Raw genomic sequence first — 48,450 nt, 5'->3', positions numbered from 1 at the left:
AAAGGAGGTTCCGACTTCGATCCCAAAGGCAAATCCGACAATGAAGTGATGCGGTTCTGCCAAAACTTCATGGCGGAACTCTTTCGCCACATCGGACCCAATACGGATGTGCCGGCAGGCGATATCGGTGTGGGTGCCAGGGAAATCGGCTTTCTTTTCGGCATGTACAAAAAGCTGCGCAACGAGTTCACCGGGGTACTCACCGGCAAAAGCCTGGGTTGGGGGGGAAGCCTGATCCGGCCTGAAGCCACCGGCTATGGCGCCGTCTATTTTGCAGCGGAAATGCTGGCCACTCGCAATGATACCCTGGAGGGCAAGACCTGCCTGGTTTCGGGTTCCGGAAACGTAGCCCAATACACCGTTGAGAAAATCATCGATCTGGGCGGCAAGGTTGTCACCTTATCGGACTCTTCGGGATACATTTTCGATGAGGAGGGCATCGACCGGAATAAACTGGACTACGTCAAACGCATTAAAAACCTGAGAAGAGGCCGAATCCGGGAATACATCGATAAATACTCGGCGGCGTTCTATGCAGAGGTGGATTCTACACTGGGGCACAACCCCTTGTGGGACCATGCGGCCGATTCCGCCTTCCCCTGCGCCACCCAGAACGAGATCAACGAAAAAGATGCCCGCAACCTGATCAGCAACGGGGTGACGCTGGTGTGCGAAGGGGCCAACATGCCCTGCACCCCCGCTGCCATCGACAGTTTCCTGGACAAAAAGATCCTCTATGCGCCGGGAAAAGCGGCCAACGCCGGTGGAGTTGCCGTTTCCGGACTCGAAATGGCCCAGAACAGCATGAGGCTGAACTGGCCCCGAGAAGAGGTCGATGAACGTCTCAAAATCATCATGAAAAGCATCCACCAGACCTGTCTAGATGCGTCGGCGGAATACGGAGAAGCCGGCAACTATTTCATCGGCGCCAACATTGCGGGCTTCGTCAAGGTGGTCAATGCCATGCTCGACCAGGGACTTGTTTAAGGAGAATGAAAGACGAGGCCGCTTGATTCATTCATGCAACTAGCGGAATGCAATGGGATAATTTCATTTGGGAGAGACCTTTCGGATGATCACGGAAGGTCTCTCCCATCCGAATTCCAGTCAGCAGCCTTCACCTGAAAGCCTAACCGCGCAACTCCTTGACCGGCCATAACACGACGAACACTATCCAAATCTTTATTTATTGAATATCGTTTCAGCGTTTTGTAAAAACAGACACGATGAAGCCAAGTTGTTCGTACTTGAAGCTTTTTTTGATTATAGTAAATGAAATCCAAACGCAACACAGACACGTCAAGCTCCAGTCCAGAGCCGCAGGAACGTTCGATGCATAAAGGGTCTCGCAAACCGTTGTCGGTCTCTTCCGCACCAAACGCCCTTGCCGAACGGATCAAGGAGCTGAATTGCCTGTACGGAATTTCCAACCTTTTTGAAAACCAAGATGTGTCCTTACCATGGATTATGCAGCGTGCCGTTGAGCTCATCCCGGCAGCATGGCAGTATCCTGAATACGCTTGCGCACGCATCAGGTTGGACGGTCAGGAGTACACCACCAAGCATTTCAAGATGACACCCTGGCACCAGAACACCAACATCGTTCTGAATGGCAAACATGTCGGTGATGTGGATGTCTATTACCTTCAACCACCTCCGGCTTGTGATAATCAACCGTTTCTGGAGGAGGAAGGCCATTTATTGAGAGCGATTGGTGAACGGTTAAGCAAGGTTCTATGGCTAAAACGGTCCGAAGACGCGCTTAAAGAGAGCGAGGAGCGCTATCGAGTGCTTACCGAACAGGTTGCCGAAGGTGTCGCTTTGGTACAGAACTCCCGATTTTGTTATGTTAATCCAGCATTTTGCAAAATGTTTAACGTACCTTCGGATGAAAGCATGCGCGACCGGCAGGTGCAACGGTTGCCGGCAAAGGATGCGGGTGAAATATCAAAATTATATGGATCATTGGGTGACGGCGTCACTGAGGTTAAGGTTGAGGGCGTCCACCAGCTTCTCCGACCAGAAAAAAAATACTGGGTCCAGGTTTGCCACAGCCCAATCACTTTCAAAGGACGGCCGGCCTTGCTGTCAACGTTCAAAGACATCACTGAAATCAAAGAACAGCAGATTGCCGCCCAACAAATGGCGGACCTGCTGGACAGTGAAAACAGAATATTGCGATCGTCCTTAAAGGAACGGTATCGGCTCGGCGATATTCTCGGTCGCTCACCGGCCATGCAGGCGGTTTACGAACTGATTCTAAAAGCGGCGGCTACGGATGCCAATGTTGCCATATTTGGCGAATCCGGTTCAGGCAAGGAACTGGCGGCAAACGCGATCCATCATCATGGCGATAGAAAGAACAAACGCTTTGTCGCAGTGAATTGCGGCGCCATCCAGGAATCCCTTTTCGAGCGGGAATTTTTTGGTCATCGAAAAGGTGCATTTTCCAGTGCCCACGAAGATGCCCCGGGCTATTTGGATATGGCTGACGGGGGAACCTTGTTTCTCGATGAGGTCAGCGAATTGACCGTCAACATGCAAGCCAAGCTATTACGGGCTATCGAAGGACATGGATATCGGCCGATCGGCTGCACTGAAGCCAAATATACAGATTTTCGAATCATATCGGCATCCAATACGCCCTTGGACGACAAGGTAACCAGCGGCCGCATGCGCAATGATTTTTTCTATCGTATCCAAGTGATCCAGATTCAGCTGCCACCCTTGCGTCATCGCAAACAGGATATCCCATTGCTGGCAGAACACTTTTTACGCCAAATGAAATCCCCGTCCAGAACGCTAAGGGTTCCCGGCCATATCATTGATACGCTTATCGAGTATGATTGGCCGGGGAACGTCCGCGAATTGCGCAATGTCCTGCAACGCTATGTAACCCTTGGGCACCTTGAATTTCTTTCTCCGGATTCCGCCCCCAGCAAGGCATCGAGTGCAACTGAATTAGATCTTCGCTCAGCTACCCAACACTTGGAACAATCGCTCATCTCAAAAGCATTGCGCCAAACACGCGGTAACCGTACCCAGGCGGCCGCCCTGCTTGGCCTGTCCCGTCGAGCACTTTTTCGGAAAATGTCCACTTCGTAGGTGCCAAAACCGCCCACTCCGGGCGTATTCGCCCGAATTTTATAATTAATATAAAAACAAATGCTTAGCCTACTTTTTGTTGCTAAAAGCGGGCGCTTAATTCCCACAATCGTTTGTATCACTTGCCCGCCAGTAATTAAATCTTCTAATCATATTAGAACGTTCCACCAACCTATACCTGTTGGCATTCCCGTTGCTAAAACACAACCTCAGTGTACCACACGTGGCGGTATTTGTTTTAAGAACGATTTCCTGAAGGTAAACCCTGGGTCAGTTTTAATGGAGTTTGTTCAAAACAAAGCTTCCAGAAAAATCTTCGTTGTCCTGGATGATACTGGCGGCAACGATATTTTGGTGATCACCCCTGAGGGAAGGGTAATATACCTTGGTGGCCCCGGTTCGCCATTTTGGAAGCAAAAGACCATACCCCTCAAAAGGGTCAGGGTCCAACGAAAATTCAGATAGATATCTATTCAAAACAGGTTGATGAATAAAAAACACCATATACAGGGTACATGCAGCGTTCAGTATAGCCAAATGACGCATGTCTGAAAACAGTTTTACAGGAAAGGAGTAATTCAATGCAACACGATCCTTTTGGGAACCTTACCGATTGGGGGGTGGTTCTGGACATTTTGGCAGAGCTGGTGGACAACGGCCAATTATCAGAATGTCAACCGGGCCTGATTCGGATATTGCGATTCAAGGGTAACTGGCGGCTTCGTGAAGAGGTGCTAAACCGAGTTAGAGCGATTCAGGCTCCCTCAGAAGATCTGATTCGCCAAGTCTTGACCATACTGACGGACGATAACACATACTATGAAGCCAGGATTATTGCAGGCGACACCCTGATGGAACTGTTGAAAAACGTTCCTGCCGGTTCTTATGGCGAGTTTACCATGTCGGCAAGAAAAGTTATTGAGAAGTTAAAGAGTACGCCACAGCCGCCATTTTTCAATGAGGCAATAGACAGGCTCTATTCTGCGGTTGCTGTTCCAAGCATGCTGGAAAATTAATTCCACAAGTCAACACTATAAATACCAGGAGATTGTCAATGATCCAAAAACAGGAAGTTCAGGGGATATGCTGCACATGTACTATCAGATCAGGGTGCCGGTCTTTAATAAATAGCTCTATATTAGGCAGAATGGTTTTTTTTTGTGAGGAGTTTGATGATCCTGATGAGTATAAAAATCGTCGGCCAATCAAGGCTTTTGGTACCATGCCATGCATGGATATAAAAAGCCTTCTTTCATTGTGACATATCCATTTAAAAATACAAATATTTTCATTAAATCAAAATCATATGAGGTAAAATATGCTGATCGGAATCCCAAAAGAAATCTTGTCTGAAGAAAAAAGAGTCGCAGCCACACCGGAAACAGTCAGGAAGTACATTGACCTGGGTTTTGAGGTAGCCGTCGAATCATCGGCCGGAGAAGGAATTGCCATCAGTGATGACGACTACAGCCTGGCAGGAGCTACCATCGCCACCGATGTTGAACGTCTGTTGGCCGAATCCGATATGGTTTTAAAAGTCAAACAGCCTGTATTCAACCAAAGGCTGGACAAGCATGAAGTTAACCTGCTTCGCGATGGCAGCATTCTGATCACCTTTCTCCACCCGGCAGCACCGGAAAGCCACGATATTGTCAAACGGCTTAGTGATAAAAACATTACCGCCCTTACGATGGACGGCATCCCGCGCATCTCCCGTGCGCAACGGATGGATGCCTTGTCCTCAATGAGCACGGTGACCGGATATAAATCCGTAATTATGGCCGCCAACCAGCTGCCAACGTTCATCCCCATGATCGGCACTGCCATCGGCACAATCAAACCGGCAAAGTTTCTTGTTGTCGGTGCAGGTGTTGTGGGATTGCAAGCCATTGCCACGGCCAAACGTCTCGGCGGCATTGTCAAGGCCATTGATATTCGCAACGACGCTTGCACGGAAGCCGGAAGCCTGGGGGCTAAAGTGGTAGAATTCGACATTCCCCAGGAGCTGGCCGTCGGCAAGGGCGGTTATGCAAAAGCCTTGGAAGACGAATGGATCGAAATTGAACAGCACCTAATCGGTCCTCACCTGGAAGAGGCGGATGTGGTCATTCTCAGCGCGCTGGTTCCGGGTGAAGTCGCACCCATCCTGGTAACCGAAAAAATGGTTGCCAAGATGAAACCGGGTTCGGTGATTATGGATATATCCATCGATCAAGGGGGTAATTGCGAGGTTACCGAAGCGGGTCGTTTTAGTCAACGCCTGGGCGTAAACATCTGCGGAATCCAAAATATCCCCGGCAGGATGGCAGTCCATGCCAGCTGGCTGTATGCCAACAACATTTACTACTATGTGGAAAATCTATTTAAAAACGGTGTGGGAGAACTCGATCTGAAGGATGAGATTGTCATAAATTCTCTCGTTACCCACCGTTCAACCATTCATCACCAGGGTTCCCTCAAGGCCATGCGGGGCGGTCTATCCAATTGATCGGAAAGGGGGCACACGGATGGCAAATTTACTATTGATGGCTGGCGTTTTCCTGGCGTCCTTTTTTATCGGTTACCTGCTGATTTCCAAGGTGCCCGCTTTGCTGCACACACCCTTGATGTCCATGACCAACGCCATTTCCGCCGTTACCATACTGGGGGCGTTGATTCTGTTTTCAGCGCCGACCACCGTCCCGGTAAAACTATTGGGTGCGGTGGCTATCATTACTGCCGCTTTCAATGTAGTCGGCGGTTTTGCAATTACGGACAGGATGCTGAGGCTTTTCAAGGAAAAACGCACATCGTTGAATACAAATAAATAAGATCATTCACACTATGACACTTATCACCGATTTAATCGTTATCATTGTTCTGATAGCGGGGATATGGTTGTTCCGCGAACCCCGCAAGGCAAAGTTTGGCAACCTGATGGCTGCATTTGCGCTGACCTGTGCTTTCTTCTTGGTCTTGTACAGAAATGGAATCACGGATGCGGGTGTCGTGGTCATCTCACTGCTGGGGGGGGCGATCGCCGGCTATGTGGTGGCACGCGCCGTCAGTATGATTCAGATCCCGGCCATGGTGGCCTTCCAGCATGGTGCCGGCGGTGTAGCGGCCTTTCTCGTATCACTGGTTGAACTGACCCGCAGCACGCATGCGTTAGATACGGTGAGCGAAATTTCGGGCGTTTTGGGATTGACCATCGGTGCCCTAACGTTCAGTGCCAGCATGGTTGCCAGCGCCAAATTGGCCAACCGAATCAGCCAAACACCGCAAATCCTGCCGGGCCACAATTTACTCATGTTGTGGAATATCGGCGGTCTGTTTTTTGTTGGCGTGTTATCCTTTTATTTCACAACCGGTCTGGTATGGGTTCTCTATCTTGTCCAGATCCTGCTGTCCGTTCTTTTCGGTATCCTGTTTTCGATTCGCATCGGCGGCGCCGACATGCCGGTGCTGATTTCATTTCTGAATGCCACGGCCGGTCTGGCCGCATCATTTTGTGGAATGGTGATCGGCAACCAGTTGTTGATCGCCTTCGGTGCAACCGTGGCGGCCTCGGGTTCTATTCTCACCCATATGATGTGCAAGGCCATGAATCGAAGTCTTTTCCGGGTGTTCTTTCCCGAGCAAAAAATACCAAAGGGCGCCCTGGCTAAAAAGAGCCCATCGGCGGCGTTGTCCACCCCAATGGTGGTTGCAGACTCGGCGCAGAATCTGAAAAAAGCGGCGGCTGTCATTTTGAGAGCTGCAGCCGTGATCATCGTTCCTGGCTATGGGATGGCCTTGGCTAAAGCCCAAATGGAAGTTGCCGAGCTTGCGCAGCGGATGATCGCCATGGGGAAAGAGGTCAAATATGCCATCCATCCGGTTGCCGGAAGGATGCCGGGCCATATGAATGTGCTCCTGGCTGAAGCCGGTGTGGATTACGACATGCTGGTGGAGATGGAAACCATCAACCCCGATTTTCGGCGCACCGACCTGGTTCTGGTCGTCGGTGCCTGTGATGTGGTCAATCCCGCAGCCATCGATGTCGAGGGAACGCCCATTTCAGGGATGCCGATCCTGATGGCCCATCAAGCCAAACAGGTGGTGTGCTGTAACTTCGATAGAAAACCGGGTTATTCGGGCGTTGAAAACCCATTGTACAAAAAGAGCAATACCATCGTGCTGCCCGGGGATGCAAAAAAGACAGTCCATCAACTGTTGGCAACCCTAACGGACAAGCACTCTCAAGATGCGGTCGTTGAAAAACCTGCTTCCGACAACACCGCTGATGCCGTCCATGCGCTGGCTTCGGCTAAAAATGTCGTCATTATCCCCGGATACGGCATGGCGCTAGCCAAAGCACAATTCGATGTAGTGGAACTGGCTTCACTTTTGGAAAAAAGAGGTAAGCGCGTAAAATATGCCATCCATCCGGTTGCCGGAAGGATGCCCGGACATATGAATGTGCTCCTGGCCGAAGCCGAAGTCGATTACGACAATTTGCTTGAAATGGAGGAGGCCAACCCCCGGTTCGCCGATACGGACGTGGCCATGGTCTTTGGTGCCTGTGACGTCGTTAATCCGGCGGCGATCCAAAACCAAGGCACACCGATTTCGGGCATGCCGATTTTGATGGCCCATGAGGCCAAAAAGGTGATCATCTGCAATTTTGATAAAAACCCCGGTTATTCGGGCGTCGTCAACCCCCTCTATGATAACGACAAGGCCATCATGATGCTCGGGGATGCAAAAGTATCGGCAAAGGCTATAATTAAATCTTTGCGATCAGCTGTTGACTAACGTGATAATAGAAACCCAGACAAGGAAATGAAAAATGGCCGCGGATAAAAAAATATGCCCAATTCCCAACACAGCATTGATGTCAAACACGTTCACGAATTAAACGAGCGCACCAAAGGGCTTAAATGTTTATACCACGCCTTTAGACTGTTGGGTGTAACGGATATGCCCTTGGAAAAAACCCTGCAAGAAGTGGTTGATCTAGTGCCAAGCGGGTGGCAATTCCCCGAAATCGCGCGCCAGAATGATTATCTGTAATAAAGAATATCGGTCCAAACGTTTCCTGCAAAGCGATTGGACATTGATTGCAAACATTTTAACTAATAAAGAGACGATAGGAACAGTAACGGTTGCTTATACGGAAAGGCGGCCGGATTGTTTCAAGGGTCCCTACTTGGAAGAGGAGGTTTTTCTATTGGAAGCCATCGCCAGTTTGATAGGCCAAAGCCTTGAACGAAAAACCTTGGAGGAAGAGAAAACCAGACTATATATAGAACTTCAGAACAATTACGAAAAAAGCGCAAAAGAATCCTTTTGTTTTTGCGCAACAGGCGCCATGGGCTATGCTTATCAATTCAATCGTGGCAAATCAAAGCATCGGAAAAAAGTTCATGCAAATCGTTCAGCAGGCGTTAAATTAGGCTCCGAATCGCTATTGGACCTTTTCTTTACTGATCTGACCCGAAGCAACTTTTCGCCAGTTTTAGCAAACCATCCATCTGAATAGGCTTTTTTATATACCCCTTCACCTTGTGCTTCACCGCCATCATTACTTCCTCTTTTTTCGATGTAGATGTCAGCACAATTATCGGGATCGAAGCATTAATTTCCCTGATTTTGGCAATGGACTCAAGCCCTCCCATTTTAGGCATAATTAGATCCATTATGATCAGATCCGGCTGATCTGATTGGGTTCTCAGGAACCCCTCCAGACCGTTTTCTGCCTGGCTTACTTGGCTACCTTGCTTTTCGAACTCGCTGGTCAGTAAAAAACGAATCATCTTTGAATCATCGACAACCAGCACCTTCTTATCTTTTAAAGGGCTTTTTTCGGTTTCTTCCAGACTGGTTAGTATTGTTATCTGGGATTTATTTTTAAGCGACCACGTGACCGAGTGGAGCAACACTTCTTTGCCATTTTTATCATCAAAGCTTAATTCTGAGACAAATTCAGGTGGAAAAAACTCTGCGCTCATACCGAGCTTATCCCATTCGGTGATCACCTTTCCTGCAACAGTGTTCATGAATTCGAATAGGATATCAGTTGTCATTTCGTCCATTTGGTCAACTTCTGGCATGCCCATATGTTTGGCAATTGCCGCAGCCAAGCGAATTGCCATAGATTCTTCATTGAACCCCAATATAAACCGGCCCTCAAAGTTCTCTGCTTTGTTTTCATAGGGAATTACGACGGCAGTTCTGAATTTTGTCTCGGCAAGAGGCGGTTCAATTTTATTAATATTGACGCCAACTGCCCTTTCGCCGGTCATTTCTTGGTAAACCTGAAAACAATGTTTCGCCATTGCTTGTATGTAATTATCAATTCCCACCAGGTCCTCCATGAACAAACTTTACTGAAAAATGATTAGGAAATAATTGGCTACATAAACGACACTTGCCTCAACATGCTGACGCCACGGCTATCCCTTTATATCGGATTTAAATCCATTATCTTTATTAGCTATTTTGATATGAAATAATGAGCTGTTAATATAGTGAGTTATGTGATTTTTAAAGTTCCTCCGGTCCGGCGGAGTTATGGCCAGATATGTCACAGGGCGATAAGATGGCAGCCTCGGAATCCAAAAAATGAGACGAAATGCTTCTCAGGCTAACGGAAAATTTTCGTGACCAAGAATTTACGCTATGGCTATCCCCATAAAATCGGCCACTAATGGAATTTGGCATACCTTGATAATCAATGAAAATAAGATTAGTTCTGAGCGCCACTACATATGGGGGGTAGTGATTACACAACAGGAAGTGAATATAGCTGATAAATCGGTCGCGTGGTCACGTATCGACAATAGGACCAGTTTGGCTCAATTACAGATAGCATCATTTTTAGATGACAGGGGCTCTTTAGCCTTGAATTATACAGGCATCGATGAATTACCCTCTCCACTCCGTATCGTCCACACTGGTCTTGAAATCGGGCTCGACCACATCGGGCAGTTCCTCCCCGGCAACGGCGAGGATGTCCTTGTCGGATGGGGTCCCCACGAATACCAGCCGGTTTCTGGGGCATTTCTTGGCCGCCACCAGACCGGACGTCAGGTTCTCCAGGGTGTAGTTGTCGTAATTGATGGTTGACAGGTTGTTGACCACGGTAAACATGCCCGATGTGCGTTCGCAGGCCTTGCAGCCCAGGCAACCGACCTTGCATACCGACTTGACGTCCTTGCCGGCATCGTGGTTGGAGCACTCCACCACCAGCATGCGCTCGCTTTTAAAGGGCGCCATGGTAATGATGTTGCGGGGGCAGACCTTGGCACAGGCGCCGCAGCCCACGCACGCCTCGTAATCCACCCGGGCCAGCCCGTCTTCAACATGGATGGCGTCATAGTTACAGGCCCGGGTGCAGTCACCGAACCCAAGGCAGCCGTAGGTGCACCCCTGGACATCGGTCACCAGGTTGGCCGGCCCGCAGCGCTGCTCACCGAGGTAAGGGCTTCGCCCCAGCCGGTCGATGTATCGGGCGCCGCAGTGGACCACCGGTCGCCAGGGATAGCTGACGGTGACCGCCACCCCCATCACCGCCGCCAGTGCTTCCGCGCAGCTTTTACCGCCCACGGTGCAAAGATTTACCGCTTCATCATCCAGCACGACGGCCTCGGCATATTCGCCGCAGCCCACGTATCCACAGCCGCCGCAGTTGGCACCGGGAAGCGCGTCGATGGCGGCATCCACCCGCGGATCCACCTCCACATAAAAGGCCCGGTTGGCCCAGCCCAGTAAAAATGACAGAACCAGTCCCATGACGAGCATGGTGGCGGCGGCCAGTCCGATAATTACCCAGGACATGATTCCCCCTGGCGTACATAGGCCGAGCCGTCAGCCGGCGTTGAAACCGGGTGAACGTCCTCGGTCCCAGAAAGGGTATTCTCTTGCAGTGATGCAGGCGATGACACGGATGGGGTCGTTTCAGTGGGGGTCGGCTTGGCGGTCATGGCCTCCCGGAGCCCTGAATCGACCCCGGTGAATCCCATGAACGCCATGGCCAGGATCCCTCCCACCACCAGGGTGATGGCAGCCCCCTTAAATGGTTTGGGCACATCGCACAGCTCCAGTTCCTCCCGGATACCGGCCATGATGACGATGGCCATGGTAAATCCCACCCCGCCAAAAAAGGCCAGGGTCAGGGCCCGGCCCAGGTCCCACCGGTCCGCCGGATTGTCGGCCCCTACCACGTGGCTCATGATGGTCAGACAGGCGAACAGGATGGCGCAGTTGGTGGTGATCAATGGTAAAAACACGCCGAATGCCTTGTATAACAAGGGGAAAAACCGCCGCACGTACATTTCCACAAACTGCACCGATGCGCTAATGGCGAAGATGTAGACGATGTAGCTCAAAATGGTCAGATCGACCCGGGCCGCTGTCTCGGCGGGCATGAAGAGGCTGGCCGCCAACCGGGTGAGCGGGGCGCCGGGCATGAGCACGAAGGTAGTGATGGTCCATGAGATGAAAGCGGCAATGGTGATGACGAAAGTCACCGCAGCCCCCATTCCCACGGCCATGCCCACGTGCCGGGAAACGCCGATAAAGGGGCAGATGCCCACGAAATAGTATAGGACGAAGTTGTTGATCAGGGCTGCACCCAGGGCAATGAGCAGGATGTCGATGAGGTAATTCATGGGTTTGATTCTCCCTGAGCGCGCTTTTTACCGCCTTTCCGGGCGGCGAGCCAGTTGACGGTCCCCAGCAGCAGGCCGAAGGTGAGAAATGCACCGGGTGGAAGGACCATGATGGTCCAGTCCGGCCAGGCCGCCGGCATGACCCGCAGCCCCAGCAGGGATCCGGCTCCCAGAATCTCCCTGATGGCGGCAATGCTGGACAGGGCCAGCCCGAATCCCAGGCTCTGGCCCACGGCATCGGCCGCAGCGACAAAGGCCGACTGTTTGGAGGCACACACCTCACAGCGGCAGATGATGATGCAGTTGACGATAATCAGCGGGATGTAGGGTCCCAACGTCTTGCTCATCTCATAGAGGTAGGCGGCCAGAAAGCGATCCGCGATGGTCACGAAGGTGGCGATGGTCAGTGTGAAAACAACGATGCGCAGGTGCGGTTTGAGCAGGTTGCGGATCAGGCTGGTGATCACGTTGGCGCACAGCAGCACGAACCCGACGGCCCCGGCCATGGTGATGGCCGCCATGAGGCTGTTGGTCACCGCCAGGGTGGGGCACAATCCCAGCAATTGGCGGTAGACCGGGTTCTCCGGCAGGATCCCGTTGATGAACCGCTCGGCGGCAGTGGGCTGATCAGCCATTGTGATTACCCCCTTTCTCCGGGGAAGGCGGTGGGGGGGTCAGCGGATTTCGCAGGTCCCCGATGGCCGTGTTGACCATGGCGGCCACACTTTTGGATGAGATGGTGGCACCGGTCACCGCATCGATTTCACCGGGCCGGGAGGCTCCGGTCTTGATCACGACCAGGGGCCGGTCCGCCGGGGCATCGACGAACTGGCTGCGCCATGCGTCGGTGATGATCTTGTTGCCCAGGCCGGGGGTCTCCTTCTGCTCCAAAACGAACAGCCCGGTGATGCGGCGACAATCAGGCGAAAGCCCCAGCAGCAGTTCGATGGTGTCCGCATAGCCCTGGCCCCTGGTTTTCACCACCCACCCTTTCAAATCGCCCTGGTAGCGCGCCTCGTAAACGCTGTAGTACTTGTCACGGTCCGTCTTGCTCACGGTCACCTGACGGGGAAGTATCTCCAGCGCCTGCTCCTCGCCGGCCATCTTGGCGGCCAGGAATTTGCCCAGCACGAGTTCGGGTACCTGTTCCAGGGTTTCATTGCGTTTGTTGCTCTCGATGACCGGCCCCAACACCAGTTGCACACTCGCCAGGGAAACACCGAACACCACGGCCAACACCAGCACGAGCCACGCCTGGACAAGATTGCTCGATTTCAGGCCACCGGTATTTTTTTTGTTCTCGATATCCATCGTCATCGTTATTTACCACCAAAGGGCGTCGGTATCGTCCACCGGTTGATCAGCGGCGTCAGGGCGTTCATGAACAGTACCGCAAACATGACCCCTTCCGGGTAACCGGAGAAAAGCCTCAGCAGCATGATCAGCATGCCGGTGCCCAGGCCGAAAATGAACTTGCCCCGGGGGGTGAGCGGACTGGTCACCGGGTCCGTGGCGATGAAAAAGGCCCCGAAAAGCAGCGACCCGCCCAGGATATGGTGAAGCACCGTCCACCCGTCCGCAGGGCCGGCCAGATCGGCCGCGCCGCCGATGATGAGCACGGCAAGGAGCAGCCCTGCGGGAATTTCCCAGGAAGCGGTGCGCCGCACGAGCAGATAAAGCCCTCCCATCAGGCAGGCCAGGGCACTGGTCTCCCCCAGGCTGCCGTTGGTGGTTCCCCAGAAGAGGTCGGCCAAGGAGGCGACCACGCCGTTCATTTTATAGGCGTTCATGGGGGTGGCCTGGGAAATGGCGTCCACGGCGCTGCGCATGTCTTCGAATCCCGATGCGGCCAGTGCGCCGGCAAAGGAAATCATGACGAATGCGCGGCCCACCATGGCCGGATTGAACAGATTCATGCCCACCCCGCCGAAAATGGTCTTGCCGATGCCGACGGCCACGAAGGCGGCGATGGTTCCCACATACCAGGGCGCCGTTCCGGGCAGGGACATGGCCAGGATGATGCCGGTAACAATGGCCGAACCGTCTTTCAGGGTCGACGGCCGACCGCGCATCTTCACGAAGAGCAGTTCCGCCAACAGGCATCCGCCCAGGCAGACGGCCAGTTGGAACAGGGCGTAGCCGCGGAAGACGAACAGGGACATGGCCACCACCGGCGCCAGGGCGATCATGACATCCACCATCATGCGTCGGGTGCTGGAGGCTGTTTGAACCAGATGGGGGGACGGCGATACGTGAATGACCGGAGCCGTCGCCTTGGTCTGATCAATGGGCTTCACCTTGTTTTCCTGCATGTTCGTTTGATCTTGCATATCCCCGCCGTCAACTCCGGTCCGCGGCCGCCAGACGGGCCTTTCCGGCCCGGATCAGCTGGACCAGCGGAATGTGGGCCGGACACGTGTACGCACAGGATCCGCACTCGAAACAGGCCATAATATGGTATCGCCGGGACAAGGCGATGTCCTGATGCCTGGATGCCATGGCAATTTTTGTGGGCACCAGGTTCATGGGGCATACATCCACACACTTCCCGCAGCGGACACAGGCGGTCTCCTCCCCGGACCTGACTTCGTCGCGGGTCATCACGGTCAGCCCGCCGGTGCCTTTGGTAACCGGTGTATCGAGATTGGAGAAAGCGAATCCCATCATGGGGCCGCCGGCCACCAAGCGGACGGCGTCGGGCGTCAGGCCGCCGCAGAAATCGATCAGCGCACCGAACGAAACACCGATGGGTGCCAGCACGTTGGACGGATTGACGATGCCGCCGCCGGTGACACTGATCACCCGATGCGTCAGGGGTTTTTTATTGATCACGGCCCGGGCAACGGCAGCCATGGTCCCCACATTGCTCATGGCCACGCCCACATCCGAAGGCAGACCGCCCAGGGGCACCTGGCGTTTGATCACCGCCTGGATCAAATGCTTTTCGCTGCCCTGGGGGTATTTGGTCTTGACCACGGCTACCTGAATGCCGGTGCCTTCCGCCGCCTTCTTCAGCGCCGCGACGGCCGGCGCCTTGTTGTCCTCGACGCCGATGACGACCCGCGTGGCCCCGACACTGCGCCCCGCCAGCAGGGCACCGGTAATGATCGGCACCGGCGCCTCCACCATGAGCCGATAGTCGGAAGTGAGGTAAGGCTCACACTCGCAGCCGTTGACGATCAGGGTGTGGATCGGCTTCTTGTCGCTGGGCGTGATCTTCACGTGGGTGGGAAATGCCGCGCCCCCCAACCCCACCAGCCCGCCGTCGTTGATATCCCGGCTGATCCGTGACGGATCATAGGCATCCAGTCCGGTGATGGGCCAGTTACCGCCAAAGATCTCATCCCAGAGATCCCGGCCCGAGGGTATCTCCCCTTCGGTTTTGATGGGCAGGGTGTCCATGTGCCGGCCGTTGGCCAGGGTCATTCTCACCGGACGCTGGACGATGCCGGGGACCGACGCATGCAGGGTCGCAGAGACAAATGAACGGCCCTTGCCGATGGTCTCTCCCCACTGCACGGCCTGGCGGGGGTTGACGACGGGTTCACATGGACCACCGATATTCTGGTGCAGGGACAGCACGACCGTATCCGGTGTTGGCATCACCCGGATCGGTGAATCTTTGGAGAGGTCTTTACAGCCCGGTGGGTGAATCCCGTGGGCAAACGTGCCGCTGCCCGCGTAACCTTCCAGCTTCAGCCCCATGACCGCACCATGAATTTCATTTTTTTTGTGACCACCATTTCAAAGCCCCTGAAACACAAAAAGATTTCCACAGAGGAAATCTTTTCAAAACCGATCCGTTCTCGTTCGTTTGCGAAAATATGATTTCTTCCCGGTTAAATGTCAAGGATCAAATCATCCCGCCCCCTGCATGGGGACGCGCTTTGGCATCCATTTTTCGTCACATCCGTCACGCATGTTTTTTCAACGTTGTCTTCGGCCGGCACCCAATTACAGACGATGCTACGGTCACTTATATCCCGCCGCTAAACGGTTTCCATTGACCTTAGTCAATTTACACGCCTCCGTCGATTCAATCCGCCCGTTGATCGGTTGGCTGGCCCCATACCTTGGCGACACGTCTGATACGACGGTTTACGGTGTTGACGGGTATCCGTTGAAGCGATACTATCTGCGTCGCTGGCAGGCTCAGGTTATATTTTCTCAGCCGTCTCGAACAACTTGCCCAAGAGGTTTTGCATGCAGGATAGTGCGCCCCCCCATAAAGTCCTGGTAGCCATAGACGGCAGCGAACAGTCGCTGCGTGCCATCCGCTATGCCGCCAACGTCTTTCCGCCGGACCGCACCCACATCGTCCTCTTTCATGTGCAGGCCCAGCTGTTCGATCTGTTTTCAGACCTGGACGCCTACCCCCACTACAAGCGCCGCGTCACCGGACTGAAGCGATGGGCCACCGAACAGAAGATGGACATCTCCAACACCATGGACAGCGCCGTGGTCTACTTCAGGCAAAAGGGCTTTGCCGAATCGGCCATCAGCCTCAAGACCCCGGCCGGGAAACTGGGAATCACCCAGGACATCATCAAAGAGTCATACGACGGCTACCATGCCATCGTCGTCGGACGCACCGGTTGGAGCCGGTTCAAAGACTGGCTGATCAAGAGCACCGCCATGAAACTGGTTGCCAAGATCAAGCATATCCCCGTGGTGGTGGTGGGCGGCCAGCCCGACGCGAAAAATCTGCTGGTGGCCTTCGACGGCACCCATGGGGCCATGCGGGGCGTGGCGTGTGTCGCCGCCCTGGTGGGGACCTCGGATCATCAGCTGCAGCTTTACAGCATGATCAGCCACGAGGGAAAATTCTGGGTAGGCGACGAGGAGTTCTTCATCCCTGAACATACCGACGATCCAACGGAAGCGGTCAAGCACCGCATCGGCCCCCACCTGGAGGAGGCCCGCAGCAGACTGCTGGAAGAAGGAATGGCTCCGGATCGGATTTCCATCAAGATCCACGCCGTGGAGCGGGACCGCGCCCCCCACATCGTCCAGGAGGCCATGGACAACCATTTCGGTGGCGTCGTCCTGGGCCGCAGGGGGTTGATTACTTTTATCGATGAGTATTTCATCGGCCGGGTCAGCGATCGGGTGCTCAAGCTGGCCGACCAACTGGCGGTGTGGATCATCTAACGGACGATCGCCGCCTATTTTCCCGCCAACCTTCCAAGATCCACCAGCACCTTGCTCAAATCCTCGGCAGTGAAGGGCTTGTGAAGAATCGCATTGACACCAGCCGTGACAGCGGCCTCGTTGTCCTGGGTCTCGTTCTGGGTGGTCACCATCACGATGGGCAAGGATGCCTTGTCGAACTGCCGGCGAACCTCCCTGATCAATTCAATTCCATTGATATGGGGCATGTTGAGGTCGGTGAAGATAAAGTCCGGCGGATCTGACTTGAGGGCTTTCAACGCCTCGGCCGGGAATTCAAAGAGTTTCGGTTCGCAACCCAGACTGTGCAGCGCACCGCGGTAGATGTTCAAAATCATTTTTGAATCGTCAACGGCAAACACCTTCAGGGCGGGCCCTGCATCGACGCTGGCCTCGTCCTCGATCCTGCCCGCAAGACTGCCGTATCCGTTTTTGTGCATCAGTCCGACAAAGTGGCTGCGAACATCCGGGTGAGCTTCCCGGCAGAGATAATCCACCGCGCAGGCCTGGAAGGTCTCTTCTTCCAGAAGCCCCATAAAAATCGTCTCACAACCGGCGTTGAGCACCGTCTCGGTGACCTGTCGGGTCTCCGTTTCTCCAGCCCGGATCAGATTTTTCAATCCCGCCGCAAGCATGGAGTTATAATTGCGATTGATCGCTCCGGCCGCTGCCGCCCGCACATTTTCAACCGGGTCGGACAGGCCCTGGGCCAGTGCGACGGCTCCCTTTTCCACCGGCAGCATTCCCAGCGCCTCATAGGCGGCAAACCGCACGTTGGCATTTCTGGGTTCGTTGTGCAGCAGTTTTCGGATGGGAACGATGGCACTCTCGTCGCCGAGTTCTCCCAATACATTGAGCGTGTGAATGAGAAGATCCGGGTCATCATGGAGCAAATTGCCGATCAATACGGGCACGGACTTGCCTCCCATGTCCCTCAAACGCTGTTTGGAAGCATTTCGCAGGTGGGCGTAATGGGAGGATAGTCCTTCGTTGAGCCGTTCGATGGCCTCGGGGCTCTGATCGGCGGCGAAAACGTCCAGGATCATGACGTCCAGGTCCGGGTCCGTGCCCAGCTTTTCCGCCAGCCGCTGGAAAGCAGTGGGGCTGGCCAGTCGCCCCAGGGCATAGATGGCGGCGATCGTCAGTTCCAGGCTGCCGGAGTAAAGATATTCCGATATGGGGGTTATGGCCGACGTCTCACCGATCATCCCCAGAGAAGCGATGACCGCTTTGATGACCATCTCATCCTCGTCTTCGTTGAGGATGCCCATGAGCTGGGCGGCCGCTCCTTCCAGTCCGATTTCACCGGCCACCTCCACCAGCACCACGCGATTCTCCCGCTTGCCCTCCCGGGAGAGCATGGAAAGAAGCATGTCGGGATGGTACATGGATTTGGCGTAAAGGATCTCCTTGAGTTGGGGATAGATCCTGGCCAGTTCCCGTTGATCGGCCACCAGATTGACAATCAGCGGGATCGCAAATGCGTCGTCGGCCCGGTTCAACTCGAAAAGAGCCATTTTACGAACGCTATCATCCACAGCACCAATCTTGGACAGAACCAGCTTGGCCTTGATCAGATCCTTTTCGCGAATATCGAAGCGCAGTTCTTCCAAAAAATCGCTGGCATTTATCTCCGGCATGGTCAATTCGTCCTTTCTTGGGCCACCATTCGCATGCGGTATGGCCATCGCCGTTCAACAAAAGGCGTTTGTGTCGTTTCGCGGGACCGCGGATAGAGGTGTTATCGCCGCTTTTTACCGATACTTTATCCAACAGCTGGCTGGACCGGGAATTTTGTGGTACATGCGCACCCTGGTCCTAATCATACGGGGACGTTATCCATGAAACCGGAAATGTTAAGGAAAAAACTGCTCGGCTGGTATGCAATCCATCGACGCCCTCTACCCTGGCGGACGACATCGGATCCATTTGCCATATGGGTCTCAGAAGTCATGCTTCAGCAGACCCAGGTGGCCACCGTCATACCTTATTACCACCGTTTCATCGATCGATTCCCCACGCCCGCGCGTCTGGCCGCGGCCGACATTCAAGAGGTACTCAAGCTGTGGGAGGGCTTGGGATACTACTCGCGCGCGCGCAACCTGCATCGGGCGGCCGAGGTGGTAACGGCCCGGTTCAATGGCACGGTGCCCGATGACCCAGAGGCATTCCGTTCCCTGCCCGGTGTGGGGGACTACATCGCCGCCGCCGTCCTGAGTATCGCCTTCGGTCGGGTATTCCCGGTGGTCGACGGCAACGTCAAGCGGGTGCTGTCCCGCCTGTTGGAGATGGATACCCCCGTGAACAAAAGCGGCTCCCACAAGGTTTTCAGTAAACCGGCCATGGATCTCATCTGCCCGAAGCAACCGGCAGACTTCAACCAGGCCATCATGGAACTGGGCGCGCTCGTCTGCCGCCCCAAAACTCCGGATTGCGAAAACTGTCCGCTTTCCGACCTGTGCCTGGCAAACCGGCACCACACGACCACAGACTACCCCAAGCGCAATGCAGCCCGGAAAATCCCTCACCGGCACATGGCCATCGCGGTGATTCGGAAAAAAGGTAAAATGCTGGTGGTCCAGCGGCCGATGGATGGGTTTTTAGGCGGATTGTGGGAATTCCCGGCCATACCGACCGGCGATGGGCCTACGGACCGGAAGGGATTTGAACCAATGATGGCGCAGGAGACCGGCCTTACGATTGCGGTAGAGCGTCGGCTGACAGGGATCCGGCACGCCTATACGCATTTCACGCTCACCGGCGATGTCTATCTGTGCCGTCACCTGGCCGGTCGGGTGCGTCTGAGAAGCGCTCCGCGCCATCGATGGGTGACGCTCCGGTCGCTGAGGCGCCTGCCCCTGCACAAAGCCAACCATAAATTCCTGGATGCCCTGGAGGCCGCTCTATGTCCGTAGAAAAAAACGAATGGTCCTGGCAAAGCCCCGAGCGGTCGACGCGATCTTCCGTCCTCGGCCAGCAACTTTGAGCTTTCAGCCTCGGGCACCCGGATGATCCAGCACATCGCGGATGGTTTGGGAGAGTTCCTGAACCGTTACCGGTTTCATCAGGAGCGCGCGGATGCCCAATGACGATGCCACGTCCGATGAGAGCCGCTTGCTGAATCCGGTACAGATGATAATCGGGATGTCGATTCGGTGGTGCAGAATCTGCGCTGCCAGCTGGTCGCCGGTCATACCGGGCATGGTCATGTCGGTGATGATCAGGTCGAAGCCATCCGGCTGCGATTTGAACGTTTCCAGGGCCTGGGAGGCATGTGTGGTGCCAACGGCATCATATCCAAGATCGCTGAGCATCTCCACACCCACTTTGACCAATAGCTCCTCGTCGTCTACAAAAAGGATGCGTTCAGTCCCCCGGGGATAGGCGGCCGGCTGGCTGGACACCGCCTCCGCAGGGTTTTCCAGCACCGGGAAAAGTACCCGGAATACCGATCCTTCACCCGGCACGCTGTCGACGAAAATACGGCCATGATGATCGTTGACGATGCCGTGCACCGTCGCCAGCCCCATTCCCGTTCCCTCGCCCACCGACTTGGTGGTGTAGTAAGGATCAAATATCCGGTCCATCACCGATTTTTCCATTCCGGAACCCGTGTCTTCAACGGAAAGCTGCAGGTACCGTCCGGGTGGGAGATCATTATCACTTGCTGCCGTGTTGTCCTCCATCAGGCGGTTCTCTAACGACACGGTCAACTTCCCGCCGCTGGCCTCCATGGCATGGGCCGCATTGGTGCACAAATTCATCAGCACCTGATGAATCTGGGTCTGATCGGCCATGACGGTTCCCAGGCTGGAGGGTATCTTCTGGACGATCTCGATCGTGGAGGGGATCGAGGCGCGCAGCAGCTTCACCACCTCCTTGAGCACGATGGCAATATCGCAGGGAACCTTCTGGGATTTGCCCTGCCGGGTGAAGGTGAGAATCTGTTCCACCAGCCCCTTGGCCCGCTCACTGGCCTTGAAGATGTTACTCACGTATCCCTGGACCCGGACGTTGTCGGCGGTGTGCATTTGGGTCAGTTGGGAATACCCCAATATCGCCCCAAGGATATTGTTGAAATCGTGGGCGATGCCGCCGGCCAGGGTGCCGATGGCTTCCATCTTCTGCGCCTGCTGCAGCTTCAGTTCCAGGTGCTCCCGCTCGGCCTCGTATTCTTTTCGTTCACTGGTGTCGATAATGATGCCTACCATCGTCTCCGGCTGGCCGTCCTTATCGTAGCGCACCACCTTGGCCTTGGTGTGAAACCACTTCCATTGACCCTGGCTGGATTGCAGTTTGAATTCATGGTCGAACATCGGAGCATGGCCGGTCACGTGCCGGCTGAATTTGAGCTCAATTTCCTGCCAGGTTTCCGGGGAGGTTTTTTTGCGGATAAAATCCAAGTCCTCGGCCAGGTCCGACTCGCTGTACCCCAGCAGGGTATAGATGCGTTCGTCGACACGGAACGAACGCGTTTTCAGATCCAACTGCCAGATCCCGGCGCCGCTGACATCCAGGGCCAGCAGGAGCCTGTCTTCACTCTCCATCCTGGCGGATTCGTTTTGCCGCTGCTCGGTGATGTCCCTGGCGATGCCCTGAGTGCCCACGAAGACCTTTAGACCGGACTCGCCGGAAACGTAGAGCCCCTCGGCATCCACCAGAAAAACGGGATCGCGCTGCGCCGACGGCGGGTCAGCCTGCTCCCGGTTGCCGTAATCTCCAAAGGCATGGATGGCCAACCGCTGGGTGCTTCGAGCGCCGGTCCGCCGCTCGCTGATCCGGTATCGGGCAATCTCCCAGTCATCTTCATGAATGTATTCGAGAAAAGGCCGACCAATCAGTTCTTCAGGGGTCACCCCGTAACGCCGTATCGCATCGCTTACAAAAGTAAAACGCCCCATGGTATCCAGTCGATAAATCACATCGGGGGTCGATCGGATAATCGAATCCAGTTCCTGCTGTGAGCTTAACAGGGCAGATTCCGCATCCCGGTGCTCGACGATTTCCTTCTCGAGGCGTCGGTTGACTTCTCTTAAGGACTTTTCCCGCCGCCGAATCCGGTCTGCCATCGTGTTGAAACGGGAGGCAATCGTCCGGATTTCCAGTTGGGGCGCCTGGAAGTCGACAAAATCGTATTCCCCCTTAGATATCTGCTCGGTGCGCAGGATCAGCTGGTCTAACGGAGAGATGAGAAACACCTTCAATACGATCCGCAGGGTGACAAGGAGTACCAGGGTGACGGCAGCCAGGGTGATCAGGCTGAACCACATGAGCTGGTGCTGCGTCTCCCGAAAGCCTTGTTGGTTCAGGGCGATTTCGAGATGGCCGACCACCGTTTCACCATGCATGATATCGGCTCTTTCCTCTAGTGCACGGGCAAGGTTGTCGCGGTGCCTTTCAAAAAATACCGTTCCCTCATGGTCCGTTACCTTCAGTTTTTCCACCAGGTCATTTTCGAAAAACGAGTTGCAGATTTTTTGAATACCCTCCTCGTCGATATTCCAGAGGGAAAGTTCAAGCGAGTCCTGCAGGTAGTCACTGAATGACTTCAGGGTTTCGGCACTCTGCAACTCCGCTTTGTGAGACATGTATCCGTAAGTGAAAGAAACGACCATGGCAAACACAGTGGCCACCACGACGAGGATGCTCACGATCAGGTCGCGGGACAGTGTCCGGCCCTGGCGGCGCTTGGGTTGAGGCGGGAACGGTTCGGTATCCTTCCGGGATATGGCTTCGGGCATGGCTGCTATGATTTCGTGTTAGGGATCGCTAAAGGCAAATACCTGACCCATGGGAACATATCGGCACCTTGGCGTCCGGGCAACAGTTTTTTCTGCCATGCAGGTAAGAAATACGAATTCACGGGTTCCGGCAGGGGCTCATGGTCTGCCGATCCGCCGCAACCAGCCGGTCAAGTGCGGCCGATTGCCGTAGAAAAAGGATTTTTTGAAGGATTGAAGATCGATTTTCAGTTCGCTCGCCAACCCCGCCGCAAGCGACGGGCAATGCACCCACCATGTCTCTTCTTGGGGACAAGAATGGTTGTTAAGCTTCTACTTGGCGCCACAACCGCACCCTGCCGACGGACCCGCAGACAAGGAAACCGACCGGGCGTTGACGATTCGGGTGATGACCGGCGTGACCGGCCGGGCTGCCGACCAGATCCGCGAAATGGTAACCGAAAGCACAAACCCCAGGATGAATCCCGCCAGACCGAAGACGATACTGTGGCCGCTGTCGGCACCATCCGCACCGCCATACACAAACGCACCGGTGAAGGCGCCAGTCAGCATCCCGAATACGGGCACCAGATAAAGCACCGCCATGCGGGACAGGAGGGCACCGGAAGCCACCGTCAGCGTCACCCGGTCCCCCACCGTCGCTCCGATCGGATTGAGGGCCGTCGTCTTTTCGGTCTGGCCGGCGCGACCGCCGTGGCATTGGGAGACAGCGCTGCAGCTGCCGCATCCCTGGCCCTTTTCCGCCACCACCGCAGCGCGGCCGTCATTGCCCGCCTCTACCACAAAACCGATTGTCTGCGCCATCACTGACCTCCGCGGCCCTAACCGTCAATCGACCGTAGCACCTCGACCAGGGTGTCGGCTCCCACCATCCCGGTGTAACGCTGGACGGGCTGGCCTTTTTTATCCAATACCACAATATATGGAATCGCGCGACCGCCGAAACGGTCGAAAATCGCCCGCCGCTGTTCATCCACCTGGGTGAGGTCCACTTGCAGGGCAATGACGCCCATGGTTTCAATGGTCGCCAGCAGTTTATTATCCTTGAATGTGGTCCGTTCCATGGCTTTGCAGTTAATGCACCAGTCGGCGGTAAATTCGACCAGGACGGGGTGGCCGACGGCTTGCTCGAGGCGCTGGTCGGAAAATGCCTGCCAGGCAATGCCCTCACTGCCATCATCCAGGGATATGCTCCGAAAGCCGGCCACCACCACAATGGCCACGGTCAGGATCAGCACCGGCCTCAGTTTGGCCCGTTTACCGCTGGTGAACAGGATTACCAGCCAGGCGCCGATCGCTCCCACCAGCGCCATCCAGCCGGCCTGCCATACTAAAGGCGACAGAAATCCCTGGATAAAAAAAAGACTCCCGGCCAGCAGCACAAAACCCAGGAGCGTTTTGAAGTTTTTAGCCAGTCGGCTGGAAAAAGACAATCGGCTCAGCAGGCCTGGCCAAAGCAGCAGAATCAGGTAGGGAAAGGCCAGACCGGTGCCGATGGCGCTGAAGATGACCATGGCTTCCTGGGGCGATCGGGTGGCTGAAAATGCGAGCACCGACCCCAGAAACGGTCCCGAACAGGGGGTGGAGAGCACCCCGGCCAGGGCACCGGTGAAAAATGCACCCAATTGGCGGCTCGTGGGCACCCGGTAAACAGCCTGGGGCAGCCGCCAGGACCACCCGGTAAACGTCGCCATAGCCGCGGCAAGCAAAAAAAGGGACAGCAGGAGTCGGAACCAGGGATGCTGAAACTGCTGGCCCCACATCAATCCGAAGCCGACGGTAACGGCACCCAGAACAATGAAAAAGGCCAGGCTGCCGGCCAGCAGGGCAACGGCGGCCATGGTTCGTGAACCGGTTGTGCCGGTCGTTTCGCGCAGCAGCGCCTGGACTTTGAAAGGGATCACCGGCAGCACGCAGGGCATGAAATTCAAAATCATGCCGGCGGCAAAGGCGACGGCAATCTGGGACACAACCGTTTGCATTATCAGACCCTCACTCCGGTACGACGTTGGGACCGGCTTGGCAAAAATCAAGACCGCAGCCCGCCACGCCAACCCATGCAGCAGACCTAGTTGATGCTGCTCCACCTCGATATTGCACGATTTACGAAGCCGTCAACTGATTCATCATCGCATCACCGGTGGTTACCGGCAGCTGGCAGGCACCGTTCCGGCACACATAGGCGGTGGTCTTGCCGCCGGGAGCACGTTTTTCCATGAACAGGGGGGCTCGTCGCGACAATTGCCCGGCGCGTGATTCGGAAACGATCATCACCAGGCTGCCGGGAAAAAAAGCGGTCCGCAGGCGATCTGCGAAGGAGGCGGCACTGCCGCCCTCGGGAGTGACCACGATCACCTGGTGGGGCGGATGCAGAAAATCTTCCAGGGCCAGCAGCATCTCGCCGAACGCCGACGGATTGGCTTCGATAATGGCTGAAAAAGCGCTGAATCCTCTCTCGGCCCGCTTTAAAAAGGATGGCTCCAAGGTCAGGGCGTTCAAACGCAGCAGATTCATCAGGGCCACGGCGTTGCCCGAGGGGAGGGCGCCGTCGAAGACCGGCTTCTCGCGCGCGATCAGCGCCTCGTGATCGTCGGCAGTCATGAAAAAGCCGCCGTATTCAGGGTCATCGAACCGATCGGCCAGGGTCCGGTCCAGGTCGACGGCACGCGCCAGCCAACGGAGGTCGGCGGTCGCTTCAAACAGGTCCAGCAGCGCGGCGATGAAAAAGGCGTGGTCATCCAAAAAACCGTTTCCGGCGGCGGAACCATCCTTGAAACTGCGCTTGAGCCTGCCGGAGACAAGCATCCGGGTCAGAATAAAGTCCGCCGCCCGCCTGGCCCGGTCGAGATAAGCCGCGTCGTCCAGGGCGAACCCGGCACGGGCGAAGGCAGAGATCATCAACCCGTTCCAGGCGGCAATGATCTTGTCGTCCCGCAGCGGCGCAGGACGCGCTTGGCGGCGAGCATAAAGTGCCGCATTGATTCGTTTCACGTCGGCTTCCAGCTGTTCCGTTGACAGCCCCAGCTCACCGGCCGCGGTGCCGAGCTCCCGCTGCAGGAACAAGATGTTTCTGCCCTCGAAGTTGCCGCTGGCGTCAGCCCCGTAGACCACCGCGGCCATCCGGGCATCAGCGGCCCCGAGCGTGTCGCTGAGTTCTTCAAGGGTCCAGGTGAAAAACCAGCCTTCCTCCAGACGTCCGGAAGGCGTCAGGCTGTCCGCATCGGTGGCGGAGAAAAACGCCCCGTCCGGCGAGGTCATCTCGCGGGCTACATAATCCAGGGTATCAATGGCCACCTGCCTGAATCGCGGGTTCCCCGTGGCTTGCCACCCCTCGATGTAGGCCGGTACCAGCAGCGCGTTGTCGTATAGCATTTTCTCAAAGTGGGGAACCAGCCACCGGGCATCGGTGGAATAGCGGTGAAAGCCACCGCCCACCTGGTCGTTCATGCCGCCGGCAGCCATTTTTTCAAGGGTCAGCGCGGCCATGTTCAGGCTGCCCGCGTCACCGCTGCGCCGGTGGTGCCGCAGCAAAAGTCGAATCGGCAGGGAGCTGGGGAATTTGGGAGTTCCGGCGATCCCGCCGTGCACGGCATCGAAGCGGGCCTTGCCGGAGGCAACGGCACGCTCCGTCACACCGTCCAGAGGCAGGCGGCCACCGTCAGCCGGCGTCAGCATCTGCCGCACCGTCCGGGTGAGTTCGCCGGCGGACCGGGCAACCAGGTCCCGCTTTTCATCGTAGCTCTGGCGAATTTGTTTGAGCATCGTGAGAAAGCCCACCGGCGAGCCGCGGTCGCCGTCCCGGGCCGGGAAATAGGTCCCCCCGTAAAAGGGCTCCCGGTCCGGGGTCAGCCACACAGTCATGGGCCACCCGCCCCGGCCGGGAATGGCCTGGACAGCACTCATGTAGATGGCGTCCACATCGGGCCGCTCTTCACGGTCGACTTTGACGGCAATATAGTTATCGTTGATATACCGGGCAATCTCCTCGTCTTCGAACGACTCTTCCTCCATCACGTGGCACCAATGGCAGGTGGAATACCCCACCGAAAGCAGCACCGGCCGGACCAACTGCCGCGCGGTGGCGAAGGCCTCATCCCCCCACGGGTACCAATCCACCGGATTGTGGGCATGCTGCAGCAGATAGGGGCTGCTCTCCAGAAACAGCCGGTTGGTGTAGATGGCCCTGCCCTGACCGTCGAGGTGACGGGTTCGGGGGCGATAGGCACCGCTCCGCTGCTGAGCCATTTTTCTGATTTTATTCTCCAGAGTCATTTTGCCGTCGCTTTCGCCGGGAACGACCATGGCCGGATGGCCTTCCGACAAACCGGCCGCCGCACCATGGTCAACGGGTTTGTCTGCACAGGCACTGCCAAATACAATCAGGGCGATCAGGCCGCCACCAGCCAACATCGCTCTGGAAATTTTCCTGCGCGGCCGGTTGAAAGCCATATGCCCTTTTTCATTGACATGCCCGATAGAGCCCTGATTATCGAACCAGCGGATACTTTTCCCGTGACCAGCCGATCACGCCGGTATCCATATGATAGGCACGGCGAAAACCCAGTTTTTCGAAAATAGCCAGGCTTTTTCCACTGCGGTTGCCACTGCGGCAGTAAATCAGATAGGTCTTTTCCCTGTCCAGGGCCTTGAGCCGTTCCACGTAATCACTGGAATAGTAATCGAGCAATAATGCCCCTTGGATGTGGCCATCCTGGAACTCTTTGGGCGTGCGGATATCCAGCAGCACGACATTTGGGTCGTTTTGATGCCGGTCGAGCAGCGTCTTGAATTCGCGGGGCGAGATGGCCTGCACAGCCGCATTGTCTGCCGATGCCATGCGGGTGTGCGCGCCGATCAGCAGAACCAGCATGGCTGCAATCCATATCGATGGTCGTCTCTTCATGGTCCACCCATTTTTTGAAATCATCCGTTGGCGCTCAACCCATTGCGAGTTGTTTTCGCACATACGAGCCGCCACATTGTGGTAATGATACGAATCGATTCTGATTTTTCAATGCGGGATGAGGCGGGATGGCAGCGTTGAACCGGAGCACTGGCGGTCAATGGCGTCGCCGACCTGAAATATGGCCCAACGCCGATGCATACCGAATCGTGGCGTTTGGAAATTTACTCCGGATAGTTTATTAATCGGGCGGTTCTAAATCCGGCAGGTGCGGATGTCGGTGACGATGATTCCCTTGGCCCCGATTTTGCTGAGGCTGTCCATGATCTGGTTCACATCCCGCTTTTTGGACATGGATTTGACCGCCACCCACCCTTTCTTGCTCAATGGGGAGACCGTGGGCGACTCGATGCCCGGGGTGATCACGCAGGCCACCTCCAGCATGGATTCGGGGATATCGTACTCCACCATCACGTACTCCCGGGCCACGACGATACCGCGGATCCGGTCCAGAAAGGTGTGCACCCGCACCCGTTGTTCAATGTCCCGGGTCCGGGCCGCCAGGATGGCTTCGCTTTGCAGCAGCGGGTCCCCAACCACCTTGAGCCCGGCCGCCTTGAGGGTTCGGCCGGTTTGGACCACGTCGGCAATGGCGTCGGCCACCCCCAGGCGGATGGAGATTTCCACCGCCCCGTCCAGACGAATCACTTCGGCATCCACGCCCTGGCGCGTCAGGTCTTCGACGACCAGCCGGGGGTAGGAGGTAGCGATGCGCTTTCCGGCAAACTGGCCAGGGACCAGGTCCGATTCTGAGGGGACCGCATAGTGGAAATCCGACCTGCCGAATCCCAGGGCCATCAGTTCCACCACCTCCGCCCCGCTGTCCAGTGCCAGGTCCCGGCCGGTCACACCCATGTCCAGTATTCCTTCACTGACATAGATGGCGATATCTCGGGGCCGCAGAAAAACGAACTCGACCTGGTTGGTGTTGTCGAACACGACGAGTTCGCGGCTGTATCGGCGGCAGTTGTAGCCGGCCTCGCGGATCAGCTGAACGGCGTCTTCGGAGAGCGACCCCTTGTTGGGCAGGGCGATTTTGAGCATCGTTGGCAACTTCCTTTAAATATTACAATTTATATATAATTTTAAAAGCTTACCTGAGGATTGTTAGCTGGATGTGAGCCGTCGAGATAGTTGTCGGTCAACAGAGCCGGTTTCAAAACGTCGCAGTTCGGTCAAGATCAAGGTGGGCGATCATTTCAACCGGAGGCGTAGCAGCGCTACGTCGAGGATTGAAATGTGAACCCAACGCCGATATTGATTGAAATGGGGTGTTTTGAAATTAGCGCTAAAGGTGGCGGTAGACATCCTCCAGCTCCAACCCGCAGGCGATCATCATCACCTGGACGTGGTAGAGCAGTTGGGATATTTCTTCGGCGGTGCGTTCCCGGCCCTCGTGTTCGGCCGCCATCCACGATTCACAGGCCTCCTCGATCACTTTCTTGCCAATGGCGTGAACACCGTCCTCAAGCAGACGAACGGTTCTCGACCGGGGGTCCTTGCGAGCGGCCTTGTCCTTGAGTTCGGCAAACAGCGCTTCAAATGATTTCATCGAGAGGGCATTCCTTCCGGACGCCGCCATCCACTTTGAACTGACGCGGAGTCCGACGGCGTCTGATTGTCGTGTTCTTTTTCGACCTCTCTTAACAGAAAAACCGCTATCTCACAATGCTTGGCAGCCGCATCCGGCCGGTACCCAGGGTTGGTTGAAGGGAGTGAGGGCCCATAAAAAGGGGGGGCGGCTCTGCTGTTGTGGGGTATCGTAGCAGAGCCGCCAAGGGTAGAGGGATTGAATAATACATATGGGGTGTTGAGTACAAGATAAACGGATCGATGATCCCTGTCAAGGAAAAAATACCACATTGTGGTAATTTTTTTGTCGGCGACGAAATGCCGATGGATTAGATCGAAGGCGAATGGCCGGCCATGTCGACCGATGTCCCCATCACCTCGATGGAATCTCCGCAGGCAATCTCCCCCCCCCGGATCACCCGGGCGAAAACCCCCTCGCGGGGCATGATGCAGTCCCCTGCCTGGTAGTAGATGGCACAGGGCTTATGGCAGGTCTTGCCGATCTGGGTGACTTCGACGATGACCGTCGTTCCCAGCTTTACCTGTGTCCCGACAGCCAGATTCGTCCAGTCGATGCCTTCGGTGGCCACATTTTCGGCAAAATCCCCGAAATCCACATCCAGTCCCTTTCCCCGGGCGCGCTGAATGCTTTCCGAGGCCAGGAAGCTCACCTGGCGGTGCCAGGGGCCGGCATGGGCATCCCCGTCAAGACCATGGTTGAGAATCACCCTGGCCCGGTCCACGAGGGTTTTTCGGGTTCCTTTTTTGCGACTGACGGCAATGGATACAATCTTCACGACTCCTCCTCGATGCATGCAAAAAAATCGATGCTCCTATGGTTTCGTATTCAATCCGAGATCAAGGCTTGCCAGTCCCGAGGAAGGAGGCGTTCGGGTCGTACGCCGCAATGAAGAGGGATGAAGCGTAACGCAGACGTCGGACTTTATAGGGAACTGTCCTCCTTGGCAATCAGAAACAGGCCATACGTGGCAAACAGGTCGGAAAAAAACCGAACCGTCTTTCCGGAGCGATCCTGTCGGTCTGTGTTGATGCCCACCTCTTTCAGGATTCTGAATCCCACCTGCCGGGCGTATTGCCTGAAATCGGACAGGGTGATCACCCGGATGTTCGGCGTATCGTGCCACTGGTAGGGCAGCTGCGGCGTCACCGGCGCGTGCCCCGTTAAGGCCAGCATCATCCGCACCCGCCAGTGGCTGAAGTTGGGAAAGCTCACCACGCTCCGTCGGCCGATGCGCAGCATCTCCCGGATCAAGGGCGCCGGGTCATAAATTTGTTGCAGGGTCTGGGCCAGGATCACGTAATCGAAAACATCATCCGGATAGTCCCGGACCTCTTCGTTGATGTCTCCCTGGAGCACGGTCAACCCCCGCTCGATGCAGCGGGCCACGCAGCTCTCGTCTATGTCGATGCCGGTACAGACCGCATTTTTGCGCGTTTTCAAATGATGCAGCAGCGTGCCGTCACCACATCCCAACCCGAGCACCCGGGCCCCTTGTGGAATCCAGGAGGCCACCAGCCGAAGGTCGTAGCGAATACCGTTACCTGCATTACAGGTCGTTGTCACCGTCCAGAAACCCTTTCATGATGCCGGAAAGGCGGTCGCTGGGGAGCAGGAAGGCATCGTGCCCCCACTGGGCCTCGATTTCGCAAAAGCTCACCGCCAGGCCGTTTTTTTTCATGGCCTTGACCATGGCCCGGGACTGGTAGGTCGGGTAGAGCCAGTCTGAGGAGAAGGAGAGCACCAGGAACCTGGCCCGTGCGCCGGCAAAGGCCGCCACGGCAGACCCGTCGCCGTAATGACGCTCGAGGTCGAAATAATCCGCCGCCTTGGTGATGTAGAGAAAGGCATTGGCGTCGAACCGCTCCACGAACTTGCGGCCCTGATGGCGCAGGTAGCTCTCCACCTGGAAATCCGCATCGAAATTGAACGAAAAATCGGCCTTGTCCTGAAGCCGCCTTCCGAACTTGAGACGCATGGATTCGTCGGAAAGATAGGTAATATGCCCGATCATCCGCGCCACGGCCAACCCCAGGTCCGGTTTCTTCCCGTCGTGGTAGTCACCGCCGTTCCAGTTGGGATCGGCCATGATGGCCTGCCGGGCCACTTCGTTGAAAGCGATGGCCAGGGCGCTGTGCCGGGTGGTGGTGGCCAGGAGCACGGCGGATTCGACCCGGTCCGGGTAGCGCACACTCCATTCCAGCGCCTGCATGCCGCCCACGGACCCGCCGATCACCGCGCGCAGCCGATGCACGCCCAGATAATCCATGAGCTGCTTTTGGGCGTCCACCATATCCGTGATGGTGACTACCGGGAAATTCAAGCCATATGGGTTGCCGGTGGCTGGATCGATGGATGCCGGACCGGTTGACCCCATGCAGCTGCCTAAAATGTTTGTGCAGATCACGAAATGGTTGTCGGTATCGATTCCCTTTCCCGGCCCCACCATGAAATCCCACCAGCCAGGCTTGTCGTCGCTGTCAGTATAGGTGCCCGCAACATGGGCATCACCGGATAACGCATGCAGGATCAAAATTGCATTGGACCGGTCTTCGTTGAGACGGCCGCAGGTTTCATAGGCGATGGTCACGGGCCCGATGGCGGCACCACAGGCCAGGGTCATGGATGCCGGGGGATGGGCGAAGGTGAATGTCCGCTTTTCCACCATGCCCACGGATGCGCCCTGCTGATCGTGCTGGATATACTCACTCATGCTTTAATTTGGCCAGGGTGGTCCTGAACACATCACAGGTGCGGCACAGCTTCATCTTCTCCTTCCAGGAATCGTGGACATTTCCATCGCAAATCGTGCCGTTGATGAACCAGCACAGGTCACCGGTGGAAAATTCCCAGGCCGGGCACTGTTCCCGCTGCTCCTGGGGACACGAGCGGATATCCCAGCAGGGTTGGGCACCGTGGTTGCCGCACAATTTACGGGTGATCAGAAAATAGAGTTGGCGCTCGACGTGGACGGGGATCGTTCGCCAGCCCTGCTCATAACTGTGGATCGCCTTGATCGAAGTCCCCAGAAGCTGGGCCATCTGTTTCTGGGTTTTCTCCAGTTTCTTCCGCAATGCACTGAACTCTTTGTCTTTCATGGCTTTCCGCCTCTAGGTTCCAATTCCTTAATTGCTGCAACCGATGGCTGCATTCAAAGGGCCGCCCCCTACCACGACCAACGCTAGGCCCAGGACCCGCAGGAAATGGGAAACTAACATGTCGTATTTACGAGAAAATAATTAAAATTGTACACATCTGCCACATCGTGGTATGAATGTCAACTTATTTGACGAACCCGGCGAGTCCGGGTCAACCCACATCCTGCTTGATGTCGATTCCGAACTTCTTCATCCGTTTCCACACGGTCACCCGGCTGACCCCCAGCATCTTGGCCGCTTTGGATTGATTGCCCCCGGCCTCCCGCAGCACCTGGATCAGGCTTTCCCGATCCTTGACGCACCCGGGGTCCAGGTCGCAGACCGCCTTTGGATCGAAGGTGCCGTGAACGATCTTGTGAGGCAGGTGCTGGGTGCCGATGCCCCCGCTCTGGCAGAGGACGAAGGCGTACTCGATGGCATTGCGCAACTCGCGGACATTGCCCGGCCAGGCGTACTCCGTCAGGGTTTCGAGGGCGTCAGGAGTGAGCCCGATGATCTTCTTGCCGCTGCTGGTCGCATTTCGCCGGATGAAGCTCTGGGCGATCAGGGGGATGTCCTCCCGACGCTCGGAAAGGGGCGGACAGTGCAAGGGGAAGACGTTGATCCGAAAATAAAGATCCTCCCGGAACAGGCCCTTTTCGATTAACGATTCCAGGCGCTTGTGGGTGGCGGTGATTATCCTGACGTCCACGGGGATGGAGCGGTTGTCCCCCACCCGCTCGATCTTGCGGTCTTCCAGGACACGCAGCAGCTTGATCTGGATAGCAGGAGGGATGTCGCCGATCTCGTCCAGAAAAATGGTCCCCTGGTGGGCGGCTTCGAAACGACCCACACGTGTGCGGTCCGCACCGGTATAAGCGCCCTTCACGTGACCGAACAGTTCGCTTTCCAGCAGGTTTTCGTTCAAGGCCGCACAGTTGACCTTGACGTAGGGCTTGTCGCTGCGTGCGCTGGCCCGGTGGATGGCCCGGGCCACCAGCTCCTTGCCGCTGCCGCTCTCGCCCTGGATCATCACCGGTGTGTCGGACTGGGACACATTTTCGATGGTCTCGAAAAGGTTCAGCATGGCCGGGGATTTTCCCAGGATACCGTGGTACCCCTCATCCAGGTGAAAGGTCTTGCGCAGGTTACTGATCTCCTGCTGCTGGCGGATCTTCTCGGTGATGTCGGTCAGTGTCTCGACGGCACCGATGATGTCGCCCGCTTCGTTGCGCAGCACCGATGCACTCTTGATGATGTGCACCGAATGGCGGTCCTTGTTGGTGATCAGGCATTTTTTTTCCCTGATGGACCCCCGGTTGAAAAGACCGCACCACTGGGGGCCTGCCCCTTGACCGATGATTTTGCATCCGGTACAATTCAGTATTCTGCAGGACTTCCCGATCAATTCATCGGCACTGTAGCCGGTGACCCGCTCTGCTGCTGGATTAGCCGCAATAATTCTACCCATCGGATCCACAACCATCAGACCGTCCTGCAGCGTGTCCACAATGGTTTTCCAGTATCTGGCAATATCCATGACGCCTCCGCTCAAGTGTTAACCCTGTCAAGGCAACATGCTAACCCGTTAACTTAACACTTGTTAACTTAAACGGTTTCAGGCAATTTTGCAAGCATCTTCAAAACATATGGTTTTTTGTTTTATTTCTTGTGGTTACAGATTTTTTCATTCAATTCGGGCCTCTGGCATACCCGTTGCTCAGAAGTTGTTGTTAAGAATAGATGAAAAATTGTTAACCAATTCCACAAGGAGGAAACATGAGACAGAGAGGATGGACGAGCACAACCATCGGTGCCATAGTGGGGATTGTGTTCCTGGTATGTGTCGCGGCACCCGGCATCGTTTCTGCGCAGGATGACGTGAAGGTTTTAAAAGAGCGCCTGGAGCAGATGTCACAGGAGATGGAGGCCGTCCAGAAAAAACTGGAAGACATTGAGCGGAACAGCCAGGCCAAGGAGGAAGAGATCGAGGAGATCGACGACCGCCTCAACAAGGCCGAGCTTCACACCGCCACGGACAAGGTTGCCTTCGGCGTGGAGCTTCGCACCCGCGCCGATACACTGCAGTACAAGGACATTCAGGTAGCGCCCAGTGCGTTAGTCAGTCAATTCTTCACCCCCTTTCCCACTGGTTTTCAAGGCATTCCGGCGAATATCGCTCCAGGCGCCATTCAGGGGATAAAAAACACGCCTGGCGCCCTGCCAGAAACTCAGAAGTATGATGCCACCAACGACATTATCCTGACCAACAAGTTCCGCTTGAACATGAATGCCAAGGTCAACGACCAGCTCAGCTTCAGCGGTCGTCTGGCCGCCTACAAGGTCTTCGGCGACAGCACTGGGGTCAAGGTCAACCAGGGCAGCCTGGGCGACGTCACCCTGGACGGCAACACCTCCAGCCTGCCCCATGGAGACACCATCCGTCTGGAGCGGGCCTACTTCAACTATAAAAAGGATCTGGGCCGGGTGCCGACCAACTTCTCATTAGGCCGCCGGCCCTCCACCGACGGGCCTCCCCTGGAATACCTCAACAACAGCCTCGAAGGCGGATCCCCATTGGCCACGATCATCAACTGGCAGTTCGACGGTGCCTCTTATAACCTGGGCCTGGAAGAAGTCACCAATATTCCCGGTGCGGCCTTCAAGCTCTGCTACGGAGTCGGCTTCGAGGGGGACTGGGGCAACACCTATTCGCTGGGCAACCAGCAGCCCGATGTGGACGACGTGCACATGTTCGGCATCATCGCCACCCTGTTCGACAACGATTCGACCAGCGCCGTGTTGAACTGGGCGCATGCCTGGGACATTACCGACGGGTTTACTGGCCTGACCGTCATGCCCTTTATTGTTACTCGTGAAGACAAAAACGGCGACGGTGCCGATGAATACTATTTTGAGCAAAACAGCGGTGGATATGTAAGCCGCCTGGAACCGGCCACCGAAATCGGCGATTGGGATGCGCTGTCCCTGCTGCTGCGCACCAATCTCACCGAACGCTTCGACACGAACATCGACTTGTTCCTCTCCGGGTCATGGAGCCACACCAGCGCATCAAACACATCCCGGAATCCTTACTATGAAATGATGGGCATGGGCTTGCTGAATTCTGGCGGTGAACTGGAAGACCGTGACGGCTATATGATCTACCTGGGCGCCGTCTTTCCCATGCCCTGGAATGCAAGGTTCGGCCTGGAGTATAACTACGGCTCCAAGTACTGGTTCAACTTTACCGGCGCTGAAGACTCCCTGGTAGGCAGCAAACTGGCCGTGCGGGGCAGCGTCTATGAAGGTTACTGGCATCAGCCCATATACGGGGACAACTTCTTCGCCACCCTTGGCGTGAGATTCTACGACTATGAGTACACCGGCAGCGGCAACCCCATGGGCGAACCGGTAAAAATAGACTCTCTCGATTCAATCGACGCACTGAATCCGGTAGTCGACGAAGTCTGGGACGGTTACCTCTCACTGACCTTCCGCTACTAACCGACAGCTGGAACCTGAACCCGACCTGTGCTGGTCCGCATCTGGAATTGGTTCGAGAAAAGAGGCGGAACCTGCACAGGATGGAACGGACGAGCAAGCATGAAACGGGCAGCGATCATCATAAAAAATCCCCAGCAGCAGTACGAAGGGCTGCGGACCAGCGTCGGTCTTTCGTTGGCGGGCATGACGGTCCAGATGTTCGTCTTGCACCATGAAATCGAAAACATGGATGAAGCCTACCGGGACAACATGATTTTCCTGGACGAGATCGGCGGGATGCGTTTTTCCAACAACTCGGAAAACGCCGAAAAGTACAACTTTACCCATGTGACCATCGCCCAGGCAGCGGCTAAGATCCGGCAGGCGGATATCGTCATCCCGCTTTAACCCGAACCCGGGTGGGCGCCCAACAAAAGGTTTGCCGTGAACATTCTTCACATCTTGAGATCGGAACCCGACGAAACGGTGGAAAAGTTCACGGTCTCCATGAACATGGACAACACCGCGTCGGTGGTCATGCTTTACGAAGACCCGGTGGACTGGCCGGCCCTGGTGGACAAGATTTTCGAAAATGACAAGGTGATCTGCTGGTGGTAAGTTCCCCAGATAAATCGGTTTCGGCCGCAACGGGCTCCCTGGCCATCCTGGTGTGTACCGACGAGCACCTGGACCATGTGGTCAACATCACCGCGGCAGCCTTTGCCAAAGGCAAGAAGGTGAGCCTCTTTTTCACCGGAAAAGGGGTGCTGTTGACCGTGAATCCGAAATTAAAAACGCTGGTGGGAAAAGCGGAATTGAATATCTGTGACACCAGCTTCCGGGCAAACGGTCTGCACGGCAGGGAGCATGAGGTGCCGGGGGTGACCAGAGAATCGTTCTCCACCCAGACGAGAAATGCCCAAATGCTGGAACAGGCTGACCGCCACTTGGTTTTTTAAGCCAATCGTGAAACCCTTTTGACCTTAACACGTTTTATTCACTTGAAGGAGGCAACATGTTTAAAAAAGGACTTTTCGTAGCTACCGCTCTGGTATTTCTTTTTTCGGCTGTCGGTATCACCTTTGCCATGGATAAGGGCAACGACCGCAAGGGCAAGTACACCTACCGCAAGGTTTATAAGGCCTGCATGGAGCGCGGCGAAGTGGACTCCCCCAAGCCGCCCATCAGCCCGGACGCCAAAACCCAGGCCCAGTGGACGCGCACCTTCGAAAAAAAGGACTTCGAGGATTTCGGCTGCAAGCCGGAGTGGGATGCCCTGTCTGAAGCGGATATCGCCGACATATATGCGTACCTGCATGATCATGCGGCAGATTCACCCACGCCGGCCAAATGTAAATAACCACTACGCCATCTCAATGCGGGCAAATCGGATTCACGATCCGGTTTGCCCCGATCCCGTTCAATGGAGGTATCAATGAAGCCCTTGCATATGATCGTTTCAGCGGTTAGCGTTCTTCTTCTCATGGCCACCTTCACCGGATGCGCCACCCAACAACCGGCAGCACCGGTCGCGGCGGCAGCCGAACCCGCATTTGAACCGTTCCACGACATCGTGGACACGCAATTTGTCGCTGCCCACGTCACCATCCCCATGGCAGACAACGTCATGCTCATCGATGCCCGGCCCTACAAGCCCAAGTATATCCAGGGTCACATCCCCATGGCCGTCAGCATTCCCGACAGCCAATTCGACACGATGACCGACCGTCTGCCCGCGGATAAAAACAGCCTGCTGATCTTCTACTGCGGTGGACTGAAGTGCAAGCTGAGCCACAAGTCGGCCATGAAGGCTGAAAAACTGGGTTACACCAACGTCAAGGTTTATGCCGAAGGCTATCCGGTCTGGATGGCGGACAAGGCGCACTACCCGGCAGTGTCGGCCGAGTGGGTGAAAAGCCAGATCGACAAGGGGGCCGACATGGTGCTGGTCGACTCCCGCCCCAGGAAAGCCAAATATGACAAAGGGCACATCCCTACGGCAATCAGCATCCCGGACACCTATTTCGACGATCAGAAGGACCAGCTGCCTGCGGACAAGAACAAGCTGCTGGTCTTCTACTGCGGCGGACTGCACTGCAAGCTGAGCCACAAGAGCGCCGCCAAGGCCATCGAGATGGGCTATACCAACGTCAAGGTTTTTGCCGACGGCTACCCGGCCTGGAAGGCGCTGGCCGGCAGCGCATCAGCGACATCTGCAGCGGCAACCGCCATCAAGAGCGGTGTCGAGGAGGGCAGCATCGATCATGCCGAGTTTACCCGGTTGGTCAATGAGGCTCCCGAATCGATTTTCCTGGTGGACGTTCGCGATGCCGATGAATTCAAGAAGGGCAGCCTGAAGACCGCCGTCAACATTCCCGTTGACAACCTGGAGGAGAAAATCAAGGCCCTGCCCGCCGACAAACCCATCGTCTTCATCTGCGGCACGGGCGCGCGCAGCGGTGAGGCGTTCTATATGGTCCAGGATGTCCGCCCGGAGTTGAAAAACGTTTTCTATGTCGATGGTGAAATGACCTTCAAAAAAGATGGCTCGTTCGACCTGAAAAAACCCATTTAAGATCCCACAAGGGAGGAAACGATGACGTCAATCATAAGGAGCCATTTGGCCGTGCCATGCACCCTGCTCCTGTTCATGCTTGCGTTCCTTTTTACACCTGCAGCCTACAGTTCGACGGAAGAGGCGGAGGAACGGGCACCGGGCCGTACCTTGGCCGATCAGGCCACCAAGGGAAAGCAGCTGTGGATCACCACCGACCATTCCCGGATCGAAGCCCTGCAGAAGGATTTCCGGTCCGGCCCGGAGGTGACCCAGGCCTGCCTCTCCTGCCACACGGAAGCGGCCGAGCAGTTCCATAAAACCATTCACTGGACCTGGAAGGCCTACACAACCGAAGACGGCAGCATCCATGGCAAGGGCGGCGATTCGATCAACAACTTCTGCATCTCGGCCAACAACATGCAGGACAAAGGCTGTCTGAGCTGCCATCCCGGATGGGGCAACAAAACCGAAGCCATCAACTGCCTTAACTGCCACGGTCAAAAAGTCATCAACTGGGAAGAGTCGTTCGAAGACCTGGAAGCCTTCGCCGGGTCCGAGGACCCCGATGAAAAGGAGATCGCCAATGAACTCCGCGGCAACATCCAGGCGGCCGTCCAGTCCGTGGTCCGGCCCGAGCGCCAGAACTGCGGGTCCTGCCACTTCAAGGGCGGCGGCGGCGACGGCGTCAAGCACGGCGACCTGGACACCTCGTTGACCAAGCCCAACAAGGCCCTGGACGTCCATATGGGATCGGACGGGCGCAACTTCGAGTGCACCCGTTGCCACACCACCACCTTGCACAACATTGCCGGCCGGGTTTACACCAAACCGGCGGCCACCGACCGCAAGAGCCTGATCGAGGACGATCTCACCACCAAGATCACCTGCGAGTCCTGCCACAGCAGCACACCGCACAAATCCGAGTCCAAAGCCAACGATCATACGGACAAGGTGGCCTGCCAGAGCTGCCACATCCCCGAATTTGCCCGGGTCAATCCCACCAAGATGTCCTGGGACTGGTCCCAGTCAGGCAAGTTGAAGGACGGCAAGCCCTACAAGACCCAGGACGAGTTCGGCAAGGACAGCTACCTGTCCATCAAGGGTCAGATGAAATGGGCCAAGAACGTCAAACCGGAGTACTTCTGGTATAACGGTTCCATCAGCAGCACGACCGCCAGGGACGCCATCGATCCGGGCCAGACCGTCCGGGTCAGCCACCCCGTCGGCAGCCGTGATGACGAGAACTCACGCATTTTCCCCTTCAAGGTTCACCAGGGCAGGCAGCCCTACGACAAGGTTCACAAGACCCTGCTGGCGCCCATGCTCTCCGGGCCCGACGGATACTGGAAAACGCTCGACTGGAACCATGCCATCACCAAAGGCAATGCTACGCTGGACATCCCCTTCTCCGGCGAGTTCGATTTCGTGGACACCACCTACGTCTTTCCCATCACCCACATGGTGGCCCCCAAGGAAAACGTGGTCGCCTGCACCGAGTGCCACACCCGAGACGACAGCCGCCTGGCCAGCCTGGCCGGCTTCTACATGCCCGGGCGCGATAAGTTTCAACTGCTGGATTCGCTGGGCTGGATCCTGGTGCTGGGCCATCTGCTGGGAGTCGGCATCCACGGCCTGACCCGGATGTTCACCAACGGCAGGAAGGAGGGCAAATAGCCATGTCCGTCAAAAAAATGATCACCATGTACCTGTACACCCGCTATGAACGCTTCTGGCACTGGCTGCAGATGGCCTTGATCTTCGTGCTGCTGGTCACCGGTTTCGAGGTGCACGGCACCTTCCCCTTTCTGGGGTTCGACGAAGCCGTGGAGGTGCACAACTTCGTGGGCCTGAGCTGGCTGATCGCCTTCGCCTTCTTCGTTTTCTGGGTCTTCACCACCGGCGAGTGGAAGCAGTATATCCCCACCACCAAAAAGATGTTCCAGGTGGTCATGTACTACAGCTGGGGGATCTTCAAGGGCGAAAGCCACCCGGTGCCCAAACGCAAGGAAGCCAAGCACAACCCGCTCCAGCGCATCGTCTACCTCTCGCTGGCCGCATTCCTGCTGCCCGTGCAGATGGCCTCCGGATTTCTCTATTGGGGATACAACTCATGGAAGGCCTGGGGACTGGACTGGCTCACGCTGGAGGCGATTGCCTTCGTCCATACGGCCGGTGCCTTCGCCATCCTGTGCTTTATCATCGTCCACGTCTACATGACCACCACCGGGCACACCGTCACCGCCCACGTCAAGGCCATGATCACCGGCTGGGAGGATGTGGAGGAAGGCGAGGTGCAGGAGTGGGAAAAGCACGGCGACCGACAGCCGGCTGCATGATCCGATAACGACCCGCTCGACGCATTAACCCAAAAGCCCCGCCCCGGATGAATCCGGGCGGGGCTTTTTTTTCTCAATCCAGGCGGTAGCCGATCATAGGTCGTCACCACCTGCCGGGAATTCGCCTGAGCACAAGATGTAGCGGTGTTTGGTATCGGCCTTAAAATCAAAATAAAAGAAAGCTGCAATTTCCGAGATGTCGTTTTTCGTGCGATAGACTGATCTAAAGTTTAATTGGGCCACCATCATTGATTTACGCCCATGGCGATGATAACTTTTAGGTAAAGAACGGGCTGTCAGGGGAAGCGGAAGGGGGCCTTCGTGGTTTCCATCCCTGGAGCGCATTCGTCGAACCGGGCGCATGAAGGTGAAACGGATAGCGGCCACGCAACCGATGGTTCCAACACGCTTCCGATGGTGCGCCACGCCGCATTCGACGTCTTCACGCCTGCCACCGATACCCGCGTTACCCATCGACGCCCTCCGGCCCTGGAATGCCTTCGCTTTTGTTGCTCAAGGACGCGACCTCATCATGAATCACCTGGCATATCAGGCAATGACGTACCTCTCCGGCATACCGGAGATAACGGCGCTTGTAAAAGACGCCGACTTCGTCGGCCTGACGTTCATCGAGTCCGAGGATCGCCTGGAGTCCTTCCTGGAGAAGATGTTTGCCTACCGCCCGGCATTGATTCGACTGCTGTACCGCTTGCGTGCGCCCCTGGTTCGCCTGCTGGGTTTCCAGCAGGACGTCCTGCCGGCCAAGGAGGAGTGGATTCCGGACGACTTTCCCATGCTGCCCTGTGGCAACGTGTGGTTTTTCACGGTCCAACGGGTTGAAAACGACCGCTTCTGGATTGCCGGTTGTCCCAGAGACCGGCATCTGGATGCCGATCTGGCCGTGGTGGCGCAGCCCATGGACGATCGGCGCAGACGCTTTCATGTCCTCACCGTGGTTCGCTACAAGCACTGGACCGGTCCGGTCTATTTCAACCTGATTCGCTGGTTCAACCGTTTTCTGATCAACCGCATGGTTTATGCGGCCGTCGGGCACGGCCCATCGTTCCCGATCGTGGATGCATCCCGATAACATGTTGACGCCAACCATCCATACCCCGCTGCACATCGCCCCCCACCGACTCAAGAACCGGCTGGTGGCCCTACCGGTGTTCACCGGGTATGCCAGTCCGGACGGCAGCGTCAGCGCCCTTCTGCTCCAGCACTACACCACGCTGGCCGCTACCGGCGTGGCCATGGTGGTGGTGGCCAACGTCGCCGTGTCGCCGGACGGTGTTACTTCACAGTACAACCTTCGCATCGATGACGACCGCTACATGCCCGGGTTGAAGGCCTTGGCCGCGGCCATCCGCCGGCAGGGGGCTCTGGCCAGCATTCAGCTGAACCACGCGGGGCGTTTTGCCAAGACCAAGCATCCCCTTCTGGCCTCTCCGGTGGACGCCTCCAACCTGACCTACCACATGGCGTCGCTGAAGGGGTTCATGCACGCCTTTCCCTTCGAGAAGCGTTTCGGGCTGACGCGTTTCTTCCTCGAGCAGCTTGCCGGATGGCGCCGAGCGATGACCGCGGACGAGATGCATGCGGTGGCCACCCGCTTTTGCCAGGCTGCCCAACGGGCGCACCAGGCGGGATTCGACATGATCGAGGTCCACGGGGCAAACGGCTATCTGCTCTGCGAGTTTCTCTCGCCGGCCACCAACAAGCGCCTGTTCGAGTTCGGCGGCAGCTTCGAAAACCGTACACGCTTTCCGTTGAGCGTCGTTGGCAAAATACGGCGCCACGTGCCCCAGTCGGTTCCGCTGGGTTATCGCCTGCCGCTCAAGGAGTGGGTGCCTGACGGCATCAAGCTGGAGGAGGCCATCGCCTTCGCCCAGTTGCTGGAACGCGCCGGCGTCAGCTACCTTTCCGCTGCCGCTGGCAACTTTAACTCCATTTTCTTCCCTTCCGTGGTGCAGAAGATGAAGCGGCGGGCCTACCTTCGCGAGGATATGGTGCAGCTCACCGGCCACGTCGGCATCCCCACGATCATTTCCGGCCGAGTGACCACCCCCGCACTGGCAGCCGACCTGCTGGCGCAAAAAGCGGCGCACTTGGTCGGGCTGGGCCGGCCCCTGAGGGTCGATCCCGACTGGGTCAAAAAGGCAGGTCAGCCCGCTTCGGCGGTCACGCCTTGCATCAACTGCAATTGGTGCCTGAAACGCATCATCCTTGAACAGGGCTTTATCTGTCGGTGCTGGCCCCGGACGAGGCAGCTCAAGGTCCATTTAGGGCGCATGCTGTTGGACCGCAATTGCGACGGGCTCTGGGTGATCGCCGATAGTGACGACCTGGCACTGTTCAAATCAAGCGTTCCCCACCTGCTGCCGATGGGCGAACCATCAGGGTGGAACCACGCCGTCACGGTGCTGCTCGCGGGGTCCTGGACGGGGGAGAAGGCGCCTTACGGAGCCGATTGCCTGACGTGGGTCCAAGGTCTGAGTGCCGCGGCAGGCGGTTCGTTGGATCGGGTCACGGCGGTCGAACATCGGGGTGACGGCAAGTGGGACCGTGCCGTTCAGGCCGAATTGGAAAAACAGGATCACGGCATGCTGCTGATAGGTCGCAACCGGGGCCAGCCATGGCGGGAACGTTTGCTGTATGTGCTGAACCGCAAGGTCATCGGCCTGGTTGGTGCCAACGACAACCTGGGAAACGTCGCGGTGCTCCTGGATTTCTCGGATGCATCGCTTCTGGCGCTGGACTTCGTGCACCGCGCCTTCATGAACCGGCCGGACGTGCGGGTGACCTTCATTCACGCGAACGATGGCCGTGTGGCTGGCGTGGAACGGCAATGGTCCCGCCTCAAACGGGTGGTCGGCCTGAACGTTGACGAACCGCTCGCCCTCATCGGATCAGGCGAGCCAACGGGCAGCGCCATCGTAAAGGAGGCGGCGTCCGGCCGTTACGGCACCATCGTCATAGGCAAACGCGGCCTGACCGGCATCAAGCGACTGCTGCTCGGCAGCGTCTCCAGGGCAGTTTTGCGCAAGCTGGACAACCAAACGCTGTTTCTGGTGGATTGAAGAGCAGGCCCGCCTTGCTCGGCCGAGGCTGGCTACGTTGCTACAGACCGTCGTCCCCGTATTCGTAGCGTCCTTCGTTGCGACGGATGTTGCGCCGTTCCCAAACGGAGCGGTGCTGCCTGAACCGCTGCATCAATACCGGCAGGCGATTGAGAATACTCAGTTTGGGGCCGGGGGCCCACCGGAGTTTGCTGCGGCTGACCGCCGTGTCGACCATCAGGGGAGTGTCGACATAGTCCATCATCCATTTGCGTTCATAGCGTTTTCTCCCCAGGATGGCCTTGAGGCCGTTCTTGAGCACTAGGACGATCCTGGCAATCGCCGGGGAGACATGGATGGGCGTCAGGTCGAAGTGGGCGCCGCATTCGCGGCGGATCAGCGGGAATAGCTCGTTGTGGGTCGTGCAGCCGGAAGGCGCGGCGAACAGGATCTCAAAGGGCGCCAAATCGTCGTTGCGTTCCAAGATCGTGCGAACGGTGGTCACCAGGTCGCGGCGGTGGATGTAGGGAAAGCCGGTGTTGCCCCGGCCTGGTATCATGCGGCCGAAAACGTGGGGCTGGCTCCACAGCTTCATCAGGCTGTAGAGCGGCGGCAACTCGCACCAGTCGCTGAAAACGCCGCCGATGCGCAGCGCGACCACGGGCTGCCGCGACCGGTACTGGGCCAGCAATGCCTCACCGATGGTTTTGGATCGTGTGTAGGCGGTGGCTGAACCTGGCGTCGATTTCTCGGTCAGGGCGCTGCCGGCGGGCGGCGGAGGCAGTGACGCGATGCTGCCGGCGAAGATGAATCGCCGGGCTGCCAAACGGCAGGCGCCATCTAGGATGTTCCGCAGCCCTCGGATGTTGACCCGTTCGTATTCGGGGAGCCAGTGCTGGCCGAAATGGTAGAATGCGGCCATGTGCAGCACGAAATCGATGCGTGGGTGATCGGCGGCAATGTGATCGAACAGGCTCTCGACGCTGGCGCTGTCCGAGATGTCAATGGTCTTCCAGCAAACATCCGGTGCACGCCGCTGCAGGGCCGGGGAAGGCTCGCGGCAATCCAACCCGATGAGGCGAGCATCCCGGCTCAAGTCGACGCAGATGGCAGACCCCAGAAAGCCGGAAGACCCCGTGACGATGACTACAGGTTTGTCCATCATGGCAAGCCCGGAATAGACGCCGTAATGATTGGACGATGCGGCGGATGTGAAAGCGGTTCGCGCAAACCGAACGGCTGTGTTCAGGTGATTCCTACGTGGCCCACATCCAATGCATTACGACGACCCGTGTGTAAGTTTATTTATAGAGTATCCTGCTTTTCGCGGTCAAGTGCAACCGAATCGGCTGGCGACGGAATGCGGGATCGTTCGGCAGGGAGAAGCAGGCAGCCATGGCTCCATGCGCCAACCCATCGCAAGGTCATACCATCGCCGTGCTCGGCGGCACCGGCCGTTTCGGAGCGCCGTACATCCGTACGTTCATGGATCAAGGTCTGTGCGTCAGGATCCTGGCCCGCTCGCCCAACCCTGTTCGCAAACGGTTTCCCGCTGCCGATGTGCGCCGCGGCAACATGCTGAACCGATCCGATGTCGAGCAGGCCCTGGACGGGACCGAGGCGGCCTTTTTAATCACGCCTGTGGGTGGCAACGACGACATCCAGATCGAACTGAGGGCGGTACGCTGCACCATAGCGGCAGCCAAGGCGGTCCGGCTACTGCACCTGATCTACCTCTCCCTGATTCAACCGCTCCGGCCCACGGGCATCCCGATGCTGGACGTCAAGGGGCGCATCGAACGCCTGCTCGTGGCCGGCAGCGTTCCCTTTTCGATCCTGAGAACCGGCTGCTACATGGACACCTGGCTGTCGTTTTTTCCCTTAGTCATGAACCTGGGCCTTTACCTGATGCCCATCGGCCCCCGCCATCGGTTCAGCTTCACGGCGCAGCAGGACGTGGCCCGCCTCGCCGTCGCGCTGATGCGGCGGCAGCAGGTGCTCAACGCCGGCATCGATGTCATCGACCCGCAGCCTCGCAGCCTGATCGATGTGGTCAAACTTTACCAGGCGGTCAAGGGAAAAAGGTTGATTCCCTTGGGCCCCTGGCTGCTGCCGGTAGTTACGCTTCTCAGACCAGTTCTTTTTCGTTGGGCTTACCCATCCGGCGCTTCGCGGGTGAGATTGTTCCATTACTTCAACGAGAATGACTGGATCGGCGATGCCCGACAGCTGACGGCGGTGATGCCGGAATTTCGCGTCACCTCGATGCGGGATTTTCTAAGGGAAAGGTATCGGGATGGGGGAAAGGCGGTGGGGAAGCGGGGACAGCTAACTCGGCCGTGAAAGCTTAAATGTTCAATTTGGACATTGAAAATGGGCGCTTAGGGCTCTATAACGCTAAGCGTTATCGTCATTTTTTGTTTTATTTTTGTTAGTTGGCGCGGTTCGACCTCGAAAAGCATAGCCGTTGTGTACCCCTGTAAGCAGTTCTGATCTTTGTAATAGCTACGGAGAAATTATCGAACTAACCTTTGTTCTTGCCACCCACTGGTGGACATCGCCCAAGCATCAAACTCGATTGGAATTCTTGGTCGCATATCTACATTGTCGTTCTAATTGGGCTGGAACGATTGGAAAATCGTAGAGAATAAATTAATGATAGGATCACAACCCTGCCTTAGAGCACCCCAGGCAATGTGGTGATCCTTCTTCGCATTAGTGACGCATATTACAAAAAGTGCTTTTGTTGGGCTGACCACAAGATATTGATCATTCTTTTTTATTCTCAAATTCAAGGTGTTGGTAAGAAACCACACGAAACGGTGTGGTCCGTTTTTGTGGGATAGCCAGAACGTACTCTTGCGCGATTAGAACGGATATGAAGTCCTGAATGAATCGTCGTCCACGGGATGGAAAATTCTGCTTTACCTTTTAAACCAGTAGGACATTCTGTTGCTTGACCCAATATAATGAAGACTGTATCCTATCAACTGATATTCCATTAAAAATTCAAAATTTTAAATCGTTAGTCTCTGACCTTTTTACCCTATCATGCTCTGAATGGGAGCGATCATTTTGAGCGAAAATAAAATAAACATTCCGGAACTAATGAGGAACAATGAGCTTTTCCAGACTTTTATGGAAGAAAGCATTGAGCCCATTTGGTGCTTTGAGCTCGACAAGCCCATATCTCTCGATTTGCCTGAAGACGAACAATTTAACTTATTCTTAAGCCGGGCATACCTTATAGAGAACAACAGGGCATATGCGCAGGTGGTTGGGTACGAACGGAGGGAGGACTTGCTGGGTATGCGCCTTAGTGAAATCATGCCGCCGTCCATTCCCGAAAACGCCGAATCCATAAAACAGGTCATCAGGGCAGGCTATAATTTGCGTGATTTCGTGACCGTGGAATATTACAAGAAAAAGAAAATTACTGCTCTCAACAATATTAGGGGAGTCATCGAAGACGGAAAGCTCCTGAGACTATGGGGGACGGGCCGAGACATTACCGCTCAAAAAGCAGCTGAAGATGAACTACGCCAAGCAGAGCAGCGCTATCGGACTGTAGCCGACTTTACGTATGACTGGGAAACCTGGGAAAACATAAACAGTTCCTTCAATTATGTATCCCCCTCTTTTGAAAGGATTACGGGATATCGAGTACAACAATTAATAGACCGCCCTGGTATGCTAAATGAGATCATTTTACCCGATCATCTCACCCAGTGGCAGGAACACCGGCAAGCAGCGCATACCAGGCATGAAACGGGCGAGATTCAGTTCCGTATCCGCGCGAAAAACGGCCAAATCCGATGGATCGAGCATATCTGTCAACCTGTCCATGGTGATCAGGGAGAATACTTAGGAGTCAGGGCCAGCAATCGCGACATCACCGCCAGAAAACAAAGCGAAATAATGCTCCGTAGCGCTTATACGGAGATCGAGCAGCTGAAAAACCAGATAGAAGCTGAAAGCGCCTACCTTCAAGAAGAAATCAAGCTGGAACACAACTTTGAAAATATCATCGGTAAGAGCGAATCGCTGAAATATGTGCTGCACAGCGTCGAGCAGGTCGCGCCGACGGACACTCCCGTTATTATCATGGGGGAAACGGGTACGGGCAAGGAGCTATTGGCCCGAGCCTTGCATAAGCTAAGCCCTCGCGGTAAAAGGGCATTGGTGAAGGTGAACTGTGCGGCCCTGCCTCGAGAATTGATTGAAAGCGAACTTTTCGGCCGGGAAAAAGGGGCTTTTACCGGAGCCACAACGACCCAGGCCGGGCGCTTTGAACTAGCCAAGGGGTCTACGATTTTTTCTGGATGAAATCGGAGAGCTGCCGCTGGAACTGCAGTCCAAGCTGCTGCGGGTGCTTCAGGACGGTGAATTCGAACGTGTGGGAAGCTCCCGAACGCGCCGCACCGATGTCCGTATCATCGCCGCCACGAACCGCAACCTGGAAGACGATATTCGCACGAACAAATTCCGAATGGATCTCTGGTACCGGTTGAGCGTCTTTACGATCACCATGCCGCCCCTCAGGGAAAGGGGCCGGGACATCATTCTTCTGGCCAACCACATGACCCGGCAATTTGCCAGGAAACACGGCAAGCAGATCTCCTTAATCGCCGCCGAAACGATCGCCAAACTGAAAGCGCACCACTGGCCGGGCA

At 56.2% G+C, this 48,450-nt stretch carries 44 protein-coding genes; 22 read left to right on the top strand and 22 right to left on the bottom strand.

Annotation, left to right across the window (positions count from 1 at the left end; all coding sequences use genetic code 11):
- The 7 genes from ACZCED_RS17685 to ACZCED_RS17655 all read left to right on the top strand — a co-directional run.
- The coding region (locus ACZCED_RS17685) for a Glu/Leu/Phe/Val dehydrogenase dimerization domain-containing protein (RefSeq protein ID WP_464861330.1) at positions 1-987 on the top strand (987 nt) is incomplete at its 5' end.
- A gap of 285 nt (positions 988-1,272) precedes the next feature.
- Positions 1,273-3,105 carry a sigma-54 interaction domain-containing protein gene (locus tag ACZCED_RS17680; RefSeq protein WP_464861329.1) on the top strand — a complete coding sequence of 611 codons (1,833 nt, stop codon included), beginning with the start codon at positions 1,273-1,275 and terminating at the stop codon, positions 3,103-3,105.
- Positions 3,106-3,686: 581 nt separating this feature from the next.
- Complete coding sequence (locus ACZCED_RS17675) at positions 3,687-4,121, top strand: hypothetical protein (RefSeq protein WP_462970284.1); 435 nt, start codon at positions 3,687-3,689, stop codon at positions 4,119-4,121.
- 302 nt (positions 4,122-4,423) lie between these two features.
- Positions 4,424-5,593 carry an NAD(P) transhydrogenase subunit alpha gene (locus ACZCED_RS17670; RefSeq protein WP_464861328.1) on the top strand — a complete coding sequence of 390 codons (1,170 nt, stop codon included), beginning with the start codon at positions 4,424-4,426 and terminating at the stop codon, positions 5,591-5,593.
- A gap of 19 nt (positions 5,594-5,612) precedes the next feature.
- Entirely contained in the window at positions 5,613-5,915 is a 303-nt protein-coding gene (locus ACZCED_RS17665) for an NAD(P) transhydrogenase subunit alpha part 2 (protein ID WP_462970282.1), read from the top strand.
- A 13-nt stretch (positions 5,916-5,928) separates the two neighbouring features.
- Positions 5,929-7,881: an NAD(P)(+) transhydrogenase (Re/Si-specific) subunit beta gene (locus ACZCED_RS17660; RefSeq protein WP_464861327.1), complete on the top strand. Its 1,953-nt coding sequence runs from the start codon at positions 5,929-5,931 to the stop codon at positions 7,879-7,881.
- 415 nt (positions 7,882-8,296) lie between these two features.
- Positions 8,297-8,608, top strand: a complete 312-nt coding sequence (locus ACZCED_RS17655; RefSeq protein ID WP_464861326.1) for a hypothetical protein — start codon at positions 8,297-8,299, stop codon at positions 8,606-8,608.
- Here ACZCED_RS17655 and ACZCED_RS17650 read toward each other — a convergent pair.
- From ACZCED_RS17650 to rsxC, 7 genes are all read right to left on the bottom strand, one after another.
- On the bottom strand, positions 8,550-9,431 hold the full coding sequence (locus ACZCED_RS17650) for a response regulator (RefSeq protein WP_464861325.1): 882 nt from the start codon (positions 9,429-9,431) through the stop codon (positions 8,550-8,552). The two genes, ACZCED_RS17655 and ACZCED_RS17650, sit on opposite strands and share 59 nt — an antisense overlap.
- A gap of 562 nt (positions 9,432-9,993) precedes the next feature.
- Positions 9,994-10,905: an RnfABCDGE type electron transport complex subunit B gene (locus ACZCED_RS17645; RefSeq protein ID WP_462970278.1), complete on the bottom strand. Its 912-nt coding sequence runs from the start codon at positions 10,903-10,905 to the stop codon at positions 9,994-9,996.
- Positions 10,893-11,738, bottom strand: a complete 846-nt coding sequence (locus ACZCED_RS17640) for an electron transport complex protein RnfA (RefSeq protein ID WP_462970277.1) — start codon at positions 11,736-11,738, stop codon at positions 10,893-10,895. The genes ACZCED_RS17645 and ACZCED_RS17640 overlap by 13 nt, the downstream gene beginning before the upstream one ends.
- Positions 11,735-12,373 (bottom strand): electron transport complex subunit RsxE, encoded by a 639-nt coding sequence (rsxE, locus tag ACZCED_RS17635; protein ID WP_462970276.1) that lies wholly within the window; start codon positions 12,371-12,373, stop codon positions 11,735-11,737. Before rsxE ends, ACZCED_RS17640 begins: the two co-directional genes overlap by 4 nt.
- Entirely contained in the window at positions 12,366-13,055 is a 690-nt protein-coding gene (locus tag ACZCED_RS17630; protein WP_464861324.1) for an FMN-binding protein, read from the bottom strand. The genes rsxE and ACZCED_RS17630 overlap by 8 nt, the downstream gene beginning before the upstream one ends.
- Positions 13,056-13,057: 2 nt before the next feature.
- Positions 13,058-14,035 (bottom strand): RnfABCDGE type electron transport complex subunit D, encoded by a 978-nt coding sequence (locus tag ACZCED_RS17625; protein ID WP_462970274.1) that lies wholly within the window; start codon positions 14,033-14,035, stop codon positions 13,058-13,060.
- A 43-nt stretch (positions 14,036-14,078) separates the two neighbouring features.
- A complete protein-coding gene (gene rsxC / locus ACZCED_RS17620; protein WP_462970273.1) occupies positions 14,079-15,443 on the bottom strand; it encodes an electron transport complex subunit RsxC in 1,365 nt (454 codons plus the stop codon).
- 498 nt (positions 15,444-15,941) lie between these two features.
- Between rsxC and ACZCED_RS17615 the strand changes: the two genes are divergently transcribed.
- Positions 15,942-16,889, top strand: a complete 948-nt coding sequence (locus tag ACZCED_RS17615; RefSeq protein ID WP_462970272.1) for a universal stress protein — start codon at positions 15,942-15,944, stop codon at positions 16,887-16,889.
- Positions 16,890-16,903: 14 nt separating this feature from the next.
- Here the strand turns inward: ACZCED_RS17615 and ACZCED_RS17610 are convergent, their stop codons facing one another.
- Positions 16,904-18,547, bottom strand: a complete 1,644-nt coding sequence (locus ACZCED_RS17610) for a HEAT repeat domain-containing protein (RefSeq protein ID WP_464861323.1) — start codon at positions 18,545-18,547, stop codon at positions 16,904-16,906.
- A gap of 201 nt (positions 18,548-18,748) precedes the next feature.
- Between ACZCED_RS17610 and mutY the strand changes: the two genes are divergently transcribed.
- On the top strand, positions 18,749-19,822 hold the full coding sequence (mutY, locus tag ACZCED_RS17605) for an A/G-specific adenine glycosylase (protein WP_464861322.1): 1,074 nt from the start codon (positions 18,749-18,751) through the stop codon (positions 19,820-19,822).
- Positions 19,823-19,897: 75 nt separating this feature from the next.
- Here the strand turns inward: mutY and ACZCED_RS17600 are convergent, their stop codons facing one another.
- The 12 genes from ACZCED_RS17600 to ACZCED_RS17545 all read right to left on the bottom strand — a co-directional run bounded on the left by ACZCED_RS17600 (position 19,898) and on the right by ACZCED_RS17545 (position 33,879).
- Entirely contained in the window at positions 19,898-22,648 is a 2,751-nt protein-coding gene (locus ACZCED_RS17600; RefSeq protein WP_462970269.1) for a PAS domain S-box protein, read from the bottom strand.
- A 312-nt stretch (positions 22,649-22,960) separates the two neighbouring features.
- Positions 22,961-23,452, bottom strand: a complete 492-nt coding sequence (locus tag ACZCED_RS17595; RefSeq protein ID WP_462970268.1) for a SoxR reducing system RseC family protein — start codon at positions 23,450-23,452, stop codon at positions 22,961-22,963.
- Between the two features lie 17 nt (positions 23,453-23,469).
- A complete protein-coding gene (locus ACZCED_RS17590; RefSeq protein WP_462970267.1) occupies positions 23,470-24,630 on the bottom strand; it encodes a protein-disulfide reductase DsbD family protein in 1,161 nt (386 codons plus the stop codon).
- Between the two features lie 121 nt (positions 24,631-24,751).
- Positions 24,752-27,097: a thioredoxin domain-containing protein gene (locus ACZCED_RS17585; protein ID WP_464861321.1), complete on the bottom strand. Its 2,346-nt coding sequence runs from the start codon at positions 27,095-27,097 to the stop codon at positions 24,752-24,754.
- Positions 27,098-27,134: 37 nt separating this feature from the next.
- On the bottom strand, positions 27,135-27,518 hold the full coding sequence (locus tag ACZCED_RS17580; protein WP_462970265.1) for a rhodanese-like domain-containing protein: 384 nt from the start codon (positions 27,516-27,518) through the stop codon (positions 27,135-27,137).
- A 288-nt stretch (positions 27,519-27,806) separates the two neighbouring features.
- Positions 27,807-28,655, bottom strand: coding sequence for an ATP phosphoribosyltransferase (gene hisG / locus ACZCED_RS17575; protein ID WP_462970264.1), 849 nt, complete (start codon positions 28,653-28,655; stop codon positions 27,807-27,809).
- Positions 28,656-28,899: 244 nt separating this feature from the next.
- Complete coding sequence (locus tag ACZCED_RS17570) at positions 28,900-29,163, bottom strand: phosphoribosyl-ATP diphosphatase (protein ID WP_464861320.1); 264 nt, start codon at positions 29,161-29,163, stop codon at positions 28,900-28,902.
- Positions 29,164-29,512: 349 nt separating this feature from the next.
- A complete protein-coding gene (locus ACZCED_RS17565) occupies positions 29,513-29,980 on the bottom strand; it encodes an MOSC domain-containing protein (protein WP_464861319.1) in 468 nt (155 codons plus the stop codon).
- A gap of 146 nt (positions 29,981-30,126) precedes the next feature.
- Positions 30,127-30,768 (bottom strand): methionine biosynthesis protein MetW, encoded by a 642-nt coding sequence (gene metW, locus ACZCED_RS17560; RefSeq protein ID WP_462970261.1) that lies wholly within the window; start codon positions 30,766-30,768, stop codon positions 30,127-30,129.
- Positions 30,752-31,915: a homoserine O-acetyltransferase MetX gene (gene metX / locus ACZCED_RS17555; protein WP_462970260.1), complete on the bottom strand. Its 1,164-nt coding sequence runs from the start codon at positions 31,913-31,915 to the stop codon at positions 30,752-30,754. Before metX ends, metW begins: the two co-directional genes overlap by 17 nt.
- A complete protein-coding gene (locus tag ACZCED_RS17550) occupies positions 31,908-32,300 on the bottom strand; it encodes a helix-turn-helix domain-containing protein (protein WP_462970259.1) in 393 nt (130 codons plus the stop codon). The genes metX and ACZCED_RS17550 overlap by 8 nt, the downstream gene beginning before the upstream one ends.
- 211 nt (positions 32,301-32,511) lie before the next feature.
- Positions 32,512-33,879, bottom strand: a complete 1,368-nt coding sequence (locus ACZCED_RS17545) for a sigma-54 interaction domain-containing protein (protein ID WP_462970258.1) — start codon at positions 33,877-33,879, stop codon at positions 32,512-32,514.
- Positions 33,880-34,118: 239 nt separating this feature from the next.
- Here ACZCED_RS17545 and ACZCED_RS17540 point away from each other — a divergent pair, with 239 nt between their 5' ends.
- The 8 genes from ACZCED_RS17540 to ACZCED_RS17505 all read left to right on the top strand — a co-directional run bounded on the left by ACZCED_RS17540 (position 34,119) and on the right by ACZCED_RS17505 (position 40,718).
- Positions 34,119-35,846, top strand: a complete 1,728-nt coding sequence (locus tag ACZCED_RS17540) for a DUF3373 family protein (RefSeq protein WP_462970257.1) — start codon at positions 34,119-34,121, stop codon at positions 35,844-35,846.
- Between the two features lie 99 nt (positions 35,847-35,945).
- Entirely contained in the window at positions 35,946-36,233 is a 288-nt protein-coding gene (locus tag ACZCED_RS17535; RefSeq protein ID WP_464861318.1) for a hypothetical protein, read from the top strand.
- A 36-nt stretch (positions 36,234-36,269) separates the two neighbouring features.
- Positions 36,270-36,443 carry a hypothetical protein gene (locus ACZCED_RS17530; RefSeq protein ID WP_462970255.1) on the top strand — a complete coding sequence of 58 codons (174 nt, stop codon included), beginning with the start codon at positions 36,270-36,272 and terminating at the stop codon, positions 36,441-36,443.
- Entirely contained in the window at positions 36,437-36,784 is a 348-nt protein-coding gene (locus tag ACZCED_RS17525; RefSeq protein ID WP_462970254.1) for a DsrE family protein, read from the top strand. The genes ACZCED_RS17530 and ACZCED_RS17525 overlap by 7 nt, the downstream gene beginning before the upstream one ends.
- A gap of 56 nt (positions 36,785-36,840) precedes the next feature.
- On the top strand, positions 36,841-37,185 hold the full coding sequence (locus tag ACZCED_RS17520; RefSeq protein WP_462970253.1) for a cytochrome c family protein: 345 nt from the start codon (positions 36,841-36,843) through the stop codon (positions 37,183-37,185).
- A gap of 75 nt (positions 37,186-37,260) precedes the next feature.
- Positions 37,261-38,400: a rhodanese-like domain-containing protein gene (locus ACZCED_RS17515; protein ID WP_462970252.1), complete on the top strand. Its 1,140-nt coding sequence runs from the start codon at positions 37,261-37,263 to the stop codon at positions 38,398-38,400.
- A 21-nt stretch (positions 38,401-38,421) separates the two neighbouring features.
- Positions 38,422-40,056, top strand: coding sequence for a tetrathionate reductase family octaheme c-type cytochrome (locus tag ACZCED_RS17510; protein ID WP_462970251.1), 1,635 nt, complete (start codon positions 38,422-38,424; stop codon positions 40,054-40,056).
- Positions 40,057-40,058: 2 nt separating this feature from the next.
- Positions 40,059-40,718, top strand: coding sequence for a cytochrome b/b6 domain-containing protein (locus tag ACZCED_RS17505; RefSeq protein ID WP_462970250.1), 660 nt, complete (start codon positions 40,059-40,061; stop codon positions 40,716-40,718).
- A gap of 93 nt (positions 40,719-40,811) precedes the next feature.
- On the opposite strand, the gene ACZCED_RS17500 is transcribed toward ACZCED_RS17505, so the two are convergent.
- The gene (locus tag ACZCED_RS17500) at positions 40,812-41,192 is read right to left on the bottom strand and encodes a hypothetical protein (protein WP_462970249.1); all 381 of its coding nucleotides are present in this window, start codon (positions 41,190-41,192) and stop codon (positions 40,812-40,814) included.
- A gap of 58 nt (positions 41,193-41,250) precedes the next feature.
- Here ACZCED_RS17500 and ACZCED_RS17495 point away from each other — a divergent pair, with 58 nt between their 5' ends.
- Positions 41,251-41,808, top strand: a complete 558-nt coding sequence (locus ACZCED_RS17495; RefSeq protein ID WP_462970248.1) for a DUF2867 domain-containing protein — start codon at positions 41,251-41,253, stop codon at positions 41,806-41,808.
- A 1-nt stretch (position 41,809) separates the two neighbouring features.
- A complete protein-coding gene (locus ACZCED_RS17490; RefSeq protein ID WP_464861317.1) occupies positions 41,810-43,798 on the top strand; it encodes an oxidoreductase in 1,989 nt (662 codons plus the stop codon).
- A 40-nt stretch (positions 43,799-43,838) separates the two neighbouring features.
- On the opposite strand, the gene ACZCED_RS17485 is transcribed toward ACZCED_RS17490, so the two are convergent.
- Positions 43,839-44,942, bottom strand: coding sequence for an NAD-dependent epimerase/dehydratase family protein (locus ACZCED_RS17485; protein WP_464861316.1), 1,104 nt, complete (start codon positions 44,940-44,942; stop codon positions 43,839-43,841).
- 230 nt (positions 44,943-45,172) lie between these two features.
- Between ACZCED_RS17485 and ACZCED_RS17480 the strand changes: the two genes are divergently transcribed.
- From ACZCED_RS17480 to ACZCED_RS17470, 3 genes are all read left to right on the top strand, one after another.
- Positions 45,173-46,120, top strand: coding sequence for an SDR family oxidoreductase (locus ACZCED_RS17480; RefSeq protein WP_464861315.1), 948 nt, complete (start codon positions 45,173-45,175; stop codon positions 46,118-46,120).
- A gap of 732 nt (positions 46,121-46,852) precedes the next feature.
- Positions 46,853-48,103, top strand: coding sequence for a sigma 54-interacting transcriptional regulator (locus tag ACZCED_RS17475; protein ID WP_464861314.1), 1,251 nt, complete (start codon positions 46,853-46,855; stop codon positions 48,101-48,103).
- Positions 48,104-48,146: 43 nt separating this feature from the next.
- The coding region (locus tag ACZCED_RS17470; protein WP_464861313.1) for a sigma 54-interacting transcriptional regulator at positions 48,147-48,450 on the top strand (304 nt) is incomplete at its 3' end.

The organism is Desulfosarcina sp. (assembly GCF_055467485.1).
The sequence above is the reverse complement of the archived record's forward strand: the minus strand, read 5'-3'. Positions and strand labels throughout refer to the sequence as shown.

Bases quoted from the DNA above. Each gene is read 5' to 3' on its own strand.
- ACZCED_RS17570 (WP_464861320.1), bottom strand. From the start codon at position 29,163: ATGAAATCATTTGAAGCGCTGTTTGCCGAACTCAAGGACAAGGCCGCT.
- ACZCED_RS17630 (WP_464861324.1), bottom strand. From the start codon at position 13,055: ATGACGATGGATATCGAGAACAAAAAAAATACCGGTGGCCTGAAATCG.
- ACZCED_RS17480 (WP_464861315.1), top strand. From the start codon at position 45,173: ATGGCTCCATGCGCCAACCCATCGCAAGGTCATACCATCGCCGTGCTC.
- ACZCED_RS17660 (WP_464861327.1), top strand. From the start codon at position 5,929: ATGACACTTATCACCGATTTAATCGTTATCATTGTTCTGATAGCGGGG.
- ACZCED_RS17495 (WP_462970248.1), top strand. From the start codon at position 41,251: ATGAATCACCTGGCATATCAGGCAATGACGTACCTCTCCGGCATACCG.
- ACZCED_RS17490 (WP_464861317.1), top strand. From the start codon at position 41,810: ATGTTGACGCCAACCATCCATACCCCGCTGCACATCGCCCCCCACCGA.
- ACZCED_RS17645 (WP_462970278.1), bottom strand. From the start codon at position 10,905: ATGTCCTGGGTAATTATCGGACTGGCCGCCGCCACCATGCTCGTCATG.
- ACZCED_RS17535 (WP_464861318.1), top strand. From the start codon at position 35,946: ATGAAACGGGCAGCGATCATCATAAAAAATCCCCAGCAGCAGTACGAA.
- metX (WP_462970260.1), bottom strand. From the start codon at position 31,915: ATGAGTGAGTATATCCAGCACGATCAGCAGGGCGCATCCGTGGGCATG.
- ACZCED_RS17510 (WP_462970251.1), top strand. From the start codon at position 38,422: ATGACGTCAATCATAAGGAGCCATTTGGCCGTGCCATGCACCCTGCTC.
- ACZCED_RS17670 (WP_464861328.1), top strand. From the start codon at position 4,424: ATGCTGATCGGAATCCCAAAAGAAATCTTGTCTGAAGAAAAAAGAGTC.
- hisG (WP_462970264.1), bottom strand. From the start codon at position 28,655: ATGCTCAAAATCGCCCTGCCCAACAAGGGGTCGCTCTCCGAAGACGCC.
- ACZCED_RS17550 (WP_462970259.1), bottom strand. From the start codon at position 32,300: ATGAAAGACAAAGAGTTCAGTGCATTGCGGAAGAAACTGGAGAAAACC.
- ACZCED_RS17540 (WP_462970257.1), top strand. From the start codon at position 34,119: ATGAGACAGAGAGGATGGACGAGCACAACCATCGGTGCCATAGTGGGG.
- rsxE (WP_462970276.1), bottom strand. From the start codon at position 12,373: ATGGCTGATCAGCCCACTGCCGCCGAGCGGTTCATCAACGGGATCCTG.
- ACZCED_RS17610 (WP_464861323.1), bottom strand. From the start codon at position 18,547: ATGCCGGAGATAAATGCCAGCGATTTTTTGGAAGAACTGCGCTTCGAT.
- ACZCED_RS17485 (WP_464861316.1), bottom strand. From the start codon at position 44,942: ATGATGGACAAACCTGTAGTCATCGTCACGGGGTCTTCCGGCTTTCTG.
- ACZCED_RS17580 (WP_462970265.1), bottom strand. From the start codon at position 27,518: ATGCTGGTTCTGCTGATCGGCGCGCACACCCGCATGGCATCGGCAGAC.
- ACZCED_RS17595 (WP_462970268.1), bottom strand. From the start codon at position 23,452: ATGGCGCAGACAATCGGTTTTGTGGTAGAGGCGGGCAATGACGGCCGC.
- ACZCED_RS17520 (WP_462970253.1), top strand. From the start codon at position 36,841: ATGTTTAAAAAAGGACTTTTCGTAGCTACCGCTCTGGTATTTCTTTTT.
- mutY (WP_464861322.1), top strand. From the start codon at position 18,749: ATGAAACCGGAAATGTTAAGGAAAAAACTGCTCGGCTGGTATGCAATC.
- ACZCED_RS17675 (WP_462970284.1), top strand. From the start codon at position 3,687: ATGCAACACGATCCTTTTGGGAACCTTACCGATTGGGGGGTGGTTCTG.
- ACZCED_RS17515 (WP_462970252.1), top strand. From the start codon at position 37,261: ATGAAGCCCTTGCATATGATCGTTTCAGCGGTTAGCGTTCTTCTTCTC.
- ACZCED_RS17505 (WP_462970250.1), top strand. From the start codon at position 40,059: ATGTCCGTCAAAAAAATGATCACCATGTACCTGTACACCCGCTATGAA.
- ACZCED_RS17615 (WP_462970272.1), top strand. From the start codon at position 15,942: ATGCAGGATAGTGCGCCCCCCCATAAAGTCCTGGTAGCCATAGACGGC.
- ACZCED_RS17545 (WP_462970258.1), bottom strand. From the start codon at position 33,879: ATGGATATTGCCAGATACTGGAAAACCATTGTGGACACGCTGCAGGAC.
- ACZCED_RS17640 (WP_462970277.1), bottom strand. From the start codon at position 11,738: ATGAATTACCTCATCGACATCCTGCTCATTGCCCTGGGTGCAGCCCTG.
- ACZCED_RS17665 (WP_462970282.1), top strand. From the start codon at position 5,613: ATGGCAAATTTACTATTGATGGCTGGCGTTTTCCTGGCGTCCTTTTTT.
- ACZCED_RS17590 (WP_462970267.1), bottom strand. From the start codon at position 24,630: ATGCAAACGGTTGTGTCCCAGATTGCCGTCGCCTTTGCCGCCGGCATG.
- rsxC (WP_462970273.1), bottom strand. From the start codon at position 15,443: ATGGGGCTGAAGCTGGAAGGTTACGCGGGCAGCGGCACGTTTGCCCAC.
- ACZCED_RS17680 (WP_464861329.1), top strand. From the start codon at position 1,273: ATGAAATCCAAACGCAACACAGACACGTCAAGCTCCAGTCCAGAGCCG.
- ACZCED_RS17600 (WP_462970269.1), bottom strand. From the start codon at position 22,648: ATGCCCGAAGCCATATCCCGGAAGGATACCGAACCGTTCCCGCCTCAA.
- ACZCED_RS17585 (WP_464861321.1), bottom strand. From the start codon at position 27,097: ATGGCTTTCAACCGGCCGCGCAGGAAAATTTCCAGAGCGATGTTGGCT.
- ACZCED_RS17500 (WP_462970249.1), bottom strand. From the start codon at position 41,192: ATGGGTAACGCGGGTATCGGTGGCAGGCGTGAAGACGTCGAATGCGGC.